This window comes from Lentibacillus songyuanensis, from assembly GCF_039548255.1.
Lineage (GTDB): Bacteria > Bacillota > Bacilli > Bacillales > Amphibacillaceae > Lentibacillus_C > Lentibacillus_C songyuanensis.
Genome location: NZ_JBCLVH010000029.1, coordinates 1 through 48,094, shown reverse-complemented (window position 1 = coordinate 48,094; position 48,094 = coordinate 1). Strand labels below are relative to the sequence as shown.

The window sequence follows — 48,094 nt, the reverse complement described above, 5'->3', positions numbered from 1 at the left end:
TCAAACTCTCCAAAAAAGTTTGTCATAGGATTGACACCAATCAATCCTATTAATAGTCTTAGCTTCAAAAATTGATTTCAGGGTCTAAATCATCCATCAAATCATACGATTCAATTTCCAACCTAACCTCTGACATCTGTTATCATACTGGTTGTTTTGTTCAGTTTTCAAAGAGCAAAATTTCTTATTGCTGTATTCTTTCGACAGCATTAAAATTATAGCATTCATGATAATGATTGTCAATACTACAAAAATCATCATTTTTTACTTTAGCTGGTGGTTTTTCAGCAGCAAAATCTATATTACGCTCCTCATATAAAAATGTCAATACTTCTTTTCCCTTTTTTCATAAGAATAAACCCTGTTTTTTTAAAAAAACTATTTCATCAATCCAAATTCCATTACATAAAACGTGCGATCATATCCTTCTGCCTGGCTTACGCACCATGAGTACTCTATTTCTCAGGATGTAATAAATGATACAACCTTTCATCTAATCATTCCTCTGAGCACGCTTCACAACAAAATATTTTTGTCCGACTCCTGCAATTACTTGATTCCCTCTATGATCTCTACCTCTTAGCATATGAGTCGTATGCATAACAAGCACGCAGCTCGCACACACTAAATGAGACATTAGCGAATTATTACTATAAATGAATTGGGGAGTTTTTATGAAACGGTTTATTCTACTCCTATTACTGACAACGAGTTTTGCATCTGTGCATACAACACAGCTTTCGGCGGCAAGTCAATCCGAAGATCAGCAAACAATTCTGATTGCCTCCTATCAGGAAGACGTGACAGGTGACGGGCAAAAAGAAGAAATTGAATTAAAAGGAATTCGTTTTAGCCAGGATAGCATGTACTTCCATAATGTATGGGCAGACATTAAAGGTCCGCAAACAAAACAATGGAAAATCGTCTATGAGGGTGGTTACGAACCAAGCCTTCAATTTAATGACTTAAACCATAATGGTATTAATGATGTCATCTTTCAAAGTGCTAAAAATGAATCGAAGGAAATGTATCAGTATCAATTCAATACATTAAGAGATGAGCAGCTGGAAAAAATAAAAGTGCCTGAATCCTACACGATCACAGGAAAATTCAAGCCAAATTTCAAAGCAGCCTTATTTCTAGATCCAAGCAAGGACCCAATCATTATTGACATGGAGCATCATGCCGCAAAACATATCCAGCAAGGAATATATAATAAAGATGGAAAACTAATGGAGCAAACCCACCTGGTGGTCGACTCTATCACACATTTGGAACCGGCATTTATCAGTAAAAGTAAAGGATTTGGGTTAAAAAGTCAGCAGCAAGTCAGTGGTATGACACGGCAGGATAAACTTGGAACAATTGAGGCTTTATGGTATTTCGAAAGCGGGAAATGGATTAAATTAAAACAAGAGTGGAAACCTTCCCAGTCCATGAAATAGAGTTAGCAACCTCATACTGGATTATTTTATCCTTAACAGGCAGTCAGACACCCACTTCAAGATTTTGAGGTGTAATAAGAAAAGACAAGTGGGAGTAACTGTCCGTAAAAGGTCCGATTTTGTTTAGGCCTGCAAGACGCAGGTCACAAGGACGTTGCAACAGAAGGTTGTGAACTTAGCCTTTGTACCTTATTAACAGCGAGGAAAAGGCATTCTGCTGAATGAAGTTTTACTTTATATAATCGGCAGCTTTCTATTCTCTATTATTTATTGCAGCATACCGAATCGGTTTACATCTGGCAGCTTCTTTTCTATATTTAATAACGTGTACCTTCACCTATTGGTAATGCTTTTAAGAAGGAATATAGAAAAAGAAGGATTAAAATATGAGCAAATTTATTATTATCGGCGCGGGGATTCTTGGTGCAACAACCGCGTATCAACTAGCAAGAACAGGTGCTGAAGTGACAGTAATTGACCGTAATGACCGCGGACAGGCAACCGATGCTGCTGCCGGAATCGTTTGTCCATGGCTGTCGCAACGCCGGAATAAGGTTTGGTATCGCTTAGCAAGGGGCGGTGCCCGATTTTATCCAAATCTGATTGAGCAGTTAGCGGAGGATGGGGAAACAGAAACAGGCTATGCACGCGTTGGAGCGATCAGCATCCATCGCGATGAAGATAAAATCCTAGCCATGAAAGAACGTGCTGTAAAACGACGGGAAGATGCCCCAGAAATTGGCGTGATTACTATCCTCAACACGAAACAAACCCAGACACTGTTTCCACTCCTGGACGATGGCTATCAATCGGTTCATGTAAGTGGGGCCGCCCGGGTAAATGGCCGTTTATTACGACAAGCCTTGCTGAATGGTGCCCAAAAACACGGTGCGATAGTTCGTAAAGGGAATGCACAACTCATTCACCAGGGAAGACATATTACCGGGGTTAACATAAATGGGGAAACATATTACGCCGATACCGTTATTGCGACAAACGGGGTTTGGATGAATCAATTATTACAGCCTCTTGGTGTCCATTTTGCGGCCACCTCCCAGAAAGCACAAATCATCCATTTACAGATGCCTGATTTTAAGACAGAAGCATGTCCCGTTGTCATGCCTCCCACGGATCAATATCTCGTACCCTTTGCTAACGGCCGACTGGTTGTAGGGGCAACCCATGAGAATGAGGCGGGTTTTGATTACCGGGTTACAGCAGGAGGAGTGAACGAAATTTTAACCAAAGCATTGGATATTTACCCGGGATTAGCAAATGCAACGGTTTTGGAAACACGGGTTGGCTTTCGTCCATTTACTCCCGGGTTTTTGCCTGTCATTGGTGCCTTGCCTGGATATGAAGGGATACTCCTAGCGAATGGATTGGGGGCTTCCGGACTGACAATGGGACCTTTCATTGGTACACAATTAGCCAAATTAGCACTCGGTGATGCACTGGAAATCAACATCGATGATTATCCAGTATCCGGCGCCTTCAAATAAATACAGATAAAAAGGATCTCGCAAATGGAGATCCTTTTTTAAAAGGTAAAGTAGTATAAAAATCATGGTCTTATTCTGCTCGTATCAGAGTAGAGAAGGTTCAGCTAGGGTCGCGACGTCCTCTCACAACGCTGAACTGACCTGTTTCCTGCAGCTCCTCGTCCGGCCCCAGCACCTTTGTTAAAATTTAATTAGCAACGATATTAACCAATTTACCTGGAACAACAATGACCTTACGAACGGTTTTTCCTTGAACCCATTCTTGAATTTTTTCATCCTCTAGCGCTTGCTTTTCCAGTTCCTCCTTGGAAATATCCTTGGCAACACTCATTTTGGACCGAACTTTTCCCATTACTTGTAGCACCACTTCAATTTCATCTTCCACCAATTTCGCTTCATCAAAAATTGGCCATGCTTCGTAGCTGATCGTATCGGTATGACCCAGCTTCCTCCACAATTCCTCCGATATATGCGGGGCCACAGGAGAAAGAAGTTTTACAAAACCTTCAACATATTCTTTTGACAGTTCATTCACCTTATAGGCTTCGTTGACAAAGACCATCATTTGTGAAATTCCTGTGTTAAAATGCAAGTGTTCAAAATCCTCAGTTACCTTTTTCACCGTTTCATGATATACGCGATCCATCGATGTGTCGTTTGTTGTTTCCACGATTTTTCCCGAAAGTGTCCCATCATCGTTTACAATTAGGCGCCAGACACGATCAAGGAACCGGCGGGCACCATCTAATCCATTGGTAGACCACGCTACCGCTGCATCAAGCGGACCCATAAACATTTCATACAAACGTAAGGTGTCTGCTCCATGGGAAGTAATAATGTCATCTGGGTTGACAACATTTCCCTTCGACTTGCTCATTTTTTCATTGCCTTCCCCAAGAATCATTCCCTGGTTAAACAGCTTTAAAAATGGCTCCTTCGTTGGAACAACACCAATATCATATAAAAATTTATGCCAGAAGCGAGCATACAGCAAATGTAACACCGCATGTTCTGCCCCACCGATATAAACATCAACCGGCATCCATTCAGCCAATGCTTTCGGATCGGCAAGCTGCTCATGATTATCCGGATCAACAAAACGCAGGAAATACCAGCAGCTTCCGGCCCATTGCGGCATGGTATTTGTTTCCCTTCGACCCTTCATCCCTGTCTTTGGATCCGTAACATTAACCCATCTCTCACTATTGGCCAGTGGCGATTCCCCAGTTCCAGATGGTTTGATTTCAGTCATTTCCGGCAGCTCAAGCGGCAACTCCGCTTCCGGTACAGTGGTCATGGTACCATCTTCCCAATGAATAATCGGAATCGGCTCACCCCAGTAGCGTTGCCGGGAAAATAGCCAATCACGCAAACGGTAGGTCACTTTTTTCGTTCCCCGCTCATTTTCTTCGAGCCAAGCGATCATTTTCGTAATCGCTGTATCTTTATCGAGCCCGTTTAAAAAGTCCGAGTTGACATGTTTGCCATCACCTGTGTAAGCCTCATTTGCAACATCTCCGCCAGCGACAACCTCCACAATTGGCAGCTCAAATTTCGTGGCAAATTCATAGTCACGCTCATCGTGTGCTGGCACAGCCATGATCGCGCCGGTTCCATAGGACATCAAGACATAGTCAGCCACCCAAATCGGCATTTTTTCATTATTAACCGGATTAATAACATAGGCACCAGTAAATACACCGCTTTTGTCCTTAGCCAAATCTGTCCGTTCCAAATCAGACTTGGTTTGAACATCTTCCAAATATTTACTTACAGCTCCTTGTTGTTCCGCTGTAACGATTTTTTTCACCAATGGATGTTCAGGAGCAAGTACTGCATATGTAGCACCGAATAAGGTATCCGGACGGGTTGTAAATACGGTAATTGTCTCGTCGTGGCCATCCACGGCAAATGTCACTTCCGCACCTTCTGACCGCCCAATCCAATTGCGCTGCATATCCTTGATACTTTCTGACCAGTCCAGTTCCTCCAAATCGTCCAGCAGCCGATCCGCATATGCGGTGATTTTCAGCATCCACTGTTTCATCGGTTTACGAATAACCGGGTGTCCCCCGCGCTCACTTTTCCCATCAATCACTTCTTCATTAGCCAAAACAGTTCCAAGTGCCGGGCACCAGTTCACGGCAACTTCATCCATATAGGCCAGACCTTTTTCATACAGTTTCGTAAATATCCACTGTGTCCACTTGTAGTATGTTGGATCGGTCGTGTTGATTTCACGATCCCAATCATAGGAGAAACCCAGCTCCTGGATCTGCCGACGAAATGTGTTGATATTATGTTCGGTAAATGCTGCTGGGCTGTTTCCTGTATCCAATGCATATTGTTCAGCCGGCAATCCAAACGCATCCCATCCCATCGGATGCAGCACTTCCTTGCCCTGCATTCGTTTCATGCGGGAAAGAATGTCTGTTGCAGTATAGCCTTCTGGATGGCCTACATGCAACCCTGCTCCGGATGGATACGGAAACATATCCAATATGTACACTTTGTCTTTGTCAGTGTATGTATCCGCCTTAAATGTTTTATTTTCTTGCCAGTGTTGTTGCCATTTCTTTTCGATTTCCCGATGATTAAAACTCATCTTGCTTCCTCCTTCTTGGGGCAATGAATCCCTTACTTTAACACTTTATCAATTTAACGCAGCAGTGACGATAAAAAAAGCTACTCATCCCAATGTAGGGACGAGAAGCTTTGATCTCCCGCGGTACCACCCAAATTAACGCTGCATCCTAGCGCTCACTCTGTATCCTTAACGCAGATTATACGACAGAACCTACTTCCTTCAATTCTGTAACTTAAAGGTGAGTTCATAGAACATTCAGGAACAGTTTGCACCACCCACTGTCTCGCTAAACCTAAATGATTATACTACTATTCCTTCGCACGGTTGTTTTCGCTATTCATCATACAAATACATACTTATTATCGAATTTTAAGCAATGCTGTTTGGTTTGTCAAGTGAACTCGTACGCTAAGCTATCAAGAAATGAGGTTTTGTTATGCTTTGGGCAGCTTTAATTATTTCCCTTATCGCTATAGGAACTTCCCTTTACACACTTACCTAAATCTTGAAGAAATAATGCGTTAGATGAATTTGGGCTTATAACATATACTCTGTTGATAACTAGTTTGTACAATTGTGCCCATCAGTAAATGGGCTCATACATTCGTTCCATCCATACCACCACATCGGTTCCAAATTCTTCACGGATATCTTCCACCCGTTTTTGCGCAACGATTTTCCCATGTTGCAATAAAACAACCTCATCAAGGATTGGCTCCACTTCCTTTAGTTCATGGGTACTGATAATCAATGTTTGCTTGGTTAAATCGATGAATTTAATCATCCCGGTCACAATCGCTTTACGTACCATCGGGTCTAAACCAGAAAACGGTTCATCTAACACAATATACGGTGCATTTCGGGCAAGCGTCACCATGATTTTAACCCGGCCGCGATTCCCTTTTGACAAATGCTTTATTTTTCGCTTTAGATCTAATTTCATAAACCGAGCAATGCCTAATGCCTTTTGCCGATCAAAATCATCGAATTGCTGTTGATAATAATGCAGCAAATCGTCAATCGTAAAATAAGGGTAAAAATAATCCTGATCTGTTAAATACGCCAGTTTTCCGCTTATTCGCCGATTAACGAGCTGCCCATCAACCTGAATTTGCCCTTTCGTTGGCCGCAATAGACCAGCTAACAATTTAAGCATCGTTGTTTTTCCACTTCCATTTTCGCCAATCAACCCGATAATCCTGCCCGTTTCCATCGTGATCGAACATGGCTGCAATGCCTTGGAAGCAATAAATCGTTTGCTTACCTTATCCAGTCGAATCATGCTTTTTCCTTCCTCTCTTGTTCAATTCCATGTATCATCTCATCGTGACTGTAGCCCATTTCCTGCATTTGCGCGCTAAATTGCTGGATTAACTCCTGTTTCATTGCTTCTCGTAATGTAACTAACCGCTGTTTATCGGTTGTGATAAAGGTCCCCTGCCCCCGCCTGGATTCCACAATTTGTTCTTGTTCTAGTTCGCGATACACACGTTGAATGGTATTCGCATTGACCCCCACATCGACCGCATATTCTCTGACAGATGGAAGTTTCTCTCCTGATTCACGTTCACCCCTGATAATTTCCCGGCAAATGCGTGTCATGAGCTGCTGATAAATCGGTCGGTTATCGTCAAATTCAATCCCCATCTTATGCCTCCACCTTGTGATCAATCAGATAAGCGGAAACAACATATACGAAAATCGTAAGTACGCCATAAAACACATACACACCGAGATAGCCAGGCCCAATCATGAACCCAGAAGTGGAAAACACTTTTCCCCAATGGGTAAGCACTTCAAAGGCTTTTGATTCCACAAAAAAAGAAAACAGCCAATTTCCAGCGATCATTAATGCAACCACAAGCACAATACTTAATCCGCCACCGATATACGTTCGCCAAATCTGGTGCAATGTCCATAAAAACAATAAAATAACTGCTACAAAAATGGAAATAACGAGCAATTTAATGCCCATCGACAGCATGTAAAGCCACACTTTCCAAATTGGCATCGAAAAAGCAGGAGAAATGAATTCATATCCTGTAATGAGAATAATGAATACAAAGAGCACGCTGACCGCACAAAAGAGACTATACATCCCCTTCACACTCAAAAGCTTGTGAATAGAATGCGGATTATGCAAGAACGATTGCATTTGATTGACCTCCGTATTGAGGCTAAACAAAAACGCAGCAGGAATCACTATAACCCCCAGCACCATCAACTCAAGTAATTGATCAACTCTTAAGGAAAAAATACTGAATGAAGGGAAGATAAGCAGCAACGCCATCACAACGAACTGACTAATAAAAAATCCTTTCATCATCTTCCACTCTTTAAAAAACAAACCTTTCATCGCATGATCCATTATTATTCATTCCCTTTGTCTTAGTGTTCTAGTTAAATAGTACACTAATATTAAAAAGAATACAAGGGTGTTTTATGATAAAATAGGGGATGCGATTACTAGGAAAGGAACGATAATCAAAATGAAGCATGTTGTTGCATTTTCACACCAATTATTACAAGAAGCAGTGACCCCAGGGGATATTGTGATTGATGCGACTTGCGGCAATGGAAATGACACCGTCTTTCTCAGCCGGCTAGTCGGTGAAAATGGCCGTGTCCTTGCTTTTGATATTCAGGAGCAGGCCATTAGAGCAACAAAAAAGAAATTAACGGAACATACACTTCATAATACAGACGTGATTCAAGATTCCCATGAACGTGTAGCAAACTATTTGGAGAAGCCAGCTTCCATCGGTGGTGCGATTTTTAATTTAGGTTACCTACCTGGAAGTGATAAGCGGATTATTACCCGCGGATCCTCCACCATCCGCGCAATAGGCGCCATGTTACATGTTTTGAAAAAGAAGGGAGTCATTGTTCTCGTCATTTACCATGGTCATGCAGGCGGAGCAGAGGAAAAGGATGCCATCATGCATTATGTCACCACGCTTGATCAACAAATATTTAACGTATTGCAATACGGTTTTATAAACCAACGGAATAACCCGCCATTTATTGTTGCTATTGAGAAAAAATAACAAAATCATAACGTTTCTGAACTCCAGTTGATGTGTACGTTCCTAGGTCGATGATTTCTCCTTTTCGGTTGATGTGCGTGCTCTTAGGTCGATGATTCCTCCTTTTCGGTTGATGTGTGTGCTCTTAGGTTGATCATTCCTCCTTTTCGGTCGATATGCGTGCTCTTAGGTCGATGATTCCTCCTTTTCGGTTGATGTGCGTGCTCTTAGGTTGATCATTCCTCCTTTTCGGTCGATATGCGTGCTCTTAGGTCGATGATTCCTCCTTTTCGGTTGATGTGCGTGCTCTTAGGTTGATCATTCCTCCTTTTCGGTCGATGTGTGTGGTACTCCCAGATCAATGCTCTATATTTAAAGAATTTCACGTGGAATAATGCCTAATATTTCCTATTAAAAAGAACGATTCAAGCGACGCCCCCTTGAATCGTTCCTATGAAAATAATCGATGATATGCCCGGGAATTCCAGTGAAAAAATTTTGCTCTCCCACCGCTCACCTGCAATAGCATCGCTGTCATGTCATTGCCGCCATCCAAATTTTTCACCTTTTGATCAGCCAAATAAAGACCAATCAACCCATGATGGATCATTTCATGAAATTTTCGATCAGGTAGGGACTGGACACAACGATCTGTTTGTTCAATAAAGTACACGAATCGCTCTTTCATTTTTTCTCGTGTAGGATAGTAACTGCAGAAGTTCAAATCCCCTTCTCGCTTATCTTCCTGCTGATCAATATAATAATCAAGTAAAATATGTAATGCCTGCATATTCGGAAAGTAGCTGTCAAAAACAGGCCCGGCTAATTTCTCAGTCATACGCCCTCCAAGCGCATAGGAAATAAAACAAAAAATCCCAAGTGTGGAACCGGCAGCTGCCGAAAATTCATACCAGCTCAACTGATCGTAACCGTCTTTTTTTTCCGTAAACCAGTTAATCAGTCGAGGAATTCGTTCTTCTTTTGACACATGCTTATGCACTTGAAGATCCCCATATAATCGCTCTAATGTAAGCAGTTTCTGGTAGATGGTGCTGTATCCAGGTATGTGGTCGGCTACTTGCTGACACGTACGAGTCAAATCTGCCAAATAACCCCCATCATCTTGTTCCTCACGCAGTTCATAATAATTTTTCACCGCATTTCCCGGGGTCAATGCATCATACATCGCTTCATGCAGCAATCGGAAATCGGCAGGATCCATGGAGGTGCTGCGGTCACATAAATTATCCAAATAATCGCTAATGGTTTGATAGGCAACGATAAAGCGAACAGCTTGCTGCCAATTGTCGCCAGCCAGTAATGCATACACTCCCCCACCCTGACAATGAAACCGTTTGGATTGAATGCTTGCCAGTGCCTGCGTGCGCAACTCTTGATTGGGAATTTGTTCCGCCCGTTTTGTCCAATAGGCTAATTCCCGTTTAACCGCTGGGAATATTTTACGGTACACATGAATCATTAAAGTCGCCGCAGTATGTGGTACATGGTTTGCCAACTTTTCTCCCCCATTCCTGAAAGTCTCCACACCAGTTATCTGAAAAAATTTGCTATACTACCTATATCATCACACTTTTCCATTCAATTCAACTTTTTTCTATTCACAGGAGGCTTGTAAAATTGATTAGTCATTATAAGAACATAACCCCTAAGATTGACAAAACGGTATTTATTGCTAAAGATGCGACTATTATTGGCGATGTAACCATTGGTGAACAATCAAGTATTTGGTTCCATACCGTCATCCGCGGCGATATTGCTCCAACTAAGATTGGTAAGCGGGTCAGCATTCAAGACCTGTCCATGGTCCATCAGAGCCCTGGAAATCCCGCAATTGTTGAGGATGATGTGACGATTGGCCACCAGGTAACATTACACGGGGCCACCATCCGGAAAAATGCATTAATCGGCATGGGCTCGATTATTTTGGATGGTGCTGAGATTGGTGAACACGCATTCATTGGTGCCGGAAGCCTGGTCCCTCCAGGCAAAACCATTCCACCGTATTCATTAGCACTGGGAAGACCGGCGAAAGTAGTCCGGAAGCTGACGGAAAGTGATTATGCTGAAATGGAACGTGTCCGTAAATCGTATGTTGAAAAAGGGCAATCCTATAAAAGCAATCCAGATGTAAGCCTCAAATTTTAATTTTTTGCATATGATGCCGATAGTAGTAGTACAGTAACATAATAACAGGAGTGTCTATCCATGCACATTGCATTAACAATCGTTTCCTGCATGCTTGCCATCTATTTTATCGTCTGCAAGAGCAAGATTTCCAAGCGATGGATCCGACAGTCATTCATGTTGTACGGCGTCATATTTGCGGGCACCGCGCTGTTGATTGGCGGTATCTATATAAAGGAGAACAAACCGAACCTGATTGCTTCTGCCATGAATCTTTTTCCGAAAACCATGATCGAACCGGCCGCGGCCAAAACGTCCCAGGTCGAAGAATCGAAAAAGATAAAACAATCAGTTCACTTAAAAGCACCGCAAATCAATCAATTACCAGAATTGCCACGCGGGTGTGAAGTGACAAGCCTGTCGATGTTATTAAATTATCATGACATCAAGGTGGATAAAATGAAACTAGCTGATCAAATTCAGATGGATCCGACGCCATACAAGAAAACAGATAAGGGAATTTATTTTGGGGACCCAAATGATGGATTTGTAGGTGACATGTATTCTTTTACCGCACCTGGGCTAGGCGTGTACCATCAGCCAATTTCAGAGCTTGCAGGCGTTTATGCCGGGGAGCGGGTGCTGGATTTTACCGGGCAGGATTTTGATGAAATCATCCAGCAATTAAATCAGGAACGGCCCGTATTAGTGATTATTAATGCAACCTACAAAAAGTTATCCAAACAGCAATTTATGACTTGGCAAACGCCAAACGGTCCTGTCAAGGTAACGATGAGGGAGCATTCCGTACTGGTAACTGGTTATGATCAGGATTTTATCTATTTCAATGACCCATTAGACCGTCGTACAAAGGCACCAATAGATGATTTTAAAGCAGCGTGGGAGCAAATGGGAAAGCAGGCGATAACGATATGGTAACGTTAACGCCTGCTTTTTCGTTTGTGTTATTTCATTCGTCTTCCTATCTAACTGCAACGGGTTGCCCAGCAAGATCCGGTTTGCTTAATTCGTTCGTATCAAATTTGTTTTCCACAAAAATTTGATGCCACAGCATGAACATAAGCACCGTCCAGATCTTTCGGCTATAATCTCCCTTGCCTTGACAGTGAGCATCCAGTAAATTGAGCACATAATCCTTATGCAGCAAATGATCGGTTTGACTCTCATGGATCAACTGTTTCGCCCAACCATTTAGCTCTTTTTTTAACCAATGGCGAATAGGCACTGGGAAGCCAAGCTTTTTCCGATCGAGGACATGATCGGGAATAATCCCGCGTGATGCTTCACGCAAAATGCTCTTGGTTGTTCCATTGGCAATCTTCAAATTCACCGGGATTTCACTGGCAACACGAAAGACCTCTTTATCCAGGAATGGAACGCGCAACTCCAATGAATTGGCCATTGTCGTTCGATCCGCCTTCAGTAAAATATCTCCACGCATCCACGTATGAATATCGATGTATTGCATTTGATTGACCAATGGATCGTTTGCCACATTGTCAAATAGCTTTCCAGTAATTTGTTGATACGTCAAATGGTCATGATAGGTTTGAAGTAACTGCCGTTTCTCCACATCCTCAAACATTTTCGCATTTCCGATATACCGTTCGCGCAATGGTGTCGTACCGCGCTCCAAGAAGCTCTTGCCGCGCACGCCCTCAGGCAGTACATCCGCTACTCGAGCAAGCAGGTCTTTGGCAGGCTTCGGAATCGATTGAAACAGCTTCAGTGATTCCGGCTCCCGGTAAATATTGTAGCCCCCGAACAATTCATCCGACCCCTCACCAGAAAGGACAACCGTCACATGTTTTCGTGCTTCTCTTGCAACGAAATACAACGGTACACAGGCCGGATCGGCTAATGGATCATCCATATGCCACATGATTTTCGGCAATTTTTCCACATATTCCTCTGGGGAAATAGTGTAGGAGATATTTTCCACGTTTAATTTTTCCGCTGTTTCTTTGGCTACATCTACTTCGGAGAAACCTTCTCGCTCAAAGCCAACCGAGAATGTTTTAATGTTCGGGTTAAATTCTCTGGCCATCGCCACAATTATGGTGGAATCAATCCCGCCAGATAAAAACGACCCAACAGGTACATCACTGCGCATATGTACCTTAACGGAATCATACATGACATCCTGGATGCGCGTGATCCAATTCTGTTTGTCCATCAAGACAGGGTTAAATGTTGCCTGCCAATATTGTGTAAACGCGATCGGCTGCCCCGGCTTTTTAACAAAATAATGGCCAGGTTCCATCTTTTTAATTCCGGTTGTCATCGTATATGGTTCCGGAACAAATTGAAAACTTAAATAATGCTGTAATGATTCACTGTCCACTTTTTGGGTTTCTTCCATTACCGTGATGCTTTTCTTCTCTGATGCAAAAATCGCACCCTCTTCGGTTTCTTTGTAGAATAATGGTTTAATCCCAAACGGGTCGCGTGCGCCATATAATGTTTCATTTTCTTTATCCCATACCAGGATGGAGAACATGCCACGCAAATACTGAAACGCTTGTTCCTTATGCTTGACAAATAAAGCGGCAATCACTTCGGTATCGGATTCGGTTGCGAATGTGTACCCTTCCTGCAACAAATCTTGCCGCAGTTCCACATAATTATAAATTTCTCCATTAAACACCAGCCAGATTTTTTCATCATCATAGCTTAATGGCTGCTGTCCACTGTCTATGTCAATGATACTTAACCGTCGAAACCCAAAAGAAACATATTCATCATGAAAATAACCTTCATCATCCGGTCCCCGATGGGTGATAAGATTGTTTTGCTGTTCAAAAACATGTACGACCGATTCATCCGGCATACTTGGTTTGTTACGAATCATTCCGATAAATCCACACATGGCTTTAGCCTCACTCTCTTGCTTTCGTCATAATACCTTTTAGAGTATATCATAAATGGTGGAGTATTTCGATATAGGAAAGAGAACAAAATCACGCCCTCTCTTTTAGAAAGATGGGACGTGATTTTAAAAATTATTTCCCCGCCAATGCCTTCAATTCCTCCACCTTATCCGTTTTCTCCCACGGGAATAAAATATCAGTCCGGCCAAAATGTCCATATGCGGCCGTATTTTTGAAGATTGGCCGTTGCAGGTCGAGCATGCGTACAATGCCTGCTGGACGTAGATCAAACAATTCACGAACAGCTGCAACGAGCTGCTCTTCACGAACCACCCCTGTATGGAAGGTATTAATCGCAATCGATACCGGTTCTGCAACACCGATAGCATAGGCAAGCTGAACCTCACATGTTTTTGCTAGGCCAGCTGCAACAATATTCTTTGCAACATAGCGTGCGGCATACGCTGCCGATCGATCCACTTTTGTAAAATCTTTACCGCTGAATGCACCCCCGCCATGGCGAGCATACCCGCCATACGTGTCAACAATAATCTTCCGTCCGGTCAGCCCGGCATCCCCTTGAGGTCCGCCAATGACAAATCGGCCAGTCGGATTAATAAAGTATTTCGTTGTTTCATCCAATAAATTTGCAGGAACCACCGGGCGGATTACATGTTCAATGATATCTTTTTCAATTTGATCGGACAAAATATCCTGGTGATGCTGCGTGGAAACGACAATCGTGTCCACCTTTACTGGATTATCGTCTGCATCATACTCTACCGTGACCTGGGTTTTCCCGTCTGGTCTTAGGTAATCAAGCGTGCCATCTTTACGGACATCAGCTAAGCGTTTTGCCATCTTATGGGCAAGTGCAATTGGCATTGGCATAAGTTCTTCGGTTTCGTCACAAGCAAATCCGAACATCAACCCTTGATCACCAGCACCAATTGCCGCAATTTCTTCATCCGACATTTTCCCTTGTCGTGCTTCCCATGCGGTGTCTACTCCCTCAGCAATATCGGGTGATTGTTCATCAATAGCAGTCAGTACCGCACAAGTTTCCGCGTCAAAACCGTATTTTGCCCGCGTATAGCCAATATCTTTAATCGTTTGTCTGACAATCGCCGGAATATCCACATAGGTACTAGTCGTAATCTCTCCGGAAACAAGTACCAATCCTGTCGTTACCGTGGTTTCACAGGCAACGCGTGCATTTGGATCGTTTGTTACAATTTCATCTAAAATCGCATCTGAAATCTGGTCACAAATTTTGTCCGGATGTCCTTCTGTCACCGATTCAGATGTAAATAAACGTCGATTTGCAGCCATAGGCCAAATCTCTCCCTTTACTAATGGTACGGAACTCATCATTATCAATTTTATGATACATGTTCAAATCCGTAAAAAGGATAAGTTGAACATCTCCTTAAAAACAAAAAAGCCTTTCCTGCATTATGAGGAAAGGTGTTGTGGCCTTTCGCTCTTATTGTTCAAGGAAATATCCTTGCATCAGATTAGCACCTTTTCACCTTCGTGATGGTTGCCGGGCTTCATCGGGCCTGTCCCTCCGCCTGCTCTGAATAAGAGAGTCCGTTCGCCATTTATCGTAACGAAAACGACATGGTATGTCAATGTTTTTACCCGGATGTCCTAGATATTATAAAGTGAAAAGTATATTCAGCAAGGAAATTGTAGCCCATTACCCGTAATAAATATCCCTTCATTAACAGACAATACCTATTATAAAATAAAAATGGAGGATCCACTTTAATGGAAACAGATAACAACATTAGATTAACAGCGGCTGAACTCTCAGAATTGTGGGGTTCATACCAAAATGATACCTTATCCATTTGTGTATTTCGTTATTTCTTATCACATGTTGAAGATACGCAAACTCGTCAATTAGTGCAGCACGCATTAGAATTATCACAATCCCATATTTCTAGACTTGTTCAACTATTTGAAAATGAGGGAAACGCAGTACCACAGGGCTTTACGGATGAAGATGTAAACGAAACTGCACCACGTCTTTTTTCAGATAGTTTTATGTTAATGCACATCCAACAAATGGGAATGATAGGCATGAATACGTACAGTGTTGCCGTATCGCTCTCTACTCGTCAAGATGTTCGAGCCTATTATTCCCAATGCCTTCAGGAAAGTGACGAATTGCATAAGATGGCAAATAAAATATTACTTTCAAAAGGCCTATATATTCGCCCCCCATATATTCCAACACAAGATAAGGTTACCTTTGTGGAGTCGAATGATTTTCTTCAAGGATGGTTTGGAAAGCGCAGACCCATACTTTCATTTGAAATTGCCAATCTATTCGCCAATATCCAGCGTAACGCTTTAGGTATTGCATTACTTATTGGCTTTAGCCAAGTCTCCAAGTCAAAAGAGATCACAAACTTTTTCATTCGTGGGAAGGAAATTGCCAGTAAACACGTTGAAATTTTCGGTTCTATTTTACGAGAGGATGATTTACCCATTCCTATGACATGGGACGCAGAAGTGACAAAGTCAACTGTACCACCTTTTTCAGACAAGTTAATGATGTTTATGACTGCTTCAATAATTGGAATTGGAATCGGGTATTACGGCACTAGCCTGGCATCCAGTTTACGAACAGATATTTCCACCCATTATGTGAGATTAACTGCAGAAATCGGAAAATATTCGCTTGATGGTGCAAAGCTATTAATTAAACATGGCTGGATGGAACAACCACCGATGCAAGTTGACCGCGATAAATTAGCAAAAAAGCAACAATAATGCATATGTGTAAATAGTTGAAGGACGGTGTTTTTTACCGTCTCCCCTCATTTTAACGTCTGAAAAAACCATCATATCTGTTTGCAATTACTTGATTGTATTCCACATTTGAGGGACAATCAATATGCTTGAAAAATTGAATGGTTCAGGAGTAGTACATAACATAACCACTTGAACTTATAAAAAGCTTAGAAATATACGCTGATTTCATGCTTAAATGTTTGGGATTATACCGTGTCACTGTAGGTATTTCCACCTTTTTCTTCTAGCCATTCAACTTTTTCAAGAAATTTAATATATTAGTATGGACTAATTATTTTAATGTGTTATACTATTAATCAGAATTAAGGAAAAGACATACAGTGAGTAAATAAAATGCATCAAAGGAAGGTGTCCTATGAAATCGATGGAACGATCCACACTAGCTGATGAATTATTGGCACAAGGAAATATCCAACACAACCTGTCCGTACCGCGCCTTGTTGAAAGAATTCTGGCCAGACGCGAAGGTATCTTGACTGAAACCGGTGCTGTAAGAGCAACAACCGGTAAATATACAGGACGTTCTCCTAAGGATAAATTTATTGTTAAAGATGACATTTGTGAAAAACTTATTGACTGGGGACTTGTGAACCAAGCGATTGATGAAGATAAATTTGAACGGTTATATGAAAAAGTTATTGTTCATTTGAAAGAACAAGACGAACTATATTCCTTTAAAGGATTTGCCGGAGCGGATAAGAAATATCGCTTACCTATTCAGGTCGTAACCGAGTACGCTTGGCATAATTTATTTACCAGACAGTTATTTATCACACCAACTGATGAAGAGCTTGCCTCTCACCTGGCAGAATTCACCGTTGTATCCGCTCCTAGCTATAAAGCTGATCCAGCGGTCGATGGCACAAATTCCGAGACATTTATTTTGGTATCATTTAAGCGACGCATCATTTTGATTGGTGGAACGGAGTATGCTGGAGAAATAAAAAAATCCATTTTTTCCGTCATGAATTATTTACTCCCGCAAAAGGATGTTCTATCGATGCATTGCTCAGCAAATGTTGGGCAAGAAGGTGATGTTGCCTTGTTCTTCGGGCTTTCCGGCACAGGAAAAACTACCCTGTCTGCCGATCCATATCGCCGATTAATTGGTGATGATGAGCATGGTTGGAGTTCAAATGGAGTTTTTAACATTGAAGGCGGATGTTATGCGAAATGTATTAACCTTTCCAAAGAGAAGGAACCACAAATTTATGATGCCATTCGGTTTGGTTCCGTTCTTGAAAATGTAATGGTTGATGCTGAATCCCGCATACCAGATTATGATAACACCATTTTAACCGAAAACACACGGGCAGCGTATCCGCTGGAAAACATTGATAATATCGTTACACCTAGTGTCGCTGGTCATCCCAATACGATTATTTTTTTAACCGCTGATGCTTCTGGTACTTTACCACCGATCAGCAAATTGACCAAGGAACAGGCCATGTATCATTTTCTTAGTGGCTATACGAGTAAACTTGCTGGTACGGAACGAGGTGTAACCGAACCACAAGCAACCTTCTCGGCATGCTTTGGCTCCCCTTTCTTGCCGTTAGCACCATCAACGTATGCCGAAATGCTTGGTGATAAAATCGATCAGTTCCAGTCAAATGTTTTCTTAATCAATACCGGTTGGACTGGCGGATCATACGGTGTGGGTAAACGGATGAAGCTGTCATACACCAGAGCCATGGTCCATTCTGCATTAGAAGGCGAACTAAATACAGTTGAAACCGTAAAAGATAACATTTTTGGTTTAGAAATGCCAATGCATGTTCCGGGCGTACCCGATGACGTTCTTGTTCCAAGAAATACGTGGGCTGATCCGGCTGCCTATGATAAAGCAGCTAAAGAACTTGCGATGAAGTTCCATCATAATTTCCGCAAATTCACGGAAGCAAGTGATGCAATTATTCAAGCAGGACCATTATATAAACCGGAAGACTAGTAGTACAAATGAATTGTTTCCTCATCCTACACGGATTTGTAATAGGCAAGGAAATGCTGTGGTATTGGTTAGGTACTGCAGTATAAAATCGAAAAGCAATTGATCAGCACTTGCTGATAGCCGTTCTCCATCAATGGAGGACGGTTTTTTTTGAGAGACAGAGCTCTGGATGAGGTGTTTATCGAGTGAGAATGAATACTTGCTTAAGCTGTTGTTTCTGATTAGTTATTAAACCGCTTATGAACGTTATATCTTCGTTAATTAAGGACGTTCCTAATAGATTGTTGCTTTTGTCAAGCAATGGGTTGATCTTCGCAGTTGATAGAAAATGCGACGTAGTGACAATTGTTTTTGATGACACTTTCTTTATAAACTGCGGGGTAAGAAGTTGTTGATTTCCAAATACGAGTGCTGGTACCGCCGTCCGGGTGAGGGGAGGGCGGATGCTTTCCGTGGGGCACGGCCTCAGCCCCCTTGCCCCTGCAACAGGGGTATGCCAACGTTGGGCGACAAGCCCGTTCTTAGCCGGCCTTCCTCGATAACCACGCTGCGGGGGCTTCGGACTTGTGCTGTCCCCACAGGAGTCACCGCCCTTCCCTCACCCGGACTAGTATGCTGCTTACTAAAAGATTATTGGCATTTATTCAGCTAAAGATTTCTGTTGTCACAAAACTATACCTGTAGGATAATACACGCATAATATGCCAACAGTTGAATGCAGCGTCTTTCCCCCGGAATTGTACTGTTAGACCTTCAGACATTTTGTTGTTCTTAGCAATAATCAACTATCCTTCGATCCAATGCCCCACTTATTATATAGTTAAGAGATGGGCGCATATAATTATAGGTAGCGCCAACCCTAGCGAAGGAAAAACACGGAGACTCCTGCGGGAGGAATGGCATAGGTGAGACCCCGGAGTGCGTCAGCACGAGGAGGCTCACCAGCCACCCGCGGAAAGCGTAGTGTTTTTCCGCAGCGATCGCCAGAGCACCGAACATAACTTCAAGTTACGTCGCAGATTATGTAAATAGTGACTACTCACCTTTCAATGTTTTTCTTATCCCCTAGGCATTCACACATTTTCCTCAAAAACATACACTATTTTGAAATACCCCATTTAAACTGGAAAGGACGATACGGATGAAAAAAATGGTTTACTGTATGCTTCTTTCATGTATCCTAATTGTTCTTGTTTCAGCATGTAGTTCCAATGCGAAAAACGAACAGACATCCATCAAATTAGGTGAGGTTACTAGATCAATATTTTATGCCCCGCAATATGTGGCGATTGAAAAGGGTTTTTTTGCGGATGAAGGATTGGATGTTGATCTGCAAACAACTTGGGGCGGAGATAAAACGATGACCGCACTATTATCCGATGGAATCGATGTCGCCCTTGTCGGCTCGGAAACATCCATATACGTCTATGGTCAAGACTCAAAAGATTATGCGGTAAATTTTGCACAATTGACCCAAACGGATGGAACATTTTTAGTCGCCAAAGGGGAACATCCCGATTTTTCCTGGGATGAATTACGCGATAGCACCTTTTTAGGCCAACGTAAAGGCGGTATGCCGCAAATGGTTGGGGAATACGTGTTAAAACAGCATGATATTGATCCACATGGTGATTTAAATTTACTGCAAAATGTAGAATTCGCTAACATACCTGGAGCTTTTGTATCAGGAGATGCAGAATATGTGCAATTATTTGAACCAACAGCAAGTATTTTTGAAAAAGAAGGAAAAGGTCATATCATCGGCTCGTTTGGCGAGGAATCTGGAAATGTTCCATATACCGTATTCATGGCCAAGGAAAGCTTCTTAAAGGACGATGATGAAACTACGCAACGCTTTACCAATGCCATCTACAAGGCACAGCAATGGGTGGAGGATCACAATCCAGAGGACGTTGCTAAAGTGATTGAACCATATTTTGAGGACACAGATTTGGAAATGATCGCTTCATCCGTTGAACGATATAAAAACCAGGGCTCCTATGCCACCGACCCCATGTTAGAAGAAGATGCATGGAATAATTTAAAAGACATTATGAATGAAGCAGGGGAACTTCCGGATGACGTCCCTTATGAGGAACTAGTGGATAATTCGTTTGCAAAGGATGCGATTGGTAAGTAAGGAGGGAATAGTCGTGTCATTTCTTACGCTGGAACATGTCTCACATCTTTATTTTTCAAAGAAAAGCTACACGAAAGCACTGGATGATATTTCGTTTTCCATGAAGGAGGGTGAATTTGTTGCACTCCTCGGCCCTAGTGGCTGTGGAAAATCAACCCTCTTATCAATTATTTCCGGCATTATTAAGCAAACGGCTGGGGATGTATTATTAGAGGGTAAGCCACTGCGTGAATCGTCAATGGCCATTGGTTATATGCTGCAACAGGATTACTTATTTCCATGGAAAACAATTATTGAAAACGTCTTAATTGGACCGAAGATTCGTCATGATAAAACGAATGAAACAACAAAAAAAGCTCTGGAACTATTAGATGAAGTTGGCTTAACGGATGTCGCTGAGTCCTATCCAAGTTCCCTGTCTGGCGGGATGCGTCAACGCGTTGCTCTCGTTCGAACGTTGATAACCGATCCGAAAATTTTACTGCTGGATGAACCATTTTCTGCACTTGACTATCAAACGAAGTTAAAGCTGGAGGATATCGTTTCTGACCTGTTAAAATCCTACAAGAAAACTGCTGTCTTGGTAACTCATGACATTGGGGAAGCCATTTCCATGAGCGATCGAATCCTCTTAATGAAATCAAATCCGGGTGCGGTTGCCAATGTATTCGAAGTGCCCATCGAGTTACGTAACGAGCAGCCATTCTTTGTACGCAGGCATCCTAAATACCAGCCATTGTTTGATAGCATTTGGGAGGCGCTAAACCAAGGAGAAACAGCTGAGAAGGAAAGGGTGGTGCTTGAAAACCATGCAGGCAAAATCTGATCAGCTTACGTTTACCGCATATAAAAACAAATTAAAGCGCGAGAAGAAAATCGTTTTCACATGGCAGCTCCTTATTCTCGTCGGATTTTTTGCCCTGTGGGAAGTGGCCAGCCGATTTTATTGGATCGACCCACTTTTATTCAGTTCTCCATCCAAGATCGTGCATCAACTTATCGGGAAGTTTGCGGATGGATCCATTCTTCCCCATATCCAGGCGACCTTGACTGAAACAGTGCTTGGTTTTATTTTAGGGACATTAATTGGCATACTTATCGCAAGCATTCTCTGGACATCACTGCGTTTATCCAACATCATGGATCCTTATTTAGTCATTCTAAACGCGATGCCAAAGGTTGCGCTTGGACCTATTATTATCGTTGCACTTGGACCAGGATATGTATCAATTATTGCCATGGGAGCAATTATTTCCGTAGTAATTACAGCACTTGTTGTCTACTCAGGGTTTAGGGAAGTGGATCCAAATTATGAAAAAGTATTAAAAAGCTTCGGTGCCAGCCGCTGGCAATGTTTCAAAGAAGCAGTCTTCCCAGCTACCATGCCAATTATGATTTCGACACTTAAGGTTAACGTCGGGCTGTCATGGGTCGGGGTCATCGTTGGAGAGTTTCTTGTTTCCAAGCAAGGTTTGGGGTATTTAATCGTCTATGGCTTCCAGGTATTCGATTTCACCCTGGTTATGTCCAGTTTAATTGTCATTGCTATTGTTGCCGGTATTATGTATAAAGTCGTAGAACGAATAGAAAGGTGGCTTATCAAGCATACCGGATAATGGCGTTAGTAAAGTAGCGCGCTTAACATATGGCGCTACTTTCCATGCCACTATAGAGCGTTCTTGTTTTTCTGCAAATAGTTGAGGCAGCTGGGTAACACATCATCCTTCATAATGAAACTAAACCGACCATTATGCTTCACGTCGTTAGGAATGCGTTGCAGCAAAACCGGACCATTTGTTTCATAGTACGTACGCTGCTGATTTAATTCCTTGATCCGGGCAAAATAAACATTTTTCACGATCGAATCGGCTTTTCCATCAACAAAATATTGCCCGATATACGTTATTTTTTCTACCGCCCCGCCAGTTTCCTCCATGACTTCACGAATAGCTGCCTGCTTGGCTGTTTCTCCTTTTTCCACCTTTCCGCCGGGAAATTCATACCCGCGGTCTTTATGATCCGTCAGTAGCCAATCATCTTTCCATTTGCAGATAACCCATACATGCTTTGGATCGCTTGAAAAGGGGTGGTTTGCAAAAGAAAGTTTGACTTCATTGTTGTAGTAATCTCTAAACATATTCATGCCTTCAACTGCCTTCATTTCGTCAAATATTATTCGGAATAACTAACGCCTGTTATTATCCAGTCGCTGTCATAGGTGAATTCAACCTCAATCGTGTACCAGCCATGTAAATCCGAGTGATTATGCTGCACAGCTTTCACCTGATTGTCCTCTAATTGTACCATATGAAGGTTATTATTTTCATCTACCCATGCTGGAGTTTCCGTTGGGATCACGTATAAACCATCATCCCGTTCCTCATAATACGTATCGACAAACGTTTTTGCTATTTCATAAGAGGCAATGTTGTTGAAGGATTGAATCAATTCTTTCTTACTGGTAACATGTTTTACTTTATTATTCTGGTCAATGTCCTGAACAAGTATTTCCATGAATTGACGCGTTTTTTCTTTTACCATATCCTTCGTAAGCTCTGTTGACTGTCCATTTTCTGTATTTATTTCCGTCTGGATAGATTGGTGATCTGCATCTTCTGCTGATGCCGTCCCCGGTTCACTGGCCTCCAGGACAAATAATAATGGCAGCATCAAGATAAGTGCATAGACCAGTTTCATTACATATTTATGATTCATCGTCGTCACTCCTTTAGCTTGTATCTATAATTGAATTTTCCACTATGATGAAGAGCTTTTTCCCGTTATCTGCATAACAACGAATTCGTCTAGTAATTATATTCCTGTTTCACGGAAAAAATAAACAACCTTTATTCCCGGTTGACAAAAATAACAAAGGCCCTAGCTATCATCATAAAGCCAGAGCCTGTTCGGCAAGTAAATTAATGTTTGCTAGGGTTCGATTCGTCGCACCATTTTATAAAGGACGATCCGTCAAAATCCCCATATCTGTAATATGCTTCCTCGTCTCTTCACTGCCAAGGTCATAAATCATTTGAAACGCATCCGTCATCCCGCTATCATAATCATCATTTGGTTGATCGTGATGATATGGCATAATCGGAACATGCGCCCGAAAAAACGCACGGAAATTTGCATCGTCCATCTCGGTCATTTTCCTGCGCAATTCATTGGCCTCGTTTTCAGTAGCATAGATAACCAACTCTTCATTATTTCCATATTTCATCTGTGAAATTTCCTGGCTTCCCATGTTAATATAAAACGTCTTTTTTTCCATACCGCAAACACCTCCTGTCCATAATGTGGCTTCATTGACCTGTTTTCATGTATTGCCAGATCAAGAAAATGTTTTACCTATGAAACTTTTATGCTTCATTCCGTTTACCCCAGGGTAGTGCACATCAGGATCAAGCGCTTTTGACCCATAAAAAATAGTCCATAAATCTTCGCAAAAAAGATTTATGGACTATTTTGTGATGTCTTTATTCATTTGTTTGAACCGATTCGTATTTTCCTTGCTCTATCCATGTTACTAACTCATTGCGAACCAGTTTATTCGATGCGTTTCTAGGTAAAGCCTTCACAAAGTAAATCGCTGCCGGATGTTTATATTTGGCCAAGTGCTGCTCGGCGTATTTTGTGATATCACTCGCAGTAACGGTGCCATCTGCAACGACAAATGCCACAGGAACCTGTCCCCAGTTGGCATCCAATTTTCCAACGACGCCAATTTCACTGATAGCATCCATACCGGAAAGAACACTCTCTACTTCTGATGGATAAATGTTTTCGCCCCCGGAAATAATTAAGTCGTTTCTTCTATCTACAACATATAAAAACCCGTCATCATCCAGATAGCCTAAATCACCGGTTGCAAGCCAGCCATCGTGAATCGCCTTTTTGGTAGCTTGGGTCTGATTAAAATATCCATGTGTAACCATTGGTCCTTTGACGAGAATTTCACCGACAGTACTGTCATTCGTGTGTGCAATTTGTAATTGTGCCGGAACTAAAGGCTTTCCGGCAGAGCCAATCTTGTTCAGTGCGTCATTCGGACTAAGCGTCACAATTTGTGAGGAAGTTTCCGTCATTCCATACGATTGAAATACCGGAACCTTAGAAGACTTTGCTTTTTCCAATAATGGCTTCGGAGCCGGGCCACCACCAAGCAGCATACAACGGAATGTTGCCGGATAGGTCTCCGTATCGAGCATCTTTATTAAACGCTGCAGCATGATGGTGACGACCGAAACGGCTGTTACTCCCCGGTTCATAATTGCATCGTGCACAATGCTTTCTTCAAATTTTTCCAGCAAGTAGACGGGCATCCCATAGATGACACTCTTTATAAAAATGGACAATCCACTTACATGAAAAATCGGCAATGCACAAAGCCACTTATCGTTGGCCTGTAACCCCAGATTTAAAACCGAACCAATCGCACTCCACCAATGATTACCATATGTATGCATCACACCTTTCGGGAAACCGGTTGTGCCTGATGTATAAATAATCGTGAACGTATCATCCAACCGCAATTCCTCCACAAGATCCACGGCCGTTTCCGGTTCCTCTGCTACCTCCACAAATGTTTTAACCGGTACAGAAAAGCCCTTCCCCGTTTCCATTAGATAAGGATCATCATTCGTTAAAATAAGGGCAACGTCAGCATCGTTTATCTGATATTGCAATTCATCCGCTGTTAAGCGGGTATTAAGCATGACCGAAACGGCGCCAAGATAGCTCAATGCATGGATCGTAACAACCATAGAAGGGTGATTGTTCGATAAAATAGCTATATGAGACCCTTGCTGCACCCCGATATGTGCCAATTTCCTTGCAAACTGTTGACTGCGTTCCTTTAATTGCCGAAAAGTTACCGTATCTCCATTAATGTGCTCAATCGCTGTTCCTTCAGGCACTAAATCAGCCTGTTTCGTTAGCCAGTGCGGGATAACTTCTGTCATGTTGTTAACCACCTTTTGCAGGAAAAGCACAGCAAACTTGCCCAGCGTGGACAACGACACTGGCCTTTCCTGTTATAGTAACTTAGCAGCAAAAACCTTTGCCTGTGCAGCAAAGGTTTTTGCATTCTTCTCTAGTTTCAGGATCAAGGAAAACGCGGGAATTGATCCCAATCCGGCTTCCTTTTTTCTTTAAATGCATCGCGTCCTTCTTTTGCTTCGTCGGTTGTATAATAAAGAAGGGTTGCATCTCCGCCCATTTGCTGTAACCCAGCTAAGCCATCAGTTGCAGCATTGAATGATGCTTTCAAGAAACGTAATGCGGTTGGTGACTTTTCAAGAATTTCTTTACACCACTGCAATGTTTCATTTTCCAATTCTTCCAATGGTACAACCTTGTTAACCATGCCCATTTCATAAGCTTCTTCCGCATTATATTGACGACATAAATACCAAATTTCTCTGGCACGTTTTTGTCCGACCATTTCGGCAAGCAAACCAGCACCATAACCTGCATCAAAGCTGCCTACCTTTGGACCGGTTTGGCCAAATCTGGCATTATCCGCAGCAATCGTTAAATCACAGCATACATGCAGGACATGTCCACCGCCAATGGCATATCCAGCTACCATAGCAATAACCGGTTTAGGGATGGTACGCATCAACCGTTGCAGATCAAGCACATTTAAGCGTGGAACCTGATCCTCCCCAACATAGCCTCCATGACCGCGAACAGTCTGGTCACCACCAGAACAGAACGCCTTATCACCTGCACCCGTTAAAACAATTACCCCAATGGATGAATCATCACGAGCATCCGCGAACGCATCAATCATTTCGTTCACCGTTAATGGCGTAAACGCATTATGCACGCGTGGGCGATTCATCGTTACCTTTGCAACCCCATTGTATTTTTCATAGATAATTTCCTTGTACTCTTTAGCTTGTTCCCATTGTACTGTCATCATTCTCCTCCTTTAGTATTGTTGCTATGTAGTTGGCAACGAATAGTAGTTAACAAAAACTCCATAACCATTTTACCAAAAAAACTGGATTGTTCCACGTGAATTGCATGGCCCGCGTTTTCAACCTCAATAAAACGCGGGTTTTTCAGGTGTTGTATCATCCGCTGATTTATTCGCAAAAACTTCTCATCCAATGCACCAACCATTAATAATACTGGTATGGAGACAGTGGACAGAAGTTCCCACCATGAGGGCTGTGAGCCTGTTCCCATGTAACGAAGAGAACCAGCTAAGCCTGGTGCTGTTTGTGCAAGCCGTTCATCCCGGATGATTTGTCTTACTTCGAGGGGCAATTTTTTTTGCGTCTGAAAAAGCGGGACATCTTCCCAAAAGTCAACAAAGCTCGTGACTCCTTCTTGTTCCACTTTTTCGGCCAGCTTTTCATCGTGGACGATTCGTGCGTTTCGTTCTTCTTCTGTTTCCAGCCCTGGGGAGGCACTTTCCAACACGATGGATTGCACGTATTCCGGATAGAGCATCGCAAAAGATAAGGCTGTACGACCGCCCATTGAATACCCGACAAGATGAATCTTTGTTAACCCCAGATAGGTAAATAGATCTCGCAAGTCCTTACAGCATGCCTCCATCGACCAGGGCGTTTTCATGTTCGTTTTGCCATGACCAGGTAAATCAATTGTGATCACCTGAAATGATGGTGCAAAGCTTCTAATAAAAGGGTTCCAGGTAGTTGAACTGCCAGTAAATCCATGCAGCAATACAACTGCCGGACCTTTTCCATGTAATTCATACCAATACGTTGCATCATTGATGGAAAAATACACGTGATCATTCCTTATTGTTGACAATTTCTGCTTCAATGGCTTGCCATTTTTGACGGTGCCACTGCTTATTATATTCCCGATCTGTTTGTACTTCAATCACTGATAAGCCTTGTTCCTTGTAACTTTTATCAAGGGCCTTGCGTAATTGGGTCTGATTTACTGCCAGCTCATAATGGCCTCCATACATCTCAATGGCATGATGAAACGAAAGATTAGATGGTGTACCAAATAACGCCTCAAAATGATCCTGATGATCCGCTTGTGGCAAGTAGGAAAAAATTCCGCCACCATTATTATTAATTAATAAAATCGTCATGTTCAATTTATATTGTTTGGCAGCAAGAAGCCCATTCATATCATGAAAGAAGGATAAATCGCCAAGTAGCAATGTTGTCGGTGAACCATCTGTTGCAGCTCCGAGTCCACTGGAAACCATGCCATCAATTCCATTTGCGCCACGATTTCCCAAAACATGCAGATTTTTTTCGGTGGTTAGGAAAAATGTGTCCACATCGCGAATGGCCATGCTGTTTCCCACATACACCGTGCTCGCCTCTGGCAACGCTGTAAATAGACAACGTACAGCCTCTCCCTCTGTAAGGGCCTGTTCTTCTGGCAGAGCCGCTACATCCAAGTGATTTCTAGTTATCTGATTCATCTGTTCCCATTGGGTAAACCATGAGGTATCATGCGCTTTTTCCGAAGCAATTTGGGTTAAGTCATCACAAAGCAAGGCTGGATCAGCATAAATAAATTCGGTCTTATTTCCTGCTGGCTCCCGATACCCAGTATGCTCCTCCACAATCCATTGTTCCACATCCCGGTGCTCTTTCACATAAAATAAATACGGTTTTGAGACTGGCATCGCCCCAAAACGAATGATATAGTCGGGCTTAAGCTGTTTGCGGATCTGTTCGCTTCGTAAAAATGCATCATATCCTTCGATTACGTGCACCTTATCATGTGCACCTGACCGCATTCCTGATAGCGGATCCGCTAAAACAGGAACCTGCAGCACTTGCGCAAGTTTCGTGATCGCTGCCGGGACATCGCCGCGATCTTGTGGCCCACAAACAATGATACCTTTCTCTTTACGCATCAATTTTTTATATACCGTCGCAACCTGTTCACGATGCAATCGTTTTGCCCCGTCTAAGGTCGGATAATAATGTGTGGATGCCTGCTCTCCCCACAAATCTTCAATTGTGAAATCAGGAATAAGCGGTTCCCGTAATGGAAAATTCAAATGGACCGGGCCACTATTCCCCTCCATTGCCAGATGTACGGCACGGGAGGCTTTACCGCGGACATAGGCAAGCATCGTTTGAGTCGCTTCCGGTAACGCCATTTCATTAAACCATTTGACATAATCCCCGTATAACTTCACCTGTTCGATTGCCTGTGGCGCTCCAACATCCCGCAATTCATGCGGACGATCCGCTGTGAGTACAACTAATGGCACTCTGCTGTAATGCGCCTCCACAACTGCAGGGAAATAATTAGCTGCCGCCGTTCCAGAAGTACAAACGATAGCTACCGGCCGTTGCTTTTTTTTGGCCATTCCCAAGGCAAAAAAAGCAGCAGATCGTTCATCTAAAACGATCCATTGATTCATTTTTGGATGTTCCATGATGGTCATAGCAAGCGGTGTAGAACGAGATCCAGGAGAAATCACCACCTCCGTTAAGCCACTTGCTACCAATTCATCAACAAAATTTGCAATATATCGTGTTACTATTTCGGTATGTTCCATCTTCATCCCCCTAAAACGGATAACATTGGTGTAAATTTGATTAACGTTTCTTCGTATTCCGCTTCCGGTTCTGAATCTTTGACAACACCACATCCGGCAAATAACGATACTTCATTTCCCTGTACAAGACCGGACCGGATAGCAACGGCAAACTCTCCATTTTGATTACTGTCTAACCAGCCGATCGGTGCACCGTACCAGCCACGATCTAATCGTTCATGTTCCCGGATAAATGCCAGTGATTCAATTCTAGGAACTCCCCCCAATGCTGGTGTTGGATGCAATGCTTCAATGATTGTAAAAATACTATACCCCGGCTTCAGTGTCGCCCGTACCGGTGTATACAAATGCTGCAAATTTTTTAATGGATAGATGACAGGCTCGTCCGGAATGTTTATATCCAGACAATACGAGTTGATCGCATCTTTAATCATTTGCACAACAAAATCATGCTCCCCACGATTTTTCGCATCATGAAGCAATGTTTTTCCAATTTCATTATCTTCCTTTGCAGTTTTTCCTCTTGGTGCCGTGCCAGCAAGACAAGTAGACAGTAGTTGTTTTTGTTCCAATTTTACAAGTCGTTCCGGTGTTGCACCAACAAAGCAATCATCCCCATGTTCGAAGGCAAAGACATAACTGTTTGTTTGCGCTTGTAATAGCTTACTTAAGAGACTCGCTACGTCGACTTGTTTGGAAAGCGTTAATCGCATTTCTCGTGCAAGTACAATCTTTTCAGCTTGCTGTTGTTTAATTGCTTGGGTTGCTTGTCTAACCTGTTCCTTCCACTGCTCCGGAGCAATTTCTTTTTTCTCCTTCAAGGTCGCTTCATCCGGAAGTGGCTGCGAATGATTCAGGAATGCTTCCACTGTTTGCCGTAATCTGAAAGCCAGTTGCTGTGACTCATCTTCTTTTGTCACATACGTGTTAATCGTCACATAACATGCTTTTGTCGTTTGTACGCATGTAAACTGGGGAATTTGAAATTCGCCATCACTGAATTTCTTCCATAATTCGGTTGTTTCACTTTGTGGGTCAAAGCTCATACCGCCAAGGGCAATCAACCCTGTTCCTGGTACCTGAAACGGGTTATGGATTATTGCCTGCTCCCTCACTTTATTCCATTGTTTCTCTATATCTTGAAATCGATTGTCCATCGCGACAAGTGGACAAACATTTCCAATCCCAACGATATAAAATGCTTGCTCGGTACTTGCCCAGAAGGTTCGATCCATATTGCTATCTTTTGCCGCTTGAAAAAATTGCAGCGGGTCAACCGTTTGTACCTGTTTCGTAAAACTGACAAGCTGCCGTGTATCCTTTTCAATAGCATGGCGAATAGCCTTATCCAATACTATTTCCAGCAGCTCTTCTTTCGTTTCAATCATGCGTAATACCTCCGTTACACTGCCAAATCGTAAACTACCTCCTCTATTTTATTCCCTTTTTCATCTTTTCACAAGGAATGGGCTGTGATGCAGGATTGCTGAGATAGAAAAACCGTATAGTTGCATGCTATTTGAACAATGAAGAGCTACTGCGATGTTTTAAAAAAATCACACTGTTTCCCGTTAGCTTACTTCCTTTATCATAAGTACTGCACCCAGGAAAAGTAAGAAATAGCGTCAATTATATTTCAAATTGTCTTAAAATCAGTAGCAAAAATTAAGTTATTATAAATTGAATTTCTTCCAGATAAGTAGGTAGAAGTAAAACTAATAATAAAGACAAATTTTCTGATGTGATGTGATAAAATAAATAAAACAAAGAATCTGCTAAATTATAATTTTAAATCTTTTCTGAGGAGTAGTTAACATGAGACCACTCATACTATTCGGATGTATTTTATGTTTTGTATTAACCGCATATGGATGTGACAAGCAAAAACCAGATTTAGTTATTACTAAAAATAGCAAAGTCGTGTATATTGACGAACAAGGCCAATATTTAACATTTGATGTCTCCATTAAAAATAAATCAATCACAGAAGCTGCATCTTTCCAAGTCAAAATAAATATTTTGGATCAAGCCATAGCAAGTAAATTGTCGATGAATGAGTTATTAATAGGAGAAGCTTTAACAGGAAAAAAGGGGACAGGAAAAATATATAAAGTAAGCCCCGATGAAGAGACACATGTTGGAGGTACAATAGAAGTTACTGAAAAAATTGACAAAGTTCGATTTAGAAAAGCGATTGAAAAAAATAAAGCAATAGAAGCCCTTATTTTAAATGACGAAGAAGACCGATTAGCATCTGAGTATATTAACGTCTTAAAAGAGGAATAAATTTATTCCTCTTTTAAGATTAATACTTACGAATTCAAAAAACTCCCTATTTACGTAAGATGATCCTCTTTCTATCTTCACACGTTCATCTCCTCATTCATGCTAATACCTTCATTTTAAATGAATCCTTTTATTCTGTGTTGAATGGGTCCAACGAAAATATGTATTATCGCGCAAAAACGTAAGAAAGACACCTCATTTTCAATGAGCACTTCGAACCAATCAGGTTGTTTTAATTTCATAATAATCTTTAAAAGTATTTGTACTGGCTTCCTTGAAGAAGCTGTATGCGTATGTTTTTCAACCATTAGCAATTTACCTCCAAACATGTACTTTTATGTATTAGGAAAAACGAACACAAAATTTGTATATATAGGTAATATACAATTGATTATTGACACCCCATAGCGAATTGCCTAAACTTAATATGATATTATTGTCGTTGTAGGAGGATTCATAAATGCATTCAACTGATCAAATGAATATAAAGCATGCCTTAAACGAAAAAGGAGGTATGCAAGTCTGGTGGCGTTTGTTACGGCCACACACATTAACTGCTTCATTTGTTCCGGTTTTTGTCGGAACAATGCTTGCGAACATCGACGGCACCATCAATATTCCCTTATTTCTGGCCATGCTGATTGCTTCCATGCTGATCCAGGCAGCTACCAACATGTTCAATGAATATTACGATTTTGTTCGTGGGCTGGATAACGAAGAATCTGTCGGAATTGGCGGAACCATCGTTCGGGATGGCATCGCTGCAAAAACGGTATTGCGATTAGCCCTATCATTTTTTGCGGTTGCCATGCTGCTCGGTGTTTATATTTGTGCCGTTTCCAGCTGGTGGATTGCAGTTATTGGTTTAGCTTGTATGCTTTTCGGCTATTTATATACTGGCGGACCGTTACCAATTGCTTATACACCACTTGGCGAACTATTTTCCGGATTCCTGATGGGGACAGTCATCATTTGCATCAGCTATTTCATTCAAACGCTAACTATTACAGCTTCCACCATCTTAGTTTCCATTCCGGTTGCGATTTTTATTGGCTGTATTATGATGTCGAATAATATTCGGGATCTGGACGGCGATAAGGAAAATGGTCGAAAAACAATCGCCATTTTGCTTGGCAGAAAAAATGCGATCCGTTTTCTAGGTGCCCTGTTTGTCATCGCCTTTGGACTAACTGCCTACTATATTATTGATGGATTATTACCAATCTGGTCACTTATCGTGTTTTTGAGTGGTATTAAAGCAGTCGATGTATATAGGAAATTTCAAGGGAAGACCAAACCAATTGAAATGCTTCCTGCGATGGTCGCTACCGGGAAAACAAACACCATTTATGGGTTTTTGTTAGGGATTTCATTATTATTAAGTGAAGTATTTTGATTCAGAGAGAAGGTTTGTTATGGATTTTTCCCGGACACTACTTGAATCGCTTGGAATGAACGTTGAGAAACTCGATAAGGATCTGGTTGTCATGACCATGCCAGTTGATTATCGCACCCATCAGCCGGCCGGATTTTTACATGGCGGAGCCAACGCAGCCCTGGCAGAAACAGCTGCAAGTATCGGTGCCTTTCTTCATGTTGATGCAAACCAATTCAATGTATTTGGCATTGAAATTAATGCCAACCATATCAAGAGCAAACGTGAGGGAACCGTAACAGCCAAAGCCGTCCCCAGACATATCGGAAAAACCACCATGGTATGGGAAATTACGATCGTGGATGAACAAGATGAGCTGATTTGTCTTTCCCGATGTACGATTGGAGTCGTTCCTAAGAAGAAGAAAGGGGACAATCTTAATGAGTAATACAAATCTAAGTAAAGAGCAAGTAACACATTTTCAACATCAGCTGCTAACAATGAAGGAAGAATTGCTGGCAGAAGTAAAAAAGCATGAAGGTTCAGGTCCAAATGATTCTTTACATGAATTAGCCGATTATGATAATCATCCTGCTGATATGGCAACAGAGCAGTTTGAACAAGAAAGGGACGCAGGATTCGGTCAAATGCGCCGGGATCGTTTACAGGACATCAATGATGCATTGACCCGTATCGAAAACGGCACATATGGATTAAGTGAACTTTCCGGAAAACCTATCCCTGCAGAACGCTTGGAAATAGAACCAACAGCACGAAATTTGGCAGAAGAAGAAAAATAGTGTAGTTATAAAGAAATCTGAACGATTCAAATTTCTTTCTTTTGGAATTTGTATTCGCCCGGATTTCTTTTTTTATATGTTAATAACTTTTAAGTACTGTTGCCCTCCCCTCACCCGGACGGCGGTACCAGCACTCGTATTTGGATATCAACAACTTCTTACCCCGCAGTTTATAAAGAAAGTGTCATCAAAGACAATTGTCACTACGTCGCATTTTCCATCAACTTCCTATTGGATGAAAAACCAACATACTAAACTTCCTATCCTGTATTCTTTATCCTTAACGTACAAAATTCCCATTATGCCTCGCCACATTTTAGATATGAACTTCTCCTTTAACGAAAAACACAGCCAAAATACTTGCAAATAAAAGAAAACGATGTATACTTATAAGTAACAATATCATATCGATTCCATCTTCGGGGCAGGGTGCAATTCCCGACCGACGGTAAGAAGCAATAGTGCTTCAGAGTCCGTGACCCGCTTGAACATATGTTAAAGCGGTTGACCTGGTGTGAGTCCAGGACCGACAGTTACAGTCTGGATGGGAGAAGATGTCGAGCCGTTTTCTTGTGCAAAAGCTATTGCACATGTTTATTTCTGTTACCACGATACCCTAAAGCCCCGATTAGGCGCTTTAGGGTTTTTTATGTTTAAAAACGGCCAATCCTTCATCACGAGATGTGAATCGATAACCAGATGAAGGAGGAGATCGATGATGCCAAAGCAAAACACGCAATCATCACAATTATTAAAACTGATCATTTTAGCTTTATTGGGAACTATTTCCCTCTTACTGTTTTTCCTAAATTTCCCGCTGCCATTTTTACCCGGGTACTTAAAAATTGATTTTAGTGAAGTCCCAGCATTAATTGCAGCGCTCATCTTTTCACCCATGGCCGGTGTGATTGTGGAAGCCATTAAGAATTTGCTTTACATGGTTGTCGGCGGTGGTGAACCTGTAGGCGTAACAGCCAATTTCTTAGCCGGGGTCCTGTTTATTGTTCCAGTTGCCGTGCTCTACCATAAATATAAAGGCGTAAAGAGCATTGTATCGGGGCTTGTTGTGGGAACATTGATTTCAGCACTTGCCATGAGTATATTAAACTACCTTGTTATCCTCCCTGTTTATGCATGGTTTATGGGAATGGAAGACATGAAGATAGAAAGTGTGAAACGTTTTACTGCGATGTTCTTTATTTTTCCATTTAATGTTATCAAAGGGGTCGTGGTTGGATTACTATTTGTTCCATTATTTATCAAATTACGAAGCTGGATTGAGCAGAAGCAAACCAATACTATATAACGGAAAACGACAATCAGCGGGAAAAAGAATAATGATGTAAAAAGCTAACCCTCATCATTAAGGGTTAGCTTTTTTGCTTCTATTTCATTTCCTATTACGGGAGATACGCAGAACAACATCATCCCTCTACGCCTAACATTTATTTGTTATCTACATTAATAAATAGTTTACCATCAGCTGTTTGACGTGTTTCATTTCCGTAATCATCGGTAACTTTTACTTCAATAACGGCACCTTCTGCCTCGACATTATTGGTAGCTGTCCAATATCCTACATAATGCCCCTCAGAAGTCTCTCGCAATGGTAATTCAGTTACATTCTTTAAGCTCGCTTTTGCGTTTGTAAGCGGCATTTGGACAAAGAACGTTGCATCCAGCCCAGGGTCACTATCAAATTCAATTTTCACACTTTCCCCCGCCTGTAATTGCACATCATCTGTTGGCGTCAGATTGTCAATCACAGGAACATCCATGTTTACATCAAGTTTCACATTTTTCTTCGTTTTATTACCCGCTTGGTCCTTGGCAACCACTTTAATTTTGTTTTCACCATTATCAAGCAAAATTCGTTTGGAATAAGCACCATCAGTAACCTTAGCCTTTTCCCCGTTTACCTTAACCCAATCCAAATTCGCATCTTGAACCGTTCCTTCTACCGTCACGGTTTCATGATTGGTCTTGTCTCCATCTTTCGGATTGTCGATCGTCAGCTCCGGATTGTTCGTATCTAATGTGACGGTCACCGGTTTCGAGGCACCCGTTTTATCCCCGTCTAGTTTGGAAACAGCAGTAAATTCATTTTCACCTTCCGTAAGCTTTATTTCAATAGCAAATGTACCATCTTCTGCAACCTCTGCGGTACCGGCTTCGTCCCCATTGTTCATCAACTGGATCGTTGTGGTTGGTGAGGCGGTACCTTCAATGGTTACATCTTTCTCATTGGTGATCAGATCATCATCTGGTGATGTAATGACTGGATCAGCCACTTCATAACTTACCCGGGCACGAATCATATAGTTGCCTTCATCTGCTGGTGATGGTGACCATGTTCCATCCACCAATTGAAAGCTTCGTTCCGCATACGTTCCATCTTCATCTGTTGCCAAACCTGGGGCGTTTGGATCGCCTTCTGTTTGTATATATACCATATAGAAATCACCATCAACTACAATATTATGTTCACTCAAATCAACAACCGTCCATTCCCCGTTACGCATTGCTTCGGCATCAATTGGACCGGCAACTTTTTTGCCAGGAGCACCATCTTCACCAGAAGCATCCCAAACTTCCACGGCAAATTCTGTTCCACCCGGTACAGGCCACTCGGTATCCCAGAAGCGGAAGACCCCATCGGTTACAACAGCGGTATCTTTTCCTTCTGGTAAGGTCATTTTTACACCCCAACCATTACCGGCATCGTAAAATGCTCGCGCGTTTTCAGCCGTACCATCGTCATACCCAATCTCTCCACCTGGATAGCTATAAAAAGGATCAAGATCTATATCGATTGTCTGGTCGTCCTTCCCAATGGTGACATCGATTTCTTTGCTGTGAAAATCGCTGGCCATCACCTTTAGGGTATATGACCCCTCATACGCACTTAGTGAATAGTGTCCATCTTTATCGGTTTGCACTGGTTGCACATTGGCGTCTTCCTCAAGAAGGATCGTTGCCCCCTCAATTGGTTCATCTGTTTGCTTATTTGTAATCGTTCCTTCAATGGTACCTTCAGCAATTTCTTTCAAGGTGAAATCTGCTTTTGTTGTCCCTTCTTTTTCAATCGTAACGGATTGCTGTTCCGAGTTAAAACCATAAGCTTCGGCTTGTACAGTAAATTCTCCAGCAGGATGGGTTAATGAATAGGTTCCATCTTCCGGATTCGTACTTACCGTGCGGCCACTTTCCAGCACACTTACTTTAGCTTCTAATGGTACTGTTGCTTGGTTGTTTTTTCCTTTTAGCGCCGCTTTATGGTCTTTTACCACACCTAAATGTGCTTGCTTATCATCTCCTTGTTGGGCAACCCGCCCTTCCAGGGTACCAATACCATTTTCCATTGATGAAATGGCATCATATGCATTTACCAATCCATTTCCATATCCGTTATTCGGTGTCTCCGGATATTCTTCATCGGTTAAAGGTGTTGCTGTATCTAATAAAGTCTTTTTCATTTCATCAACAGACATATTGCCATCCACTTGTCTTAATAGAGCAGCTACCCCGGATACAGCCGGACCGGCCATTGATGTTCCGCTCATTGCACCATAGTCATCACCTGGTAAAGTAGAGCGAATCCCAACGCCCGGTGCTGAGATATCTGGCTTAATTTCATCATATGGTGATGGGCCACGCAAGGAAAAGTCGGCGATGACATCACTGCTATCTGTTGCCCCTGTTGCAAATGATTCAGGATAATTTGCAGGTGCGGCAACCGAGCCAGGACCACCTGGGTTAAATAAATCCGTATTTCCTGCAGAAAATTCCGGGAAAATATTGGATTCGCTCCAATGAATGACCACATCACGGTACCATTCATCGAGACCTGGACCACCGCCCCATGAATTATTCACAACATCCGGAGCCATGTCGACTCTCGTATTTCCATCTGCGTCGGTAGGGGCTAAGATCCACTCAGCCGCGTTGAGTAAATCCGTATCGGTTCCACCTTGTTCTGTGAAGGCCTTAACCGAAATAAACTTCGCACCTGGAGCAACTCCAACTTGATTTGATCCATCAGCCTCTCCACCGACCATTGTCCCTGTTACATGTGTGCCGTGACCAACATCGTCATATGGTTCTTCTTCTCCAGTCGTTGCATCAAACCAATTAAAGTTATGGTCGACATCCCCGGTTGCAGCATCATACCCTCTATATTTTTCTTTTAATGCCGGGTGATCCCATTGCACACCGGTATCGATACTTGCTACAACTGTACCGGTTCCATCAAAGCCCATATCCCAAGCCTGTGTAGCACCAACACGATCGACATTCCACTCTACATCTTCTGTTGCTTTGGGTGCATCTTCTACCTTGGTTTTAAAAATTTGTCGTTTCTCATTAGGTAGTACCTTTTCCACTTCTTGAAAACTGGCGATTTTTTTAGCAACCTCTTTTGTTGCTGTAACTGCCATTCCATTAACAATGAAGTACGATTTGACATGCTCAGCTTTCCCTTTTTTAACCTGCTTGTCCAGGTAATCTTTTACACTTTGCTGGCTTTCTAAGGAAGTAGATTTAAGCTCTGAAACAATGGCAGACCGCTGCATGATTTCTGCTTTATGGGTTGTTAGTTTCGCTTTACTCGCACTTTTCTTTGCTTTCTTTGCAGCCTTTTTGGTATCTGCTTTTTGCTTGAATTTAATTAAAAATGTTGCTTTATCATTTTTATCAAATTCATCCAACAGACGATTACTTACTTTTGCCTTAGCAGTTGTCTTTGCATCATGTAACGATTGGTAAGGCTTACCTTTAGATTCCGCACCAACCATCCCTGGAGACAATAAAGAAATGATCATCAACAATGAAGCAACAATACTAAAAAGCCGTAAATACCGTTTAAATCGCAATTTTCTTTTCCCCTCCCATTTTTTCGAACTAACTGGTTAATACGTGTGATTTCTCCCCTGATGACAGCATCAACAGTTGGATTTTCTTTACGATTGATCACACTTAAAGAATACTTGACACTCAAAAAACATCCATTGCCCCCTTCCTTTACTAAATAAATAGTGCAGGTTCTTAGCTGTGGATGGTACCATTTCTGTAAATTTCTAGTTGTTATGTAAAACTATACAGATTCATGTATGAAAAACCCGTCGAAGTTTGTCGTATATTACCTGATTATTCGCAATTGGTAAAAAGGTAATGACTTGCGCAAGTTTTGAGGACCTTAAATAGACCTAGATAGAAACAGTATTATGCTTGTTTTGCAAGTAAATCCTCATTATACCAGGGTTATTTTTGCTGTAATACTATTAAACTAGTTTTGACAATTTTTAAACCAATGAAAAAAACGCACCTTTTCTCCTAGATGGATTTGCGTTTTTGGTTTGGATTAAGAGAAGGGAACTAATAATACTAATTACAATAGGAAAGTTGGAGAAAAACTAGGTTTTAAGTAATACATAAATGAAGGTTGTAAGATACCAAAAACCTATACAAAATATAGAACTTGGCTTATCCAAATGGGAATCATTACGGTGAAGCACTTTTGTTTACGAACTCGCACCTATTGGGTAAACTTTAAGCAAATAAATAATTAAAGGAGTGCTTGTTTCAATGAACTTGAATGATTGGTTTGACAAAGGAATGTCACCGGATACATATATCGAATCGATGGAAAAACATAAAGAAGATTTGTTGTATATTTATGATAACTTTTCTGTCCCAAACGATTCCGCTTTTTTTCAATCCGTAGCAGATAAAAAACTGCGCGCTATTGTCCTGACCGAGGATTGGTGTGGTGATGCCATGCTTAATATCCCAATTCTATTACGGATCACCGAAAAAACTAATACACCGGTGAGAATGCTGCTTCGTGACGAAAATCTGGAATTAATGGATCAGTATTTAACCAATGGGAAATCACGCTCGATTCCTGTTTTTATTTTCATCGATGAACAAGGAAATGAAGTAGCCAAATGGGGACCCCGCGCACCGAAGATCCAGCAATTTGTCGATCAGGCACAAAGGAATTTACCGAAAAAGGATACAGCTGATTATCAGGAAAAATTCAAGGAAATGCTTTTATTTATGACGAAATCATTTCGTGATAATACCGATTTTTGGGAGGGTGTCTATTCCAGCCTGAAACAGGTGCTGAAATCCGCTAATGGCTCACGTTAATAATGGAATGTTTGTTTTGCCTTGTATAAGCCATGATATCTCAGGTCCATAATGGAGATATGACATTTTACATGGAATATAAGGTGAAACGATGAATATTGAACTATTAAAACACATCTATTTTCGGCTGCCGGTCATTGTCCGACTGTTATTAACGATCTTTATTGTCATGATTGCCTTTGGAGTGGTCATCCATTTTGTGGAACCGAAACAATTCCCTTCTGTATTTCTTGGTGTTTGGTGGGCGTTCGTTACTGGAGCAACAGTGGGATACGGTGATATCGTTCCGGTAACGACAACCGGACGAGTGATCGGCATCCTATTAATCTTATCAGGTGGCGGATTGCTTACCTTTTACATTACCCATATTTCAGCGGCCACCATTCAGCATGAACAAGATCTGTCAAGGGGAAAAGTTGCTTTCAAAGCAAATCACCATGTCATCCTTATTGGCTGGAATGAACGAACAAGACAATTAGTGCATTTAACCAAGGAACACCATCCGATGGTCGAAATTGTCCTAATTGACCATACACTATCCAATTTACCCTACAAACAATTCCCGGTTCATTTTATTCATGGGGATGCAAGCGAGGACGCTACGCTTAATCGTGCCAATATCAAGACAGCCAAGTGTGTGGTGATTGCCGCCGATCATACAAGGAAAGAACGACAGGCCGATCATAACACCATCCTAACGACGGTTGCGGTCCGGGGAAATAATAAAGATGTGCCGATTATTGCTGAAATACTTTCCAAAAGTCAGATCGAAAATGCCGTGCGGGCTGGTGCTTCGACAATCATTCGTTCCAATGATTTCATGAGTGTACTATTGTATCATGAGTTGTTTAACCGAGTCGATGCTGAACCCTATGAAACCATTCTACATTTGTTATCCAGCCAGCATTTTGAGCAAATGGATCTCCCAGGCGAACTTATTGGAGGCACCTATCAACAAGCAATCAGCTATTTTCTTAGTGAGGCAAGACTTGCCCTTGGGGTGATTCGCGACCAAGATTGGCAGATCAACCCGCCTGCCGATTTCAAATTGCATGAAAACGACGTCTTGTTAACAATGTCAAAACAAAGATGAGAATCTATTTCCTGAAATTTTTGCTTGAAAGCACAATTTATGTTAAAATATTTTATTGTGTAAAAAGAAACGAAAATGGCATAGGAGTTGTTCAGCATGACAGACAAATTTGAAACAGGGCAGGTTTTACAGGGAAAAGTTACAGGCATTCAACCATACGGTGCCTTTGTCGCATTAGATGACGAAACACAAGGACTTGTTCATATCTCAGAGGTAACACACGGATTCGTGAAAGATATTCATGATCATCTTTCTGTTGGCGATGAAGTTTCCGTAAAGGTGTTAAACGTTGACTTGGATAATAATAAAGTATCCCTATCAATTAGGGCAACTGAAGAAGCACCAAAAAAGGAAGCCCAGACACAAACCAAAAGCAAGCCCGCTAAGCAGCAGGATAATGCAGGTGGCGGATTTAACACACTAAAAGATAAACTGGAAGAGTGGATTGAGCAATCCGAAGAACGTGAAGGCACGTTTAAAAAATAACCAGCAAACGAGGCAGATCCCTTTGTATCTGCCTCGTTTTTGCTATCATTCTTGCTTTGCCTTTCCCTTTTCGATACAGTTATAATGATAAGCAAGGAGGAGAAAACCTATTGACACATGTTACATTTTCATATGAAAAAGCCCGATCCTTTATGAAGGAAGAGGAACTGGCAAATTTGACTCCATTTGTTTCATCCGCTCACGATCGTATACATAATCAAACAGGCGCAGGCAGTGACTTTCTAGGATGGGTTGATTTACCTGCATACGTTGACAAGGATGAGTTTTCACGGATAAAAACAGCAGCTGCAAGAATCAGGCAGGAATCGGATATTTTGTTAGTTATCGGAATTGGTGGATCCTATCTAGGAGCTCGGGCCGCCATCGAAATGCTGTCCCATTCGTTCCATCATCTTCTACCGACAAGGCAGCAGCCACAAATAATTTTTGTTGGCCATCAGCTGAGTGCAACATATATGCAGGAATTGCTGGACGTTCTAAAAGGAAAAGACATTTCTATCAATGTCATTTCCAAAAGCGGAACAACAACCGAATCGGCGATCGCTTTTCGCATCTTAAGAAACTACTTAGAAGACCGATACGGCAAAGAGGAAGCGAAACAGCGAATCTACGCAACAACGGACAAAGCAAAAGGTGCATTAAAGACGCTTGCAGACAAGGAAGGCTATGAAACATTTATGATTCCAGATGATGTTGGTGGACGCTATTCTGTCTTAACCGCGGTAGGTTTATTACCCATTGCTGTTAGCAGTGTTTCCATTGATGACATGATGGAAGGTGCAAAGCAGGCCATGAACGATTTAGCGGAGCCTGATCTCGCCAAGAATCCTTCCTATCAATATGCTGCTGTTCGAAATATCCTCTATAACAAGGGGAAAACGATCGAAATGCTGATTTCCTATGAACCAAAGCTATCCTATGTTGCTGAATGGTGGAAGCAATTATTTGGCGAAAGCGAGGGAAAAGATCATAAAGGTATTTTTCCTTCATCCGCCAGCTTCACAACCGATCTTCACTCATTGGGGCAATATATCCAGGATGGACAGCGCAACCTGTTTGAAACCATCCTTTCCGTAACAGCGGCAACAAAAGATATCACGCTAAAAATGGATGCTGAGAATTTGGACGGGCTAAATTACCTGGCAGGCAGGACGATTAATGAAATTAACCAAAAGGCGCTCGAAGGTACGATGCTAGCCCATACAGATGGTAATGTACCAAACTTGCTCATTGAAATACCAAAACTTGATGCCTACACATTTGGTTATTTTGTTTACTTCTTTGAAAAGGCCTGTGCAGTCAGCGGATATTTATTAGGAGTTAATCCGTTTAACCAGCCCGGTGTCGAAGCATACAAACGGAATATGTTCGCCTTACTGGGTAAAAAAGGATACGAGCAGGAACGAGAAATTTTAGAGAAGCGATTAAAGTAGATGCTTGAAAAACTTTTTATCTCTTTTAAAAAAACGTGTTTATCTTTTATAATAAGGGGTAATACTATAACTGTAAGACTTTCTCGTATTCCCCCTGTAAGCAAGGCGTAAAAAGACGCTTTGCTTTTTTTTGTACCTTATTTTAAGCTATAATAGGAAAGATACGATTGTTAGTAATGATACAAATCAACGGGAGGTTTTTTCATTGGGTAATTTTGATCTTATACATAATCGTAAACAAACAAGATCCGTCAAGTGGGATACAGCTGAACATTTATTTCAATCTAAAGATGTATTGCCGATGTGGGTCGCTGATATGGATTTTAAAGCGCCACAAGAAGTATTACAAGCCATTATGGATCGGACAGAACATGGAATATTTGGCTATACCGTTGTTGATGAAGCCGTCAGAGGAGCAATTGTCAACTGGGTTGCTAAACGGCATCATTGGCATATTGAACCAAGTTATCTCTCATTCAGCCAAGGCGTCGTAGCAAGTTTGCATATGGCTGTTCAAGCCTTTACGGAGCCGAATGACAAGATTTTGATCCAGACGCCAGTCTATACTCCTTTTTACAATGTCATTAAACAGCACGATCGACAAGTTGTTAAAAATCCGCTTCTTCTCAAGGATAACTATTATACAATTGACTTTAACGACTTTGAAGAAAAATTAAAATCAGGTGTAAAGGCGTTTATTCTATGTTCGCCACATAATCCGGTTGGACGTGTTTGGAAAGAATCAGAATTAAGGGAGATGGCACGTCTTTGTTTAAAATATGATGTATTAATACTATCGGATGAAATTCATGCGGATCTCCTCTATCCTGGCTATCAGCATACTCCAATGGCTTCCTTATCAAAGGAAATTGCTGACCAAACCGTTACATTTATGTCACCATCAAAAACATTTAATTTAGCCGGGTTGCAAGCATCCTATATTATTACATCGAACGAAGAAAAACGAAAAAAGCTGGATCACATGATTGGTATACAGGGACATGGGCAGCTGAACACATTGGGTAATACCGCTTTAGAAGCTGCATATAACCATGGGGAAGCGTGGTTAGAGGAGTTAAAAGGTGTACTAGAGGCGAATTGCAATTATGTAACCGATATGTTTGTAAAGCATGCACCAGAGTTAACCGTTATTCAACCTGAAGGAACCTACCTATTATGGATTGATTGCAGTGCATTAAACTTAGACAGTGATGCATTGAAGAAATTCATGTCCGAACAAGCAAAAGTTGGCTTAAATGCCGGAGCTGCCTATGGCGAAGAAGGCGAACCATTTATGCGAATGAATATTGCTTGTCCGAAAGCCACCGTGGAAACTGGCGTTAAACGTATTATTGAGGCTATTAAAAATAGATAGCAGAACAAAAAGCACCTTCTTCATAGGTGCTTTTTGTTCCCCATTTACAACAATAGCCAAGGATTACTCCTCTTGCTTATCATTAAATTCCGTCGGGTCGGTTGGTTCTTGTCCCTGTGATTTACCACCTGGCTTAATTACCCCACAGGCGATTCTTGCACCGGATTTCCCGCTTGGCTGACTTACACCGTCGTCTTGGTCTTCGTGAATAACCAGTGACGTTCCATTCGCTTTTAACAACGAATTTTTGCCATCTAGCAGGGTTGCTTCCGGGATCATGATTTCTGCATCAACAAGCCCATCTCCATCGGCTTTAATATTTGGCATATCACCCAGATGGGCACCGTCCGGATTCATTAACCCATGTTCTTTTCCCTCTGGGTTATAATGACTGCCAGCACTCTTAAAATCGGGTCCCTTACAACTTGGATGTTCATGGACATGAATTCCATGCAAACCCGGTTTTAATCCTTCCAGCTTTAATTTCACATTTACCCCATCTGGACGTTCGGATAATACAGCTGTACCGATCAGATCGGCTGATTGATTATACATATCAATCGTACGCACACTCTTTTCATCTGTTCCCTGGCACGAGGATACAAACAAAATTAGCAGTATAACGAGATATCGCATCTATGTAACCCCTTCTTATCGCTACTTTTTACAAGTATCAACAAAAAAAACCCCTTCTATTCAAAAAGAAGGGATTCATTCGAAACGATCTTCACTTTTCGTTTCGTTATGCTCGTTATATTGTTGTTCAAACTGCCGTTGTTCTTTTTTCGAGTATTTCAAAAAAAAGTACATTGCCACGCTTGCTAATATCATAAATATGACTAATTCAATGATTGCCGGGATATATTCGGTTTTGTCTTCTGGGAAATAAAGAAACTCCATCATTGCTGCTCACGTCCTTTAACTTGATTATAGCAGATTCATTGCAGGGAAGAAAGAGACTGACCCTCTCCTCTTTTTAACTATTACCTTACTGAGCTACTATGGCAGCAGATAGTCCACACTGGTCAACTACGATATTTTTTGGCACAATAGAGTTAGCATTAACCAAAGAGGAGATGATTTCATGACAGTTGCTGTTGGGGATACGGTTCGTGCCCACTATAATTCTGGTATTTACATAGGAAACGTAGAGGCAGATCGTGATGATCGATTTTTAATAAAAGTGCTGGCCGTCATCAAACATCCGATGCAAGGCGATTTGCACCATCCAGGCGCACTGGATGACAATGTCTTTTTCCATTCACGAAAAGCATTGGCACATTACGAAAAAATGAATGTTGCAAAGGCCGTCGTTTATCCATACAACGATCCAATACCTGATTACCGACAATCACTACAAGATGCCTTAACTACGATGAAAAATAAACTAATCGAGAAAAATACTGATTTTAGCAAAGCGGCATTAAAGAAGTTAACAGATTTGGAGAATAATGACTATCAAAAAAGCTATTATAAATAGACGAAAGAGTGGCATCCCTTCATGCCACTCTTTCTTAATAGAAACAATTCCAATGTTAGATAACCATTACGTCGGCACCTTCAGATTACGTTCTTTCTTTTTTGGCTTGCCATATATCTTCACGGTGATTTTCGGTGCGTAGTTAAACAGCAACATCCCGACAAATGCGGATATTACAATATAAATACCACCGAAAACCTTGGTCGACCCGGCTGCAATACTAGCAATGACAACAGAAAACTCACCACGCGCACATAGCGACAAACCAGCTCTTAGCGACACACGTTTGGAAAGTCCATATAATTTGCCGCCGATCATACCGGTCAAAACCTTTGCCAGCATCGACCAGATTACCAAAACGATTAACAATAAGGGCATCGGTACCCCAGACCCTAGATCAATTGTCGTGCCAAAATAAACAAAGAATGTTGGCAGGATCAAATTCTTAATCGGCGTTACCGTTCCTTCTACACGTTCGATTTTGCTAATCTCCGACAAAATCACACCAGCCAGAAAAGCGCCAAGCACTTCGGACAGTCCTAAATAAATGGCCAGCCCCGCATATGTAACCGCAATACCAACAAGCAGGATGATTTTAAAATCCTCATCCTCAATTTTAAGAAGAAACTGTTCAAAGTTCTTAAACAATGTTCTGCTAAGCACAATAGCGACAACGGCCAGCACGAGAATTTTTCCTAACAATAATGCTAGATCCAACCCTGTAAAAGCTCCCCCAGTACTTAAGGCAATTAAGATAGCCACCACAATTGGTGCAATCAGGTCTTCAAATATTAATAACCCTAACATATATTCCGTTTCCGCATTGGCCATTCGTCCTTTATCGTCCAGCAGTTTTGCTGTAATGGATGAGCTGGTGGCATAGGCAAGTCCCCCTAACAAAAACGAAGAAAACAGGTCCATGCCAAAAACAAAGGCAATGAGCATGGTCACGCCTAGACTGAGAACAATATCCAAAAGGCCGGAACTCCATATCTTCTTGGCAATATCGCCAAGCCGTTTTGTATTAAATTCCAGCCCAAGCAAGAAAAATAGCAACACAATTGCTATTTCACTGGTAAAATGTAAGATGGAATTATGACTCATGATACCAGCAAGCGAAATTCCAAACAAAATATATAAAATAACATTGGGAAAGTTTGTTTTAAACCCAATATAAGCAAGGATAAAAATTCCAATTAATATTAAACCGGCATCTAATAGCTCCGGTAATTCACTAAACAAATAGCATCATTCCTCACCCTTACATAGCGCTGTTAGTGCAGCGATTTGTTCATCTTTACCAACAGACATTAAGACATCACCTGGTTTTAATGTCGTATCAGCTTCCGGAACAGCTATCACATCTTCTCCATGAACGATTCCAATGATCGTTGCCCCTGTTTTGTTGCGAATATCGGATTCTTCAATCGTTCTATTGACAAGTATTGACTGTGATTTTAAGGTAATATAATCAATAATGATCTGACTCTTAAATATGCGCATTTTTTCCACATCAACCGGCTGATAGGTTGCGCCTAACAACTGTGCTGCCAATTCTCTAGTTTCGTCAGGTGTTAAGTCCATTGCAAAGTCCGCTTCTTCCCCATCCGCATCCTCAAAAAAATAAAGTTCCCGCTTCCCTGTATGATGGACAATAATAACCAGCAAGTTATCCTCTGATGTTTTAAACGAGATCTTTTGCCCAATGCCAGGTAATTGTGATACAGATACTTTCATTTCTTCACCTCAAGTCTCTAATAGTACTTTTTATAGACCTAACTTTAACGGTTATTTCAATAATTGTAAAGGGCAAAAAAACGCATACAAAAGGAGAAACAAAAAGCTAGAGCATATCCCTTCTCTAGCCTTCTACATCATTATTCACCCAAATGTTCTTTGATAACTTCCTCCACACCGCTAATGGCATCTGCTTCATCGTTGCCGTTTGCGGTCACTTTAATCTCGGCGCCTTTTGGAACACCTAATGACATCACACCCATGATGGATTTCAAGTTTACCGTCTTCCCATTATAGGACATCTCCACTTCTGATTGATACTGACCAGCCTTATTTACCAATAATGTTGCTGGACGCGCGTGAACGCCTGTATCAGCGGTAATTGTAAATGTTTTCTCTTGCATGATATCTCATCCTTCCAATTATAATCTGTATGCTCGTATGTATTTATCTGCTATTATTTCCAGTTCGAGTCATAAAGACGTACGAACGGCAACGCTTTAACACATGCACCATTCTTATTATATACAATAATCTAGTTTTATGAAACAAAAAAGCGGTTTTGGTATGTGTCAAGTTTTTCTCGGCGCTGCTTTCATACCAATATTTCAGGCACTATCATTTTGTACACTTTATTCGGGCTACCGCGCTGTCGCTTGCTGGCCCCGATTTTGAGGTAACGTTCTACAGCCCAAGAACGTAACCCCAAAATCAGGGTATCATTTATTTAAAGCTTTTAACTAAATGACCCATGGCTGTAGAATGGGCCGTATATAAGCCTATAGCGCCTTGTCTAGTTCCCACTGATGGACGAGTTGGGTTAC

At 41.7% G+C, this 48,094-nt stretch carries 42 protein-coding genes, 2 riboswitches and 1 other annotated feature; of the genes, 21 read left to right on the top strand and 21 right to left on the bottom strand.

Features of this window, described 5'->3' with window-relative positions:
* Positions 1 to 674: 674 nt before the first annotated feature.
* Complete coding sequence (locus tag WMZ97_RS19600) at positions 675 to 1,445, top strand: hypothetical protein (protein WP_343273787.1); 771 nt, start codon at positions 675 to 677, stop codon at positions 1,443 to 1,445.
* Between the two features lie 386 nt (positions 1,446 to 1,831).
* On the top strand, positions 1,832 to 2,947 hold the full coding sequence (locus WMZ97_RS19595; protein WP_343273786.1) for an NAD(P)/FAD-dependent oxidoreductase: 1,116 nt from the start codon (positions 1,832 to 1,834) through the stop codon (positions 2,945 to 2,947).
* 187 nt (positions 2,948 to 3,134) lie between these two features.
* Here the strand turns inward: WMZ97_RS19595 and leuS are convergent, their stop codons facing one another.
* From leuS to WMZ97_RS19575, 4 genes are all read right to left on the bottom strand, one after another.
* Positions 3,135 to 5,552: a leucine--tRNA ligase gene (gene leuS, locus WMZ97_RS19590; RefSeq protein ID WP_343273785.1), complete on the bottom strand. Its 2,418-nt coding sequence runs from the start codon at positions 5,550 to 5,552 to the stop codon at positions 3,135 to 3,137.
* 93 nt (positions 5,553 to 5,645) lie between these two features.
* Positions 5,646 to 5,865, bottom strand: a binding site (T-box leader).
* 252 nt (positions 5,866 to 6,117) lie between these two features.
* The gene (locus WMZ97_RS19585; protein WP_343273784.1) at positions 6,118 to 6,816 is read right to left on the bottom strand and encodes an ABC transporter ATP-binding protein; all 699 of its coding nucleotides are present in this window, start codon (positions 6,814 to 6,816) and stop codon (positions 6,118 to 6,120) included.
* Positions 6,813 to 7,181, bottom strand: a complete 369-nt coding sequence (locus WMZ97_RS19580; RefSeq protein ID WP_343273783.1) for a GntR family transcriptional regulator — start codon at positions 7,179 to 7,181, stop codon at positions 6,813 to 6,815. The genes WMZ97_RS19585 and WMZ97_RS19580 overlap by 4 nt, the downstream gene beginning before the upstream one ends.
* A gap of 1 nt (position 7,182) precedes the next feature.
* On the bottom strand, positions 7,183 to 7,902 hold the full coding sequence (locus WMZ97_RS19575; RefSeq protein ID WP_343273782.1) for a hypothetical protein: 720 nt from the start codon (positions 7,900 to 7,902) through the stop codon (positions 7,183 to 7,185).
* 67 nt (positions 7,903 to 7,969) lie between these two features.
* Between WMZ97_RS19575 and WMZ97_RS19570 the strand changes: the two genes are divergently transcribed.
* Positions 7,970 to 8,581, top strand: coding sequence for a class I SAM-dependent methyltransferase (locus WMZ97_RS19570; protein ID WP_343273781.1), 612 nt, complete (start codon positions 7,970 to 7,972; stop codon positions 8,579 to 8,581).
* 430 nt (positions 8,582 to 9,011) lie between these two features.
* Here the strand turns inward: WMZ97_RS19570 and WMZ97_RS19565 are convergent, their stop codons facing one another.
* Entirely contained in the window at positions 9,012 to 10,076 is a 1,065-nt protein-coding gene (locus tag WMZ97_RS19565) for a tetraprenyl-beta-curcumene synthase family protein (RefSeq protein ID WP_343273780.1), read from the bottom strand.
* Positions 10,077 to 10,198: 122 nt separating this feature from the next.
* Between WMZ97_RS19565 and WMZ97_RS19560 the strand changes: the two genes are divergently transcribed.
* On the top strand, positions 10,199 to 10,726 hold the full coding sequence (locus WMZ97_RS19560) for a gamma carbonic anhydrase (RefSeq protein WP_343273779.1): 528 nt from the start codon (positions 10,199 to 10,201) through the stop codon (positions 10,724 to 10,726).
* Between the two features lie 60 nt (positions 10,727 to 10,786).
* Positions 10,787 to 11,644 carry a C39 family peptidase gene (locus WMZ97_RS19555; RefSeq protein WP_343273778.1) on the top strand — a complete coding sequence of 286 codons (858 nt, stop codon included), beginning with the start codon at positions 10,787 to 10,789 and terminating at the stop codon, positions 11,642 to 11,644.
* 43 nt (positions 11,645 to 11,687) lie between these two features.
* Here the strand turns inward: WMZ97_RS19555 and asnB are convergent, their stop codons facing one another.
* On the bottom strand, positions 11,688 to 13,595 hold the full coding sequence (gene asnB / locus WMZ97_RS19550) for an asparagine synthase (glutamine-hydrolyzing) (RefSeq protein ID WP_343273777.1): 1,908 nt from the start codon (positions 13,593 to 13,595) through the stop codon (positions 11,688 to 11,690).
* A gap of 133 nt (positions 13,596 to 13,728) precedes the next feature.
* Complete coding sequence (metK, locus tag WMZ97_RS19545) at positions 13,729 to 14,928, bottom strand: methionine adenosyltransferase (protein ID WP_343273776.1); 1,200 nt, start codon at positions 14,926 to 14,928, stop codon at positions 13,729 to 13,731.
* A gap of 151 nt (positions 14,929 to 15,079) precedes the next feature.
* Positions 15,080 to 15,186, bottom strand: a riboswitch (SAM riboswitch).
* A 183-nt stretch (positions 15,187 to 15,369) separates the two neighbouring features.
* Here metK and WMZ97_RS19540 point away from each other — a divergent pair.
* The 5 genes from WMZ97_RS19540 to WMZ97_RS19520 all read left to right on the top strand — a co-directional run bounded on the left by WMZ97_RS19540 (position 15,370) and on the right by WMZ97_RS19520 (position 22,129).
* Complete coding sequence (locus tag WMZ97_RS19540; RefSeq protein ID WP_343273775.1) at positions 15,370 to 16,380, top strand: DUF3231 family protein; 1,011 nt, start codon at positions 15,370 to 15,372, stop codon at positions 16,378 to 16,380.
* Between the two features lie 397 nt (positions 16,381 to 16,777).
* A complete protein-coding gene (pckA, locus tag WMZ97_RS19535) occupies positions 16,778 to 18,373 on the top strand; it encodes a phosphoenolpyruvate carboxykinase (ATP) (protein WP_343273774.1) in 1,596 nt (531 codons plus the stop codon).
* A gap of 1,141 nt (positions 18,374 to 19,514) precedes the next feature.
* Positions 19,515 to 20,513 (top strand): ABC transporter substrate-binding protein, encoded by a 999-nt coding sequence (locus tag WMZ97_RS19530; protein ID WP_343273773.1) that lies wholly within the window; start codon positions 19,515 to 19,517, stop codon positions 20,511 to 20,513.
* Positions 20,514 to 20,526: 13 nt separating this feature from the next.
* Complete coding sequence (locus WMZ97_RS19525) at positions 20,527 to 21,339, top strand: ABC transporter ATP-binding protein (RefSeq protein ID WP_343273772.1); 813 nt, start codon at positions 20,527 to 20,529, stop codon at positions 21,337 to 21,339.
* Positions 21,323 to 22,129, top strand: coding sequence for an ABC transporter permease (locus WMZ97_RS19520; protein ID WP_343273771.1), 807 nt, complete (start codon positions 21,323 to 21,325; stop codon positions 22,127 to 22,129). Before WMZ97_RS19525 ends, WMZ97_RS19520 begins: the two co-directional genes overlap by 17 nt.
* A gap of 50 nt (positions 22,130 to 22,179) precedes the next feature.
* Here the strand turns inward: WMZ97_RS19520 and ytkD are convergent, their stop codons facing one another.
* The 8 genes from ytkD to WMZ97_RS19480 all read right to left on the bottom strand — a co-directional run bounded on the left by ytkD (position 22,180) and on the right by WMZ97_RS19480 (position 30,422).
* Positions 22,180 to 22,656, bottom strand: a complete 477-nt coding sequence (gene ytkD / locus WMZ97_RS19515) for an RNA deprotection pyrophosphohydrolase (RefSeq protein WP_343273770.1) — start codon at positions 22,654 to 22,656, stop codon at positions 22,180 to 22,182.
* Between the two features lie 29 nt (positions 22,657 to 22,685).
* On the bottom strand, positions 22,686 to 23,228 hold the full coding sequence (locus WMZ97_RS19510) for a hypothetical protein (protein ID WP_343273769.1): 543 nt from the start codon (positions 23,226 to 23,228) through the stop codon (positions 22,686 to 22,688).
* A gap of 238 nt (positions 23,229 to 23,466) precedes the next feature.
* On the bottom strand, positions 23,467 to 23,787 hold the full coding sequence (locus WMZ97_RS19505; RefSeq protein ID WP_343273768.1) for a hydrolase: 321 nt from the start codon (positions 23,785 to 23,787) through the stop codon (positions 23,467 to 23,469).
* A gap of 205 nt (positions 23,788 to 23,992) precedes the next feature.
* Positions 23,993 to 25,477, bottom strand: a complete 1,485-nt coding sequence (locus WMZ97_RS19500; protein WP_343273767.1) for an o-succinylbenzoate--CoA ligase — start codon at positions 25,475 to 25,477, stop codon at positions 23,993 to 23,995.
* Between the two features lie 143 nt (positions 25,478 to 25,620).
* Positions 25,621 to 26,439, bottom strand: coding sequence for a 1,4-dihydroxy-2-naphthoyl-CoA synthase (gene menB / locus WMZ97_RS19495; RefSeq protein ID WP_343273790.1), 819 nt, complete (start codon positions 26,437 to 26,439; stop codon positions 25,621 to 25,623).
* Positions 26,439 to 27,281 carry a 2-succinyl-6-hydroxy-2,4-cyclohexadiene-1-carboxylate synthase gene (gene menH / locus WMZ97_RS19490; protein ID WP_343273766.1) on the bottom strand — a complete coding sequence of 281 codons (843 nt, stop codon included), beginning with the start codon at positions 27,279 to 27,281 and terminating at the stop codon, positions 26,439 to 26,441. Before menH ends, menB begins: the two co-directional genes overlap by 1 nt.
* A gap of 4 nt (positions 27,282 to 27,285) precedes the next feature.
* Positions 27,286 to 29,034, bottom strand: coding sequence for a 2-succinyl-5-enolpyruvyl-6-hydroxy-3-cyclohexene-1-carboxylic-acid synthase (menD, locus tag WMZ97_RS19485; RefSeq protein WP_343273765.1), 1,749 nt, complete (start codon positions 29,032 to 29,034; stop codon positions 27,286 to 27,288).
* A gap of 2 nt (positions 29,035 to 29,036) precedes the next feature.
* On the bottom strand, positions 29,037 to 30,422 hold the full coding sequence (locus WMZ97_RS19480; protein WP_343273764.1) for an isochorismate synthase: 1,386 nt from the start codon (positions 30,420 to 30,422) through the stop codon (positions 29,037 to 29,039).
* 427 nt (positions 30,423 to 30,849) lie between these two features.
* Here WMZ97_RS19480 and WMZ97_RS19475 point away from each other — a divergent pair, with 427 nt between their 5' ends.
* From WMZ97_RS19475 to WMZ97_RS19455, 5 genes are all read left to right on the top strand, one after another.
* Positions 30,850 to 31,320, top strand: coding sequence for a hypothetical protein (locus WMZ97_RS19475; RefSeq protein WP_343273763.1), 471 nt, complete (start codon positions 30,850 to 30,852; stop codon positions 31,318 to 31,320).
* Between the two features lie 460 nt (positions 31,321 to 31,780).
* Complete coding sequence (locus tag WMZ97_RS19470) at positions 31,781 to 32,716, top strand: 1,4-dihydroxy-2-naphthoate polyprenyltransferase (RefSeq protein ID WP_343273762.1); 936 nt, start codon at positions 31,781 to 31,783, stop codon at positions 32,714 to 32,716.
* Positions 32,717 to 32,735: 19 nt separating this feature from the next.
* Positions 32,736 to 33,143, top strand: coding sequence for a hotdog fold thioesterase (locus tag WMZ97_RS19465; RefSeq protein WP_343273761.1), 408 nt, complete (start codon positions 32,736 to 32,738; stop codon positions 33,141 to 33,143).
* Entirely contained in the window at positions 33,136 to 33,495 is a 360-nt protein-coding gene (locus tag WMZ97_RS19460) for a TraR/DksA C4-type zinc finger protein (RefSeq protein ID WP_343273760.1), read from the top strand. The genes WMZ97_RS19465 and WMZ97_RS19460 overlap by 8 nt, the downstream gene beginning before the upstream one ends.
* A 411-nt stretch (positions 33,496 to 33,906) precedes the next feature.
* Positions 33,907 to 34,055, top strand: a riboswitch (FMN riboswitch).
* A gap of 158 nt (positions 34,056 to 34,213) precedes the next feature.
* Positions 34,214 to 34,801 carry an ECF transporter S component gene (locus WMZ97_RS19455; RefSeq protein ID WP_343273789.1) on the top strand — a complete coding sequence of 196 codons (588 nt, stop codon included), beginning with the start codon at positions 34,214 to 34,216 and terminating at the stop codon, positions 34,799 to 34,801.
* 139 nt (positions 34,802 to 34,940) lie between these two features.
* Here the strand turns inward: WMZ97_RS19455 and WMZ97_RS19450 are convergent, their stop codons facing one another.
* Positions 34,941 to 38,315 carry a S8 family serine peptidase gene (locus WMZ97_RS19450; protein ID WP_343273788.1) on the bottom strand — a complete coding sequence of 1,125 codons (3,375 nt, stop codon included), beginning with the start codon at positions 38,313 to 38,315 and terminating at the stop codon, positions 34,941 to 34,943.
* A 763-nt stretch (positions 38,316 to 39,078) separates the two neighbouring features.
* Here WMZ97_RS19450 and WMZ97_RS19445 point away from each other — a divergent pair.
* The 5 genes from WMZ97_RS19445 (at position 39,079) to WMZ97_RS19425 (ending at position 44,053) form a co-directional block, all read left to right on the top strand.
* Positions 39,079 to 39,645, top strand: a complete 567-nt coding sequence (locus WMZ97_RS19445) for a thioredoxin family protein (protein WP_343273759.1) — start codon at positions 39,079 to 39,081, stop codon at positions 39,643 to 39,645.
* Between the two features lie 91 nt (positions 39,646 to 39,736).
* On the top strand, positions 39,737 to 40,738 hold the full coding sequence (locus tag WMZ97_RS19440) for a potassium channel family protein (protein WP_343273758.1): 1,002 nt from the start codon (positions 39,737 to 39,739) through the stop codon (positions 40,736 to 40,738).
* 96 nt (positions 40,739 to 40,834) lie between these two features.
* Entirely contained in the window at positions 40,835 to 41,224 is a 390-nt protein-coding gene (yugI, locus tag WMZ97_RS19435; RefSeq protein WP_343273757.1) for a S1 domain-containing post-transcriptional regulator GSP13, read from the top strand.
* 110 nt (positions 41,225 to 41,334) lie between these two features.
* Positions 41,335 to 42,678, top strand: coding sequence for a glucose-6-phosphate isomerase (locus tag WMZ97_RS19430; RefSeq protein ID WP_343273756.1), 1,344 nt, complete (start codon positions 41,335 to 41,337; stop codon positions 42,676 to 42,678).
* Between the two features lie 205 nt (positions 42,679 to 42,883).
* Entirely contained in the window at positions 42,884 to 44,053 is a 1,170-nt protein-coding gene (locus WMZ97_RS19425; protein ID WP_343273755.1) for a MalY/PatB family protein, read from the top strand.
* Positions 44,054 to 44,116: 63 nt separating this feature from the next.
* On the opposite strand, the gene WMZ97_RS19420 is transcribed toward WMZ97_RS19425, so the two are convergent.
* Both WMZ97_RS19420 and WMZ97_RS19415 read right to left on the bottom strand, forming a co-directional pair.
* Entirely contained in the window at positions 44,117 to 44,689 is a 573-nt protein-coding gene (locus WMZ97_RS19420; RefSeq protein WP_343273754.1) for a superoxide dismutase family protein, read from the bottom strand.
* A gap of 75 nt (positions 44,690 to 44,764) precedes the next feature.
* Complete coding sequence (locus WMZ97_RS19415) at positions 44,765 to 44,956, bottom strand: hypothetical protein (RefSeq protein WP_343273753.1); 192 nt, start codon at positions 44,954 to 44,956, stop codon at positions 44,765 to 44,767.
* Between the two features lie 181 nt (positions 44,957 to 45,137).
* Here WMZ97_RS19415 and kapB point away from each other — a divergent pair, with 181 nt between their 5' ends.
* Positions 45,138 to 45,533 (top strand): sporulation phosphorelay system protein KapB, encoded by a 396-nt coding sequence (gene kapB, locus WMZ97_RS19410; RefSeq protein WP_343273752.1) that lies wholly within the window; start codon positions 45,138 to 45,140, stop codon positions 45,531 to 45,533.
* A gap of 66 nt (positions 45,534 to 45,599) precedes the next feature.
* On the opposite strand, the gene WMZ97_RS19405 is transcribed toward kapB, so the two are convergent.
* From WMZ97_RS19405 to WMZ97_RS19395, 3 genes are all read right to left on the bottom strand, one after another.
* The gene (locus WMZ97_RS19405; protein WP_343273751.1) at positions 45,600 to 46,775 is read right to left on the bottom strand and encodes a cation:proton antiporter; all 1,176 of its coding nucleotides are present in this window, start codon (positions 46,773 to 46,775) and stop codon (positions 45,600 to 45,602) included.
* A gap of 6 nt (positions 46,776 to 46,781) precedes the next feature.
* Positions 46,782 to 47,270, bottom strand: coding sequence for a cation:proton antiporter regulatory subunit (locus tag WMZ97_RS19400; protein ID WP_343273750.1), 489 nt, complete (start codon positions 47,268 to 47,270; stop codon positions 46,782 to 46,784).
* 140 nt (positions 47,271 to 47,410) lie between these two features.
* The gene (locus WMZ97_RS19395; RefSeq protein WP_343273749.1) at positions 47,411 to 47,674 is read right to left on the bottom strand and encodes a phosphocarrier protein HPr; all 264 of its coding nucleotides are present in this window, start codon (positions 47,672 to 47,674) and stop codon (positions 47,411 to 47,413) included.
* Positions 47,675 to 48,094: the final 420 nt, after the last annotated feature.

What these genes read in the sequence shown, in the direction of transcription:
- WMZ97_RS19600 (WP_343273787.1), top strand. Translation starts at nt 675, where the DNA reads ATGAAACGGTTTATTCTACTCCTATTACTGACAACGAGTTTTGCATCT.
- WMZ97_RS19595 (WP_343273786.1), top strand. Translation starts at nt 1,832, where the DNA reads ATGAGCAAATTTATTATTATCGGCGCGGGGATTCTTGGTGCAACAACC.
- leuS (WP_343273785.1), bottom strand. Translation starts at nt 5,552, where the DNA reads ATGAGTTTTAATCATCGGGAAATCGAAAAGAAATGGCAACAACACTGG.
- WMZ97_RS19585 (WP_343273784.1), bottom strand. Translation starts at nt 6,816, where the DNA reads ATGATTCGACTGGATAAGGTAAGCAAACGATTTATTGCTTCCAAGGCA.
- WMZ97_RS19580 (WP_343273783.1), bottom strand. Translation starts at nt 7,181, where the DNA reads ATGGGGATTGAATTTGACGATAACCGACCGATTTATCAGCAGCTCATG.
- WMZ97_RS19575 (WP_343273782.1), bottom strand. Translation starts at nt 7,902, where the DNA reads ATGGATCATGCGATGAAAGGTTTGTTTTTTAAAGAGTGGAAGATGATG.
- WMZ97_RS19555 (WP_343273778.1), top strand. Translation starts at nt 10,787, where the DNA reads ATGCACATTGCATTAACAATCGTTTCCTGCATGCTTGCCATCTATTTT.
- asnB (WP_343273777.1), bottom strand. Translation starts at nt 13,595, where the DNA reads ATGTGTGGATTTATCGGAATGATTCGTAACAAACCAAGTATGCCGGAT.
- metK (WP_343273776.1), bottom strand. Translation starts at nt 14,928, where the DNA reads ATGGCTGCAAATCGACGTTTATTTACATCTGAATCGGTGACAGAAGGA.
- WMZ97_RS19540 (WP_343273775.1), top strand. Translation starts at nt 15,370, where the DNA reads ATGGAAACAGATAACAACATTAGATTAACAGCGGCTGAACTCTCAGAA.
- pckA (WP_343273774.1), top strand. Translation starts at nt 16,778, where the DNA reads ATGAAATCGATGGAACGATCCACACTAGCTGATGAATTATTGGCACAA.
- WMZ97_RS19530 (WP_343273773.1), top strand. Translation starts at nt 19,515, where the DNA reads ATGAAAAAAATGGTTTACTGTATGCTTCTTTCATGTATCCTAATTGTT.
- WMZ97_RS19520 (WP_343273771.1), top strand. Translation starts at nt 21,323, where the DNA reads ATGCAGGCAAAATCTGATCAGCTTACGTTTACCGCATATAAAAACAAA.
- ytkD (WP_343273770.1), bottom strand. Translation starts at nt 22,656, where the DNA reads ATGAATATGTTTAGAGATTACTACAACAATGAAGTCAAACTTTCTTTT.
- WMZ97_RS19510 (WP_343273769.1), bottom strand. Translation starts at nt 23,228, where the DNA reads ATGAATCATAAATATGTAATGAAACTGGTCTATGCACTTATCTTGATG.
- WMZ97_RS19505 (WP_343273768.1), bottom strand. Translation starts at nt 23,787, where the DNA reads ATGGAAAAAAAGACGTTTTATATTAACATGGGAAGCCAGGAAATTTCA.
- WMZ97_RS19500 (WP_343273767.1), bottom strand. Translation starts at nt 25,477, where the DNA reads ATGACAGAAGTTATCCCGCACTGGCTAACGAAACAGGCTGATTTAGTG.
- menB (WP_343273790.1), bottom strand. Translation starts at nt 26,439, where the DNA reads ATGACAGTACAATGGGAACAAGCTAAAGAGTACAAGGAAATTATCTAT.
- menD (WP_343273765.1), bottom strand. Translation starts at nt 29,034, where the DNA reads ATGGAACATACCGAAATAGTAACACGATATATTGCAAATTTTGTTGAT.
- WMZ97_RS19480 (WP_343273764.1), bottom strand. Translation starts at nt 30,422, where the DNA reads ATGATTGAAACGAAAGAAGAGCTGCTGGAAATAGTATTGGATAAGGCT.
- WMZ97_RS19475 (WP_343273763.1), top strand. Translation starts at nt 30,850, where the DNA reads ATGAGACCACTCATACTATTCGGATGTATTTTATGTTTTGTATTAACC.
- WMZ97_RS19470 (WP_343273762.1), top strand. Translation starts at nt 31,781, where the DNA reads ATGCATTCAACTGATCAAATGAATATAAAGCATGCCTTAAACGAAAAA.
- WMZ97_RS19465 (WP_343273761.1), top strand. Translation starts at nt 32,736, where the DNA reads ATGGATTTTTCCCGGACACTACTTGAATCGCTTGGAATGAACGTTGAG.
- WMZ97_RS19460 (WP_343273760.1), top strand. Translation starts at nt 33,136, where the DNA reads ATGAGTAATACAAATCTAAGTAAAGAGCAAGTAACACATTTTCAACAT.
- WMZ97_RS19455 (WP_343273789.1), top strand. Translation starts at nt 34,214, where the DNA reads ATGCCAAAGCAAAACACGCAATCATCACAATTATTAAAACTGATCATT.
- WMZ97_RS19450 (WP_343273788.1), bottom strand. Translation starts at nt 38,315, where the DNA reads ATGATCATTTCTTTATTGTCTCCAGGGATGGTTGGTGCGGAATCTAAA.
- WMZ97_RS19445 (WP_343273759.1), top strand. Translation starts at nt 39,079, where the DNA reads ATGAACTTGAATGATTGGTTTGACAAAGGAATGTCACCGGATACATAT.
- WMZ97_RS19440 (WP_343273758.1), top strand. Translation starts at nt 39,737, where the DNA reads ATGAATATTGAACTATTAAAACACATCTATTTTCGGCTGCCGGTCATT.
- yugI (WP_343273757.1), top strand. Translation starts at nt 40,835, where the DNA reads ATGACAGACAAATTTGAAACAGGGCAGGTTTTACAGGGAAAAGTTACA.
- WMZ97_RS19420 (WP_343273754.1), bottom strand. Translation starts at nt 44,689, where the DNA reads ATGCGATATCTCGTTATACTGCTAATTTTGTTTGTATCCTCGTGCCAG.
- WMZ97_RS19415 (WP_343273753.1), bottom strand. Translation starts at nt 44,956, where the DNA reads ATGATGGAGTTTCTTTATTTCCCAGAAGACAAAACCGAATATATCCCG.
- kapB (WP_343273752.1), top strand. Translation starts at nt 45,138, where the DNA reads ATGACAGTTGCTGTTGGGGATACGGTTCGTGCCCACTATAATTCTGGT.
- WMZ97_RS19400 (WP_343273750.1), bottom strand. Translation starts at nt 47,270, where the DNA reads ATGAAAGTATCTGTATCACAATTACCTGGCATTGGGCAAAAGATCTCG.
- WMZ97_RS19395 (WP_343273749.1), bottom strand. Translation starts at nt 47,674, where the DNA reads ATGCAAGAGAAAACATTTACAATTACCGCTGATACAGGCGTTCACGCG.